The following is a 56971-nucleotide window of genomic DNA, read 5'->3' on the forward strand; positions in this document are numbered from 1 at the left end:
GCGCGGCGGCCGGCGGTCCTCGCGGCGCTGGTGGCGGCACCGCTCGCCGTCGCCGGCGCCCTGCTGCTCACCGCCCCGGCCGCGACCGGGACGCTGCGCCAGGTGCTCGCCCTGCTGGCCCTGGCGGCCGTGGTGGCCGCCGTCCTGCCGCCGGTGCGGCTGCCCGGCGGCGCGCGGGCACGGTGGCCCGCGCTGCGGCTCCGGCGACCGGCCGGCCCGGAGCGGGAGGCGTGAGGCGGTCCCCGGCCGCGTCGGTGCTCCTGGTCGCCCTCCTGGCCGCCGGGTGCGTGCCCGGGGAGGCGCCGGGCGCCGTCGTGCCCCCGGCGGTCAGCGCCTGGCTCGAGCCCGCCTGCCCGCTGCCGGACGGCGAGCAGCCCATGACCGCCGACCTGCTCAACCGGGTCGTGGCGCAGGCCGACCTCCCGGGCTGGCAGGCGGCCGACGTCGGCACCAGTGCGCGGCTGGGGGACGGCCGGCTGGTGTGGGTCTTCGGCGACACCTTCCGCAGCCCGGGGACCGAGCCGCTCATGGTGTCGAACTCGATGCTGGTCAGCTCCGGCTCCTGCGTCTCGCAGCTGGTCACCGGCGAGCGCGGGCCGCTGCTGCCCGACTCCGCCGACGGCACGGTGTACTGGCCGATGTCGGTCGTGGCGCTCCCCGGTGCGGCGGCGGGCCCCGACCACCGGGACGTGCAGGACGTCCTGCTGGTCCTGCTCGCGCGGACGCAGCGCGACGCCGGAGGAGGGGAGCTGCTGGACTTCCGCTTCCGGGGCACGTCGGTGGCGGTGTTCACCGTGCTCGAGCGGGAGGCGCCGCAGCTGCAGCAGATCGTCCGCGTCACCCCCGACGACGACGACCCGCAGCAGATCAACTGGGGAGCCGCCGCCGCGGTCGACGGCGGCTGGCTGTACGTGTACGGCACCCGGCTCCCGGGGGACCCGCCGACCTTCGGCCGGGAGCTGTACGTGGCCCGCGTCCCGGTGGACTCCCCGGAGAACCGGCTGGCGTGGGAGTACTGGGACGGGTCGGCGTGGACCGGTCGGGCCGACACGGCCCGCCGGGTGCTCGGCGCGGTGGGCGGCGTCTCGCAGACCCTCTCGGTGGACCCGGTCGACGGTCGGTGGCTGGCGGTGTCCAAGCGCGACGGCGACCTCGGCGACTTCGTCTACACGTGGACCGCGCCGTCCCCCACCGGCCCGTGGACCCCGCGGCGGGCGCTGCCGGCGCCCGCGGGCTTCGACACCGGCGACCTGGCCTACGCCCCGCTCGCGCACCCCGACGTCCCGCTGGCCTCCGGGGGGCTGCTGCTGTCGATCTCGCGCAACGCCACGAACGGGGACCGGGTGTGGGCCGACCCGCGCATCGCGCGCCCGGTGTTCGTGGAGATCCCCCGGCCCTAGCCGTACCGGCCGGGGGGTCGCTCAGGGGGCGACGGTCTCGGCGTCGCGCAGGGTCGGTGCCGGGAGCCGCTCGGGCACGACGTCGCGCCACCGCCGCATCAGCGGCCGCTCGAGCAGCCGGTAGGCCGCCGTCGCGGCCAGCACCCCCGCGCACCAGGTGGCCAGGAAGACCCAGAGGAAGGTCCCGGTGAACGGTGCCCGGTCGAGGACGGCGTAGAGGGCCACCAGCAGCGGCATGTGGAAGAGGAACAGCCCGTAGGACACGTCGCCGAGGAACCGCGCGGGAGCGGCGGCGAGCAGTCGCCGGGTCGTGCCGGCCGTCTGGGGACCGAAGACCAGCGGCCACAGCACGAGGGTCGCGACGCCGGTGTAGAGCACCGACTTGGTGACCGCCTCGACCGCGTCCGGGGGAGTGAGGTCCAGCGGGCCGCCCAGCGGGCTGCAGGCGATCCAGAACAGCGCCGCGGCGGCGGCCCAGCAGGTCCACAGCCCGGTGCCGAGCTCGTGGGCCCAGCGCACCGGCCGCCAGCCGGGCGCCGACACCGAGACCACCGCCATGGCCGTGCCGGCGCCGAACCAGGCCGCGAAGGAGGGCAGCCAGACGTCGATCGGGGCGATCACCGACGGGTCGGTCCAGCCCCAGGCAAGCCAGCCCAGTCCGAGCCCCGCCAGGACGGCCAGCCCGGCCAGCACGCGGGCCGGACGCCACTCCCCGCGCCCCGAGACCCGCAGCAGGCCGGCGACCACGGCGGGGAGCAGCAGGTAGAACGCCGCCTCGGTGCACAGGCTCCAGGTGTGGGTGAGCCCCTCGGCGAGCGCGTCGCGGACGTAGATCTGCCCGAGCACGAGGTGCCGCAGCCACCCCGCGAGGCCGGTGCCCTGGTTGCCGGGGAGGAACAGCAGCGCGGCCACGACGGCCACCCAGTAGACCGGCAGGATCCGCAGCGCGCGGCGCCACAGGTAGGCCGCGGCCCGGGGCGCGGGCGTCCCGCGGGCGGCCGCGGCGAGGAACGGCCGGGACAGCAGGAACCCCGACAGCGCGAAGAACAGGGCGACGCCGACGTCGAGCCGGGCGAGGACGCGGCCGGTCGCGTCGGGCGTGTAGTTCGCCGTCCAGTAGGCCGCGTGCGTCGCCACGACGGCGGTCGAGGCGATCGCCCGCAGGCCGCCCAGGCACGGGTAGTGGCCCGCCGGCACCGGTGCGGGCGCGGTCACGGCAGGCGTGGTCACGGCGGTCACCGCCCGGCCGGCAGCGGGCGCACGCTGCCGACGCGCACCGCGCCCACGCACACGGTGGTCCCCGGGTCCGCGGCCTCCACCCGAACCCGGTCGACCTCCCCGCTCACCAGGACGTAGAGGTCGCGCAGGCCGGCGGTCGCCAGCGTGCCCGCCCGGGTGTCCCCGGCGGTGATCCACAGCCGGCTGTCCGCCCCGGCGAGCAGGGTCAGGTGCAGGTACCACCGCCCGTCGGTGGTGGCGCCGTCGAGCGGGACGTCCGCGGGCTCGGGTCCGGCCGGCCAGCCGCAGCCCTCGACCGGCCCGGCGCCGGTCTGCGCGACCGGTTCGACGTAGCCGAGCTGCACGCGGCCCTCGTCGTCGAGCACGGCCAGCCCGGGCACGACGGTCGCCTCGCCCAGGAACCGTGCCGGGACCGGCAGGCCGGCGAGGACGGCGGACGCGGTGTTCGCCGGCGCGAGGGCGTCCGGGACCACCCCGGCCGGGACACGGCTGTCGGCGAGGACGACGTCGGGCCGCTCGGCCAGCTCCGCCTGCGCCGTCTGCACGTAGTCGCGGGCCGGGTTGTCCGACCAGGAGCCGCGGAAGGCGGCGGTCGACGCCAGCGAGGCCGCGGCCAGGGCGGCGACCACGAGGGCGCCGACGGCCGGGCGCACGGCCTGCGGCACCGGCCGGGCGCCGGCGTCGCGGCCGGCCCGGGTCCGCCGGCGAAGGACGACGGGCGCGTCCCGGACGGGCAGGAACGCCAGGCCGGTCACCAGCGCCGCCACGAGGGCCAGCGCGGCCGGGGGCACGACGGCGGCCGGGGGGTCGCCGATCTCGGCGCGGACCCCTGACGCCGCGGTGGCGGCCAGGGCGACGACCGTCGCGACCGCGCCCACGAGCCAGGCGCGCACCGCGCCCCGGGACAGCAGCACGGAGGTGAGGGCCGTGAGCGCGACGACGGCCGCGGCGGTCGCGACGGCGGCGGCCGGCGGGGCCGGGACGGCGAGCGACCCGTCGGCCGGCGACCAGGCCCACGGCCCGCCCACCAGGCCCGGCAGCACGGTCCGGCCCACCAGCCCGGGCAGGTCCGCGACCGCGTCGCCCAGGGACCCGGGACCGGGCAGCGGCCCGGGGTGCAGGAGGACGCGCAGCGCGGCTCCGACACCGACGGCGAGCGCCTGCAGGACCCACGCCGTGCGCCGGCGCGCCAGTGCCCGGGCGCGCTCGCGCAGCGGGCCCCCGGTCCACCACAGGAGCGTGAGCGCGAGGAGCAGCAGCGGGACGAGCAGCACCCCGGTGGAGAACAGCGACCCCAGGAGCACCGCCCCGGCGGCGGCCACGGCCGGCCCGGGCCGGCCGGTCCGCAGGTGCCGGACGTGACCGGTCAGCGCGACCACCAGTGCCAGCTGGACGGGCAGCTGCACCGTCGCCGCCGCCCACCACACGCCGCCGACGAGGGGCAGCGTGCTGGCGAGGTACACGGCGAGCGGGAGCAGCACGGCCGGGCGGCGACCGAAGAGCTCCACCAGCAGCCGGTACAGCAGGACGTCGACGGCGAGCTGGGCCAGCAGTTCCAGGCCGACGGCGGCGGGCCACGACAGCGGCGCCAGGGCGGCCAGCGCCCGCGTCAGCGCCTCCGCGCCCGGCGGGCCCGCGACCTCGCCGGTCCCGGCGACGCCCGCGGCCACACCGGCAAGGTCGAGCGGGGTGAACCACCCGCCGGCCGCCGTCCACAGCCGCAGGCACAGGTGCAGCGCGACGAGGACGCCCGCGACCACCGGGACGGCGGCCTCCCGGCCGAGGACGGGCCCGCGGCCCGCGGGGTGCGGCCGGGCGGGCGCCGTCTCGCCGGTGACGTCGACGCCGACGTCCGCGGGCGTAGCCATGGGACTCCGTTCCACCTGGAGCAGGACGCGGCCAGCGTAGACACGGGAGTTACCGGCGGGTAGTCCGGAGCGGTGCCCCGGGGCCGCTGTCCCCGTCCCGGGTGGTCAGGGGCGGCGGGCGACCAGCTGGACGAGCACCTCGGTGGCGACGTCGGTGTCCTCGGCGAGGGACCTGGCCTCGCCCCGCTCGACCCGGGCGAGGATCAGCTCGTGCAGCCCGCCGACGGCGGCCAGCACGAGCGGCCGCTCCACCGGGCGCACCTCGTCGGGGTGCCGCTGCGCGAGGTCGGTGGCCACGCCGCAGATCAGCTCGACGTAGCGGGTGATGACCTGCCGGCGCAGCGCCAGGGCCGGCCGGCCGGCCGCCTGGACCTCCACCAGCGCGGCCCACGCCACCTCGGGGTTGGCGGCGAGCACCTCCAGGTAGGCGCGGACGGCGGCGCCCAGCCGGTCCCGCCAGGGGAGGCCTGCCTCGGCGGCCTGCGCCTGCGCGGCCTGCACCGTCGCCAGCATCTTGTCCGAGGAGCGGGTGTAGAGCTCGAGGAGGCAGTGCTCCTTGTCGCGGAAGTGCGCGTAGACGACGGTCTTCGACACCCGGCCCACGCGGGCGATGTCGGAGATCGTCGTGGCGCGGTAGCCCTTGACCGCCATGCAGGAGGCCAGCGCGAGGAGGATGCGCACCCGCCGCTGGGCGTCGTCCTCGGTGAGGTCCTCGGGGGAGACCAGGGCTTCCACACCGTCATGCTAGGTCCGCCGGCCCCCGGGACAGGGGAGCGACGCCGCCACTCCGGAACCGGTCCTCACCGCCGGTGGCGCCGGGGCTGCGCGGGCCCCCGCCGCGCCGCAGTGGGGCGGCTCACCGGCGCGCCGGGAACACCCCGCGCGCGGGAGCTGTCGTTCCCGGGGTGACCTCCCCGACGCCCGCCCGCGCGCCGCTGCGCGCCTACGCCGTCTGGCTCACCGCGCTGGCCGCCTACGTGGTGGCCGTGTTCCACCGCGCGTCGCTGGGGGTGGCCGGGGTCGAGGCGCAGGAGCGGTTCTCCGCGGGCGCCTCGGCGGTCTCGCTGTTCCTGGTGCTGCAGCTGGCCGTCTACGCCGGGCTGCAGGTGCCGGTCGGGGTGGCGCTGGACCGGTTCGGCTCCCGGCGGCTGATCGTCGCCGGCGGCGCGACCATGGCCGTCGGCCAGCTGGTGCTGGCGCTGGCCGGTGACGTGCCCACCGCCGTCGCCGCGCGGGTGCTGGTGGGCGCGGGCGACGCGATGACGTTCATCAGCGTGCTGCGCGTGGTGGGCTTCTGGTTCCCCGGCCCCACCGTCCCGCTGGTCACCCAGCTGACCGGCATCCTCGGCCAGGTCGGGCAGATCGCGGCCGCCTACCCGCTGGTCGCGCTGCTGCACGCCGCCGGCTGGCGCAGCACCTTCCTGGGCGCCGCGGCGGTCGGCGTGCTCGTCGTCGTGCTGGTGCTGACCGCGCTGCGCGACGCGCCGCCCGGCACGGCGGCGCGCGTCCCCGCCGGGCTGGCCGACGTGCGCCGCGGCCTGACGCTCACCTGGCGCGAGCCCGGCACCCGGATCGGCCTCTACACCCACCTGGTCACCCAGTTCTCCGGCACCGTGTTCGCGCTGCTGTGGGGCTTTCCGTTCCTCGTCGTCGGCCAGGGGCTGTCCCCGGCGACGGCGGCCGGGCTGCTCAGCCTGCTGGTGGTCGTCGGCATGGGCGTCGGCCCGCTGCTGGGCCGGCTGTGCGGGCGCTGGCCGCTGCGCCGCTCGGTCCTCGTCCTCTCCATCCTCGGCCTGACCGCGGTCACCTGGACCGTCGTGCTGCTGTGGCCCGGCCGCGCGCCGCTGTGGCTGCTCGTGGTGCTCGTCGTCGTCCTCGGCACCAACGGCCCCGGCTCGATGATCGGCTTCGACTTCGCCCGCACCTGGAACCCCGCCGAGCGGCAGGGCAGCGCCAGCGGCGTGGTGAACGTGGGCGGGTTCGTGGCCTCGCTGCTGACCATCCTGGCGATCGGGGCGGTCCTCGACGCGCTCACCCCGGGCGGCTCCACCGCCTACGACCTCGACGCCTTCCGCGCCGCGTTCGCCGTCCAGTACGTCTTCTGGGCGGTCGGCCTGGTCGGCCTGCTGCGCCACCGCCGGGTGCTGCGCGCCCGCCTGGCCCGCGACGGCGTGGTCCTCGCGCCGCTGCACGTCGCCGTCTCCGCCCGGCTGCGCGGGGGCAGCGCCTACCGCTAGGGACGGGGCCGTCGCCCACCGCTGAGGGGTCGCGCCCGGACTCCGGGATCGGCACGATCACCGCATGGACGTCGTGGTCGGGCTGGACAGCGGGACGACGGCCACCAAGGCGGTCACCGCCGGCGTCGACGGGCGGGTCCGCGACCTGGTCAGCGTCGGCTACCCGCTGTCGGTGCCGGCGCCCGGCCACGCCGAGCTCGACCCCGCCCGCCTGGCCGACGCCGCCGTCGAGGCGCTGGCCGCCGTCTGCACCGCCGCCCGCGAGCGCGACGACCGGGTGGTGGGGATCTCGCTGTCGGCCGCGATGCACGGCCTGGTCCCCATGGACGACGACGGCCGTCCCCTGGGCCCGCTGCTCACCTGGGCCGACGCCCGCGCCGCCGGGTTCGCCGACGCGCTGCGCGCCGACGGCCGGGCGCCCGGACTGCACGAGCGCACCGGCACGCCGGTGCACGCGATGGCCCCGCTGCTCAAGCTCGCCGCACTCCGGGCCGACGACCCGGACCGGCTGGCTTCGGTGCCGCGCTGGGGCGGGGTGAAGGAGCTCGTCGTCGCGGCGCTGCACGGCGGCCCGCAGGTGCTCGACCGCGCCTGCGCCTCGGCCACCGGCCTCTACGGGATCCGCACCGGCACGTGGGACGCCGAGGCGCTGCAGGTCGCCGGCGTCCGCGCCGACCAGCTGGGGGAGGTCCTGCCGACGACGGCGGTGCTGCCAGGCCTGCGGCCGGAGGTGGCCGCGGCGACCGGGCTCCCCGCGGACACGCCGCTGGTCATCGGCGCCTCCGACGGGGTGCTGGCCAACCTCGGCATCGGCGCCGTCCGGCCGGAGGTCGCCGCGGTGTCGCTGGGCACCAGCGGCGCGATGCGGGTCGTCGTCCCCGGGCCCACCGTGGACCCCGCGCACCGGCTGTTCTGCTACGCGCTCACCGACGACCACTGGGTGGTCGGCGGCGCGGTGAACAACGGCGGCTCGGTGGTGCGCTGGGCGGCGCAGGCGCTGGCCGAGGGGGACGGGGTCACCGGGGAGGCCGCCGACGTCCTCGACGCCCGGCTGCTGGAGGAGGCCGCGGGCGTGCCGGCCGGGAGCGCCGGACTGCTGTGCCTGCCCTACCTGCTCGGCGAGCGGGCGCCGTGGTGGCGCTCGGGTCTGCGCGGCGCCTACGTGGGGCTGCGCCGCGAGCACCGCCGTCCGCACCTGGTGCGCGCCGCCGTCGAGGGCGTGTGCCAGCAGCTCGCGCTGGTGCGCGACGCCTTCTCCGCCACCGGTCTCCCGGTGGCCGAGGTCCGGGCGACCGGCGGCGCGGTGGCCTCCTCGCTGTGGGTGCAGACGCTGGCCGCCGCGCTCGACCTCCCGGTGCGGGTGGCCGACTCGCCCGAGGGCACCGGCCTGGGCGCGGCCCTGCTCGGCCTGCACGCCCTCGGCGCGCTGCCCGATCTCGACGAGGCGACCGCGCTGATCGGCGTCTCCGACCCCGTCGAGCCCGACCCCGCGGCCGCCGAGCTCTACCGCCGCACGCGCCCGCTGGTGGAGCGGTCCGCGAGCGCGCTCGCCGACGTCCTCACCACGCTCGACTCGCTCGACGACACCCCGTCGGCGACACCGCTCTGAGCCCAGGAGGAACCGCCGTGCCCGAGGTCGAACCGGCGCTGGGCGCCGGTCCACTGCTGCTCATCGCCGCCGCCGCGGTGGGCGTCCTGCTGTTCCTCATCATGAAGCTCAAGCTGCACGCGTTCCTCGCCCTGATCCTGGTCAGCCTGCTGACGGCGCTGGCCACGCGGATCCCGCTCGAGGACGTCGTCACCACCCTGACCGAGGGCTTCGGCGGCACCCTGGCCAACGTCGCCCTGCTGGTCGGGCTCGGGGCGATGCTCGGCCGGCTGCTGGAGCACAGCGGCGGCGCCCAGGTGCTCGCCGACAGCCTCATCGGCCGGTTCGGGGAGAAGCGGGCGCCGCTGGCCCTGGGCGTGGCCGCGCTGCTGTTCGGCTTCCCGATCTTCTTCGACGCCGGCCTCGTCGTCTTCCTGCCGATCGTGTTCACCGTGGCCCGGCGGCTGGGCGGGTCGCTGCTCACCTACGGCCTGCCCACCGCCGGCGCCTTCGCCGTGATGCACGCCTTCGTGCCGCCGCACCCGGGGCCGGTCGCGGCCGCCGAGCTCGTCGGCGCCGACATCGGGCTGACGCTGGTCTTCGGCCTGCTCATCGGCCTGCCCACCTGGTACCTCGGCGGCTACCTGTTCGGCCTGTGGGCCGGCCGCCGCTACGACGTCACCGTCCCGCCGGCGGAGGACGACGACGTGCCCACCCCGGACGCCCCGGAGGGGACCGTGGCAGGCACGGCGCCGGGGACGGCCGGTGAGTCCGGCGGGCGGCGCACGCAGACGGCGACCCGCCCGGCCCCGCCCGGCTTCGGCACCGTGGTGGCCCTCCTGCTGCTGCCGCTGATGCTGATCTTCCTCAACACCGGGCTGACCACGCTGGCCACCGCCGGCGCGGTGGAGGAGTCCTCGTTCGTCGTCCGGGCCGGTCAGCTCCTCGGCGCCACCCCCGTCGCGCTGCTCATCACCGTGCTCGTCGCGATCGTGGTCCTGGGCCGGCGCCGGGGCGAGAGCGGCGCGCAGGTCGAGTCGATCGTCAACAGCGCCCTGGGCCCGGTCTGCGCGATCATCCTCATCACCGGCGCCGGGGGCATGTTCGGCGGCGTGCTGCGGGCCAGCGGCATCGGCACCGCACTGGCCGACGTCCTCGGCGACATCGGGCTGCCCGTCATCGTGGCCGCCTTCGTCGTCTCGGTGCTGCTGCGGGTGGCCCAGGGCTCGGCGACGGTCGCCCTCACCACCACCGCCGGCCTCATCGCGCCGGTGGTCGAGGCCTCCAGCGGGCTGTCGGCCATCGACCTCGCGCTCATCGTCATCGCCATCGCCGCCGGCGCCACGGTGCTCTCCCACGTCAACGACTCCGGCTTCTGGCTGGTCAGCCGGTTCTTCCAGATGGACGAGAAGACGACGCTGAAGACCTGGACGGTCATGGAGACGCTGCTCGGCACGATCGGCTTCGTGCTGGCGCTGGTGCTCAGCCTGTTCCTGTAGCCGCCCGGGGCGCGGACGGCGCCGTTCCGGGCCACCATGACGACCCTGACCGCAGTGCAGCGGAGAGGGGTCGTCATGAGGGGTGCAGCGCGGGCCGCGGTGGCCGGACTGGGCGCGGTGGCGGCGGTGGCCGCGCGGGACCTGCTGCAGCGGGAGCACACCCTGCTGCGCAACTTCCCGGTGCTCGGCCACGCCCGTTACCTGCTGGAGTCGATCGGCCCGGAGCTACGGCAGTACCTGGTCGCCGGTGACAACGAGGAGCGGCCGTTCACGCGCGACCAGCGCCGGTGGGTCTACGCCTCGTCGAAGGGCGAGAACAACTACTTCGGCTTCGGCACGGACAACGACCTCGAGTACACCGCCGGCTACGCGGTCATCAACCACCGCACATTCGGCCGCGCCGTCCCGCCGTCGCACCCGGCGTCGGCCGCCGACGTCTCGCTGCCGTCGGCGAAGGTGCTCGGCGGGCCGCGCGGACGCCGGCACGCCTTCCGGCCGGCGTCGGCGGTCAACGTGTCGGCGATGAGCTTCGGCTCGCTGTCGGGCGCGGCGGTGGAGGCGCTCAACCGCGGCGCGGCGCTGGCGGGCTGCCTGCACAACACCGGTGAGGGCGGGCTGTCGGTGCACCACCGGCACGGCGGCGAGCTCGTCTTCCAGCTCGGCACCGCCTACTTCGGCTGCCGCGACGACCGGGGCCGGTTCGACCTGGACCGGCTCACGGACCTCGTCGCCGGCGCGCCGGTACGGGCGCTGGAGATCAAGCTCAGCCAGGGCGCCAAGCCCGGCCTCGGCGGGGTGCTGCCGGCGGCCAAGGTGTCGGCCGAGATCGCCGCGGCCCGCGGGGTGCCCGAGGGCGTGGACTGCGTGAGCCCGTCCCGGCACGCGGAGTTCAGCGACGTCGACAGCCTGCTCGACTGGGTGGAGCTGCTGGCCGCCGAGACCGGGCTGCCGGTGGGCATCAAGTCCGCCGTCGGGGACATGGCGTTCTGGGACGAGCTCACCGAGCTGATGGCCACCACCGGCCGCGGCGTGGACTTCGTGACCGTCGACGGCGGCGAGGGCGGCACCGGCGCGGCGCCGCTGATCTTCACCGACTCGGTGTCGCTGCCGTTCCAGCTCGGCTTCGCGCGGGTGTACTCGACCTTCGCCCGGCGCGGCCTCGCCGAGCAGGTGACCTTCATCGGGGGAGGGAAGCTCGGCCTGCCCGACAACGCGGTCGTCGCCTTCGCCCTCGGCTGCGACATGGTCAACATCGCCCGCGAGGCCATGCTGGCGATCGGCTGCATCCAGGCGCAGAAGTGCCACACCGACACCTGCCCGACCGGCGTCGCCACGCAGAACGCCTGGCTCGCGCACGGCCTGGACCCCGCGCTGAAGTCGGTGCGGCTGGCCAACTACGTCGCCACCCTGCGCCGCGACCTGCTCAAGGTGGCCGAGGCCTGCGGCGTCGAGCACCCGGGGCTGATCGACACCGGATCGGTGGAGGTGCTCACCGGCCGGACGGCGTCGACCCCGCTCGGGGAGGTCTACGGCTACGAGCCCGGCTGGGGACTGCCCTCGGCCGCCGACCGCGCGGAGATCGTCGCAATCATGACGGCCGACGCGCCCCAGGGCGGCACGGCGCCCCCGTCGGGGACCGCCGTCGGCTGAGGCATCGGAAGCTCTCCCCACGTCCCGGGGCCCGGGACGTGGGGATCGCTTCCTATGCCTGACCGCGCAGCAGGTCCTCGAAGGAGGGGACGTCGGCGAAGGGGTCGGCCGGGCGGGCGGTCGCCGGCCGGCCGGTGACGACGTCGGCCAGCTCGCCGGCCGCGCGGGTGATCCGCCGGCTCAGCTCCGCGCTGGTCCCGTCACCGCCGGCCCAATCCTCGCTCGCCGCGAACACCGCCGTCGGCACCGTCACCGCGCGCAGGTAGGCGAACAGCGGCCGCATCGCGTGCTCGAGCACCAGCGAGTGCCGGGCGGTGCCGGCGGTGGCGCCCAGGAGCACCGGCTTGCCGGTCAACGCCTCCTTCTCCAGCACGTCGACGAAGGACTTGAACAGCCCGCTGTAGGAGGCGGTGAACACCGGCGTGACGGCGATCAGCGCGTCGGCGCCGGTCACCGTCTCGACGGCGGCCCGCAGCGCCGCGTTCGGGAAGCCGGTGACGAGGGCGTCGGCGACGTCGCGGGCGTGCTCGCGCAGCTCCACGACCTCGACGGTGGCGTCCCCACCCCGCGCGCGCAGGGCGTCGACGGTCGCCGTCGTCAGCCGGTCGGCCAGCAGCCGGGTCGACGACGGGACGCCCAGGCCCGCGCTGACGACGGCGAGGGTGCGGGTGGTCATGCGGAGACCTCCTCCGGGGTGGTCTGCCGGGCGGCGACGCGCGAGGCGTGGGTGGGGGCGTCGGGGACGTGCGCCGGCTTGAGCGCGGCGAACTCGCGGCGGAGCACCGGCACGACCTCCTCGCCGAGCAGGTCGAGCTGCTCGAGCACGGTCTTCAGCGGCAGGCCGGCGTGGTCGACCAGGAACAGCTGGCGCTGGTAGTCGCCGACGTACTCGCGGAAGCCCAGGGTGCGCTCGATGACCTGCTGCGGGGAGCCGACGGTCAGCGGCGTCTCGCGGGTGAACTCCTCCAGCGAGGGCCCGTGGCCGTACACCGGCGCGTTGTCGAAGTAGGGCCGGAACTCGCGGACGGCGTCCTGGCTGTTCCTCCGCACGAACACCTGCCCGCCCAGGCCGACGATCGCCTGGTCGGCGCTGCCGTGACCGTGGTGCTCGAAGCGGCGGCGGTAGAACTCCACCATCCGCTGCGTGTGCTCCTCGGGCCAGAAGATGTGGTTGGAGAAGAACCCGTCGCCGTAGTAGGCGGCCTGCTCGGCGATCTGCGGGGACCGGATCGAGCCGTGCCAGACGAACGGCGGGACGCCGTCCAGCGGGCGCGGGGTCGAGGTGAAGCCCTGCAGCGGGGTGCGGAACCGGCCGGACCAGTCGACGACGTCCTCGGTCCACAGCCGGCGCAGCAGCGCGTAGTTCTCGACCGCCAGCGGGATCCCCTCGCGGATGTCCTGGCCGAACCAGGGGTAGACCGGGCCGGTGTTGCCGCGGCCGAGCATCAGGTCGGCGCGGCCGCCGGCGAGGTGCTGCAGCATCGCGTAGTCCTCGGCGATCTTCACCGGGTCGTTGGTGGTGATGAGCGTCGTCGACGTCGACAGCTGCAGCCGGGACGTCTGCGCCGCGACGTAGGCGAGCGTCGTGGTGGGGGAGGAGGAGAAGAACGGCGGGTTGTGGTGCTCGCCGAGGGCGAAGACGTCGAGCCCGACCTCCTCGGCCTTGCGGGCGATGGCGAGGACGGCCTGGATGCGCTCGGCCTCCGTCGGCGTGCGCCCGGTCGTCGGGTCGGTCGTGATGTCGCTGACCGTGAAGATGCCGAACTGCATCAGAACTCCACTCGTTGAGTGTTCAACCACGTGCGCTCGGCTCAACCGTGCGGCGGGCCGGTGCATTCCCGCGGGCTTCGTGACCGTGCCGAGACACCACGACTGCGTTGGGTGACCGATCCGGCACGTCCGGGTGCCCCACTCCGCAGCCCCCCGGCACCCCCCGCGTCGCCGCGTCCGGCGGCTCGTGCGGATGGGACCGTGTGATCACTCTCCCGGGTGAACCGGGGGAGGACCGGATCGGACGGGGACCGAGGGGGAACCGGGATGTCGCAGCGCGCAGGTGGCGGAGCCCAGGACGGGGTCTCCCCGGACGGGACGGCCGGGGGCGGTGGCCGGGCGCCGGGAGGCGGACTGGACGGCCTGCTCGGGACGGCGCCGGTGTTCACCGGCGCGGTGCGGGGCTACGACCGGGCCCAGGTCGACGACTACGTCACCTGGGCCGAGACCGAGGTGCTCGTCCTGCGCCGCGAGAACGACCACCTCCTCAGCCGGTTCGCCGCCAGCTCGGCGGAGCTCGACGACGCCCGCCGCCGGCTGGCGCAGGTGGCGCGCGAGCGCGTGCCCGTGCCCGGCCCAGGCGACCCGCGCACGGTCCTGCAGCGCGCCGAGCGCGAGGCCGCCGCGGTGACCGCGGCCGCCGAGGAGGAGGCCCGGCGGGTGCTGGAGGAGGCCCGCACCGAGGCCGCCGCCCGCCTGGCCGGCGTGGCCGAGATGCGCGAGGCCATCACCTCGCTGCGCGACCAGACCCGCAGCGAGGCCGCGGCCGTCATGGAGGCCGCCCGCCGCGAGGCCGCGGCGATCCGCCGGGAGGCGGCCGAGGAGCGCGAGCGGCTCGACCGGGAGGCCGCCGACGCGCGGGCCCGCGCCGACGCCGAGGCGCTCGATCGCCGTCGCGCCGTCGAGGCCGAGCTGGTGCCGCTGCGCGACGAGCGCGACGAGGCCCGGGAGTGGCTGCGCCGGCTGACCGGGCAGATCGACGACGCCCTCCGGGTGGTCGCGGGCGTGCTCCCCGACGACGTGCCGGTGCTCGCCGAGCGCCGGGAGGCGGCGGCCGGGGCGGCCGACGCCCCGCGGGAGCAGCCCGCCGCGTCCGATGCGTCGCAGGTCACGGTGCTGCACGGCCCCGGCCGCCCCGAGGTCGCCGCGGCCTCCTGACCGGCGCGGACACCGGCCGGCGCCCGCATCGCGGCGCCGGCCGGCCGCAGCCGTCGCACCGGGACCTCCCGTCCCGTGTTGTCACGGACCGGTAACGGCCTCTACCGTGACCGCGTCCGGTCGGTCGTCTCGTCCCCGTCGGGGAGCCTGACCGGACGCCGCCGAGTCGTGTCCGCACCAGCGGGCGCGAGCCGGGGACCCACCGCAGCACTGGGGTGAATCGCACCCGTCGAGCCCAGCTCGCCGGTGTGTAGGGCTCCTTCCCGCCCGAACCCGTCAGCTAACTCGGTAGGCGGCCGACGGAAGAAACGGAGAGTCTCCGCATGCCCCGCCTCCGGGCCCCCGCGGCCCGCAGGTGCAGCCGCTCGCGCGCCCGTCGCGCCCCCGCGTCCCGCTGACGCCGGCTCGCCCCTGCCCTGCCGCTCCCGGCGCGCACCGTGCCGCCGGGGGACCCGTGGACCGGACCACCCGCAGACCGCGCCGCACCGTGCGCGCGCACTCTCCCTCGGAGCACCCCACCCCCATGCCCTCCCGTTCCCGCACCGCCGCCGCCGACGCGACCCCGACCGTCGAGGTCCCCGAGACGCCCGCCCCCGGCCGGGTCCGCGCCCGGCGCGGCAGCGCGCTGCTCGGCTCGCGCCGGCCGGCCCTGCTGCTCGGCGCCGCCGCCGCCGGTGCCCTCGTCGTCGGCGTGCTGAACACCGGCAGCCCCGCGGCCTCCGCCGGCACCGACACCGTCACCGCGTCCATGAGCGTCGCCGAGCAGCTGGGCATCCCGCAGCAGCCCGCGGACGCCGTCCCCGTCGTCGAGGACGCCGACCTCGCGCCGCTGCAGGACCTCGCCGCCTCCCGCAGCCAGCGCGACGCGCAGGAGGCCACCGCCGCCCAGGCGCAGGCCGCCGCCGACCAGGCCGAGCGGGACCGCCTCGCCGCCGAGGAGGCCGCCCGCCGCGCCGCCGAGGAGGAGGCCGCGCGCGCCGCCGCCGAGGCCCAGGCCGCGGCCGAGGCCCGGGCCGCCGCGGAGGCGCAGGCCGCCGCCGAGGCCGCTGCGGCCGCGGAGGTCCCCGAGGAGGCGCCGGCGCCGGCGCCCGCGTCCGGCGGCTCGGCCTCCGGCTCCTCCTCCGCCGCGGCCCCGGCGAGCCGGGGCTCGTTCAAGGACTACGCGATGGCGAAGGTCGGCAGTGCCGAGCAGTTCTCCTGCCTGGAGAAGCTGTGGGGCAAGGAGAGCGGCTGGAACCCCGACGCGCAGAACCCGACGAGCACCGCCTACGGCATCCCGCAGTTCCTCGACTCCACCTGGGCCAGCACCGGCATCGCCAAGACCTCCGACGGTTACCGCCAGATCGACGCCGGCCTGATCTACATCGAGGAGCGCTACGGCTCGCCGTGCGAGGCGTGGGCGCACTCGCAGGCCACCGGCTGGTACTAGGAGGACCCCGGTGCCCCCCACGCCTCGCTCCACTCGGCGCGGGCCCCTGCACCGGGGCCGTACCAGCAGGTGACGGCACGGATCGTCCCGTCCGGTTTCGTCCGCGCGCACACGCAGGTGCGCCGGCCGTCGCTGGTCCCGGAGGTGCGGCTGCACGTCGCCGACGACGTCGTCGCCCTGTGGGAGGCGATGGAGGACGCCGCCGGCGGCGCCGGTGAGGACCCGCCGTTCTGGGCCGCCGCCTGGCCCGGCGGTCAGGCGCTGGCGCGCGCCGTCCTCGACGGGGCGGTGCCGGTGTCCGGGCGCCGCGTGCTCGACCTCGGGTCGGGCAGCGGGCTGGTCGCCGTCGCGGCCGTCCTCGCCGGTGCCCGGCACGTGCTCGCCAGCGACGTCGACCCGTTCTCCCGCACCGCGGTCGGTGTCAACGCGGGCCTCAACGGTGTCCGCGGCATCAGCGTCGTCGGCGACGTCCTGCACCGCGAGCCGCCGGCCGTCGACGTCGTCCTGGCCGGCGACGTCTGCTACGACCGCGAGATGACCGGCCGGGTGCTGCCCTTCCTCGACCGGGCGCGCGCCCGCGGGTGCGAGGTGCTCGTCGGCGACCCCGGCCGGCCGTACCTCCCGCACGAGCGGCTCGAGCCGGTGACCGTGCTCGACGTCCCCGAGACCGAGGGCCCCGGCGTGCGCCGGACCACGGTGTGGCGGCTGCCCTGAGCGCACGCCGGGCCGGCCGCCTGCCTGGGTAGGGTCGCCGCCGTGGCCGCCCCGCTCCCCGACGCGCCCGGCGCCGGCCGCGGGCGCCGCCCCCGCCGGACCTCCGGCGACGACCGGGAGCGCGCCATCCTCGCCACCGCCGAGGAGCTGCTCGGGCAGCGTCCGCTGAGCGACATCTCCGTCGACGACCTGGCGCGCGGCGCGGGCATCTCCCGGCCCACCTTCTACTTCTACTTCCCGTCCAAGGACGCCGTCGTCCTCACCCTGCTCGACCGCGTCGTCGAGGAGGCCCGCGCGTCCCGCGCGGCGGCGCTGCGCCGGGCCGGCGACGACGTCCGGGCGAGCTGGCGGGGGGCGCTGGAGGCCGTCCGCGACACCTTCGCCGCGCACCGCGCGCTCACCTCGGCCGCCGCCTCGCTGTTCGCCTCGAGCGCCGAGGTCCGCGCGCTGTGGTCGGAGGTCATGGAGCAGTTCGTCGCCGAGACGGCCTCGGCCATCGACGCCGAGCGGGCCCGCGGCGCCGCCCCGCCGGGGCCGCCGGCCCGTGACCTCGCGGTGGCGCTCAACTGGATGAACGAGCGCGTCATCCACGTGACCGCCTCCGGGCAGCAGCCGGCGCTGGCCGAGGACGACCTGCTCGACGTGCTGCTCACCGTGTGGCTGCGCACGGTGTACGGCGGCGACGGGCCGCGCTGACCGACGCGCTGTCGGCCGACTCGACACCGTGTCGAGTACCGTGGTGCGGGTCACCCCGGCCGGGACGAGGAGAGCCATGACGGAGACCACCACCCGCCACGTCGACGTGCTGGTCGTCGGTGCCGGCCTGTCGGGCATCGGCGCGGCCTGCCACCTGCAGCGGGAGTGCCCGGGCAAGAGCTACGCCGTCCTGGAGGCCCGCGAGGCCATCGGCGGCACGTGGGACCTGTTCCGCTACCCCGGGGTGCGCTCGGACTCCGACATGTTCACCCTCGGCTACTCCTTTCGGCCGTGGACCGACCCGAAGGCCATCGCCGACGGCGCCTCCATCCGCGAGTACGTCCGCGACACCGCCCGCGAGCACGGCGTCGACCGGCACATCCGGTTCCGCACGCGGGTGGTGGCCGCCGAGTGGTCCACCGAGGACTCGCTGTGGACGGTCACCGCCGAGCGCACCGACACGGGGGAGACGGAGACGTGGACCTGCGGGTGGCTCTCGGTCTGCTCGGGCTACTACCGCTACGACCAGGGCTTCCGGCCGGAGTTCCCCGGTGAGGAGCGCTTCGGCGGGCAGGTCGTGCACCCGCAGCACTGGCCCGAGGACCTCGACTGGGCCGGCAAGCGGGTCGTCGTCATCGGCAGCGGCGCCACCGCCGTCACCCTGGTGCCCAGCCTGGCCGCCGAGGCCGCGCACGTGACGATGCTGCAGCGGACGCCGAGCTACGTGCTGTCCCTGCCGGGCCGCGACCCGCTCGCCGAGCGGCTGCGCCGGCTGCCCACCCGCATCGCCCACCCGCTGGTCTTCTGGAAGAACGTGCTGGTCTCCACCGCGTCCTACCAGTTCAGCCGGCGCCGGCCGGAGGCGATGAAGCGGTTCCTCGCCTCGATGACGCGCAAGCAGCTGCCCGAGGGCGTCGACGTGGCCCCGCACTTCACCCCGCCCTACGACCCGTGGGACCAGCGGCTGTGCCTCGTCCCCGACGGCGACCTGTTCGCCGCGCTGCGCTCCGGGAAGGCGTCGGTGGTCACCGACCGGATCGCGGAGTTCGACGAGACCGGCATCCGGCTGGAGTCGGGCGGGCACCTCGACGCCGACGTCGTCGTCACCGCCACCGGCCTGGTCCTGCTGCCGATCGGCGGCATGCGGCTCACCGTGGACGGCCAGGACGTCGACCTGTCGCAGACGGTGTCCTACAAGGGCTTCATGGTCTCCGGCGTGCCGAACTTCGCGATGACGATCGGCTACACCAACGCCTCCTGGACGCTCAAGGCCGACCTCATCGCCCGCTACGTGTGCCGGCTGCTGACCCACCTCGACCGCAACGGCTACGCCGCGGCCACCCCGCTCGCCCCGGCCGAGGGCGGCAGCGAGCCCTTCCTCGGCCTGTCGGCCGGCTACGTGCAGCGCAGCCTCACCGCGCTGCCCAAGCAAGGCTCGCGGGCGCCGTGGAAGCTCAACCAGAGCTACCTGCGCGACCTGCTGCTCATGCGGCGCGCCCCGCTGCAGGACGAGGGCATCCGCTTCACCCGCCCGGTCCGCGAACGGACGTCGGCGCTGTCCGGCGGGCGGGCCGCCTGATGCGCCCCTACGGCTTCACCGGCACCGCCGTCGTCACCGGCGCGGCCAGCGGCATCGGCGCCGCACTCGCACCGGCGCTGGCCGCCCGCGGCAACGACCTGGTGCTCCTCGACCGCGACGCCGATCGGCTCACCGCCGTCGCGGCGTCGGTCCGGGCGGCCTTCCCGGGCCGGGCGGTCGACACCCTCGTCGCCGACCTCGCCGACGCCGGGCAGCTCCGTGACGCCGCCGACGCGCTGGTCACCGGGCACGCCGGCACGACGCTGCTGGTGAACAACGCCGGCGTGGCGCTGGGCGGGCGCTTCGACCAGGTGACCCTCGAGGAGTTCGACTGGGTCATGGACGTCAACTTCCGCGCCGCCGTCCGGCTCACCCACGCGCTGCTGCCGGTGCTGAAGGCGCAGCCCGGCTCGCACCTGGTCAACGTGTCGAGCATCTTCGGGATCATGGCGCCGGCCGGGCAGGCGGCGTACGCGTCGAGCAAGTTCGCGATCCGCGGGTTCACCGAGGCGGTGCGACACGAGCTGGCCGACGACGGTGTCGGGGTCACCAGCGTGCACCCCGGCGGGATCGCCACCCGCATCGCCGAGAGCGCCCGGGTGGGCAGCGGCGTGGACCCGGCCGAGGCCGAGGAGGGCAAGCGGGAGTTCGCGCGGTTCCTGCGCTACCCGGCCGACCGGGCTGCGGCGCGCATCGTCACCGCCGTCGAGCGCAGGCGTCCGCGGCTGCTCGTCGGCGCCAGCGCCGTCGTCCCCGACCTGCTGGTCCGGCTGGCGCCCGGCTCCTACGGGAAGCTCCTCGCCGGGGCCACCCGCCTGGCCGGTCAGCGCCGGTCCTGAGCGCGCCGGGGTGTCGGTGACCGTCCACGTCGGCACCTCGGGATGGAGCTACGACCACTGGGACGGCGTCCTCTACCCACCGGGGACGCCGCCCCGGGACCGGCTGGCCCACTACGTGCGCCGCTTCGACACCGTCGAGCTCAACGCCAGCTTCTACCGCTGGCCGCGCACCGCGACCTTCGCCTCGTGGCGGCGACGGCTGCCCGAGGGGTTCCGGCTGTCGGTCAAGGCCCCGCGCGGGCTCACCCACGCCAAGCGCCTGTACGGCCCGGAGGCCTGGGTCGAGCGGATGGCCGCGGCCTGGCACGAGCTCGGGCCCGCGCGAGCCGTGCTGCTCGTCCAGCTGCACCCGGCCGCGGCCCGCGACGACGCCCGCCTCGACCACTTCCTCGGCCTGCTGCCGGACTGGATGCGCGTGGCCGTGGAGTTCCGCCACGCCAGCTGGCACGACGAGGGGGTGTTCGCCCTGCTCGAGCGGCACGGTGCGGCCTACTGCGTCATGAGCGGCGCCGGGCTGCCCTGCGTGCTGCGGGCGACGGCGCCGTTGGTCTACGTGCGGCTGCACGGTCCCGACCCCGCGCACCTGTACGCCGGCTCCTACCCGGACGGCGACCTGCGCTGGTGGGCCGACCGGATCGGGGAGTGGGCGGCGCAGGGGCGCGACGTGTACGCGTACTTCAACAACGACGGCCACGGCCACGCCGTCCGGAACGCCGAGACGCTGCGCGCCCTGCTCGGCTGAGCAGGGGCGGCCCGGCGACGGGAGACTGGGCGCGGGTCCCGCCGGGTGCGGCGGGCACGGCCGGGGGAGGGCGCGTGAGCGAGTCCGAGGACAGGTCCCGCGACGGCGGGCTGGTGGCGCGGTCGGTCGAGGAGTTCGTCGCGCAGCTGCGCGGCTTCACCGACCGGGCCACCCGGCTGGCCGCCGGCGCCGTCCCGTCGGGGCTGTCGCTTCCCCGGCTGCCCTCGCCGCCCGGGGCCATGTCGGCGGCGCAGGTCCGGTCGATCGCGGCCTCGGTGGCGGCGCAGCGGCAGCTCATCCAGGGGCTCGACGCCCAGCTGCAGGCCTTCGACGAGCAGCTCGCCGTCTTCGAGCGGATCCTCGAGCCGCTGGTGGAGTGGAGCTCCACCTGGGCGCGGCTGGAGGAGTCCTTCGCCGACGTCGTCCGCCGCACGCCCCTCGACCGGCCGACGGATCCGGGGCCTCAGGCGTCCTCGTAGCAGGAGGTCAGCGCGGCGGTCACGAGCGGCACGTCGAGCGCCGAGGCCAGTTCCCGGCACGAGTGCATGGCCAGCATCGGCGCGCCGACGTCGACGGTCGCCACGCCCAGCCGGGTCGCCGTCAGCGGGCCGATCGTCGAGCCGCAGGGCAGGTCGGCCCGGCTGACGAACCACTGGAACGGCACGCCGGCCTCGGCGCACCGCTCGGCGAACCAGCCGGCGCCGGCCGCGTCGGTGGCGTAGGCCTGGTTGGCGTTCACCTTCACCACCGGGCCGCCGCCGAGCTGTGGGGCGTGCGCGGGCTCGTGCCGGTCGTAGCGGGTCGGGTGGACGGCGTGCGCCATGTCCGCCGACACCAGCCGGGACCGCGCCAGGGCGCGGGGCAGGGCCTGCGGGTCGCCCGGCTCGGTGACCGCGACCAGCCGGCCGACGACGTCCTCGAGGAAGCTGCCGCGTGCCCCCGACATCGAGCCGCTGCCCACCTCCTCGTGGTCGTTGGCGACGAACACCTGCGTGCGCTCGCCGGGGGCCGCGGCGACCAGCGCGGTGACACCGGCGTGACAGCTGGCCAGGTCGTCCAGCCGCGGCGCGGCGATCCACGTGCCGTCCGCGCCGGTCGTGCCGGCCGGCTGCGTGTCGGCGAGCACCAGGTCCGAGCCGACGACGTCCGCGGGCACCACCCCGGCGGCGTCGGCGAGCGCCTCGGTCAGCCCCGGCTCGGTGCCGAGGTCCTGCGACCAGACCGGGACCAGGTGCCGCTGCGGGTCGAGGGTGAGTCCCTCGCGGACGCCGCGGTCGAGGTGGATGGCCAGCGACGGCAGCCGCAGCGGCGCGCCGTCGAGCCGCACCGGCACGCTCCGGCCGCCGCGCAGCACGACCCGCCCGGCCACGGTCAGCTCGCGGTCGAGCCAGGTGTGCCACAGCCCGCCGCCGTAGGGCTCGACGCCCACCAGCCGGTAGCCGGCCTGCCGGACGTCGGAGCGCGGCCGCACGCGGAAGGTGGGGGAGTCGGTGTGCGCGCCGACCAGCCGCATGCCCACCTCCGACGCCGGGGCGCTGCCCACCCGGAAGGCGACCAAGCTGCCGGAGCGCACCACGAAGTGGGCGCCGCCGGGGGCGAGGGACCAGGCGTCGCCCTCGGCGAGCTGGGTGAAACCGGCGGCGGTCAGCCGGCGGCCGAGCTCGGCGACGGCGTGGAACGGGGAGGGCGAGGCGTCGACGAGGGCGCGCAGGTCGGCGCCGGGCGAGAGGCCGGGGGAGAGGTCGGGCACCGGCCGATTCTGCTCTCCGGCCCCCGACGGTCGTCGACCCCTCTCGTGAATGGTCATGCGAAGCCGTGCATAATCTTCCTCGTGTCCAAGGTGCTCAGGTCCCTGCCCGTCGGCGAGCGCGTCGGCATCGCCTTCTCCGGCGGTCTCGACACCTCCGTGGCCGTCGCGTGGATGCGCGACCGTGGCGCCGTCCCCTGCACCTACACCGCCGACATCGGCCAGTACGACGAGCCCGACATCGCCTCGGTGCCCGGCCGGGCCACCGCCTACGGCGCCGAGCTCGCCCGGCTGGTCGACTGCCGGGAGGCGCTGGTCGAGGAGGGCCTGGCGGCGCTGACCTGCGGCGCCTTCCACATCCGCTCCGGCGGGCGCAGCTACTTCAACACGACGCCGCTGGGCCGAGCTGTCACCGGCACGCTGCTGGTGCGCGCCATGCTCGAGGACGACGTCCAGATCTGGGGCGACGGCTCGACGTTCAAGGGCAACGACATCGAGCGCTTCTACCGCTACGGGCTGCTGGCCAACCCGGCGCTGCGCATCTACAAGCCCTGGCTGGACGCCGCCTTCGTCGAGGAGCTCGGCGGGCGGAAGGAGATGTCGGAGTGGCTGACCGCCCACGGTCTGCCCTACCGCGACAGCGCCGAGAAGGCCTACTCCACCGACGCCAACATCTGGGGCGCCACCCACGAGGCCAAGCGGCTGGAGCACCTCGACGCCAGCATCGAGATCGTCGAGCCGATCATGGGCGTCCGGTTCTGGGACCCCGCCGTCGAGATCCCCACCGAGGACGTCACGATCGGCTTCGCGCAGGGGCGGCCGGTGAGCGTCGACGGCAAGGAGTTCGACTCCGCCGTCGACCTGGTGCTCGAGGTCAACGCGATCGGTGGCCGCCACGGGCTGGGCATGTCCGACCAGATCGAGAACCGCGTCATCGAGGCCAAGAGCCGCGGCATCTACGAGGCGCCGGGCATGGCGCTGCTGCACGCGGCCTACGAGCGGCTGGTCAACGCCGTCCACAACGAGGACACCCTCGCCGCCTACCACGTCGAGGGCCGCAAGCTCGGCCGGCTGATGTACGAGGGCCGGTGGCTCGACCCCCAGGCGCTCATGCTGCGGGAGTCGCTGCAGCGGTGGGTCGGGATGGCCGTCACCGGCGAGGTGACGCTGCGGCTGCGGCGCGGGGAGGACTGGTCGGTGCTCGACACCTCCGGCCCGGCCTTCAGCTACCACCCCGACCGGCTGTCGATGGAGCGCACCGCCGACCCGGCGTTCGGTCCCGTCGACCGCATCGGCCAGCTGACCATGCGCAACCTCGACATCGCCGACTCGCGCGCCAAGCTCGAGCAGTACGCCGCGCTGGGCATGGTGGGCAGCAGCGGCGAGCGGGCCGCGATCGGCGCCGCGCAGGCCGCCGCCACCGGGCTCATCGGCGCGCTCGACCGCGGCGGTGCCGAGGCGATCGCCTCGCGGGGTGCGCCGGCCGGCGACGACGAGTGGCTCGACCGCGCCGCCATGGAGGCCGGCAACGACTGAGCCGGCGTCCCCGTGGGTGCCCGCACCGGTCGTGCTCCCGGACCAGGGGCCGTCCTCCGCCGCCTACGGGTCGGTGCGCTCGCAGGTCAGCCGCAGGTCGTCCTCCCACGGGCCGCCGTCGCGCGACATGGTCCCCCGGACGTCGAGCCGGCTCCCGTCGGCGGCGACGGTGACGACCGTGCGCTGGGCGAACCCCGCCTGGTCGCGGTGCCACGACACCTGGCCGTCGTCGACCTCGACGGTGTACCGGCGGGAGGTCGCCCGCTCGTCGAAGTAGACCATCGTGAAGGTGCCGGCGGCGTCGTCGGAGCCGATCACCGCCACCCCACTGGGGATCTCCGGCTCGTCGATCTCGGAGCGCATCAGCACGAAGGCGCCGCCCTCGTGCCACGCGAACGACGTGCGGCCGTGGAAGGTGGTCCCGGGCACCAGCGGGTGCGTGCCGGTCGTGCGCCACACGCCCACCAGCGGCGCCAGCGGTGCGAGAGCCGGGTTGGGTCGCTGCGCTTCGGAGCCGATCGCTGCCGTCATCCGCGGGATGGTCCCAGGCCGCCTCCGGGGACACCGGGGGACGGCCGGGTGACCTGCCGCGGACGGGCCCGGTCAGGTGCCGCCGCGGAGGGCGTCGACCGGCTCGATCCTGGCCGCACGGCGCGCCGGGAGGAAGCCCGCCACCAGGCCGACGACGGCGCCGAGCAGCGCGCCGCCGAGGGCGATCCGGGGATCGACCACCGGTGTCCAGTCCCGCACCACGGAGACGCCGAGGACCGCGAACACGCCGAGCGCCGCACCGATGAGGCCGCCCAGGAGACCGACGACGACCGACTCCGCGACGAACTGCCCGGCGATCTGACGCCCGGTCGCGCCGACCGCACGGCGCAGACCGATCTCGCCGACCCGTTCCACGACCGACAGCGTGGTCACGTTCGCGATGCCGACCCCGCCGGCGAGCAGCACGATCACCGACAGGACGACGAACACCTCGTTCACGTCGGCCTGCACGTCCCGCCCGAGCTCGGACCGGCCGTCCGGGGCGGCGACCTCCAGGCTGTCCGGGTCGTCGGGGGCCAGCGCCAGGGCGGCCTGGGTGCGCAGCTGGGGACCGGCCCCGACGGCGATGCGTGCCTGGGCGTCGCCGGGGGCGGGCAGGCCGAAGTCGGCACGCGCCGTCCCGGTGGGGAGGACGACCGCGCCGAGCAGCTCCGCGCGGGCGTCGACCGAGGCGAGGACGCCGACCACGGCGTAGTCGACGCCGTCGATGAACACCGAGGGCTGGGTGTCGACCCGGACGACCCCCAGCCGATCGGCGACCCGGGCGCCCAGGACCGCCACCCGGTCGGCCCGGCGGTCGTGTCCGGCGTCGAAGAAGCGGCCGGTGGACAGCTGCCCGCCCAGGGTGTCGAGCAGCTCGCCGGAGGCCGCGTAGACGGGGGGAGGGGCGCTCGGCGGTTGCGACGGGTCGTTCACCGGCACCGTCGTGACCACCGCGTCCGGCAGCGGCACCTCCGCCAGCAGCGCCGCCGACTCGATCCCGGCGAGCCGCTCCAGCCGGGGGACGGCGTCCCAGGGCAGCGCCGTCGCCGCGACGGTCGTCCCGCCGCCGGTGCTCGCCGTCCGCGGGGTGACGACGAGCTGGGTGACGGCGTCGGCGTCGAACTGGCGGGCGATCTGGGCGGCGGCGGTCTGGGCCAGGCCGATGGTGGCGACCAGCGCGGTGACGCCCAGCACGGTGCCGAGGATCGTCATCACCAGGCGCCCGGGCCGGGAGCCGATGTCCGCGGTGGCCTCACCGAGCAGGTCGGTGAGGCGGAACCGGTCGGCCGGCGCGACCGGCGGGCTGCCGGGAGTCGGGACCGGCCGGGGGGAGCGACGCAGCCGGGCCGGCCGGCGGAGGCGGGAGGGGCGCCGCGGACGGGACGGCGGGGCGGCCAGGCCCGTCACGCCGCCTCGCCCACGCGGCCGTCGGTCAGCCGGATGCGCCGCGAGGCCCGCCGCGCGACGTCGGCGTCGTGGGTGATGACCACCAGCGTCAGCCCGCCGGTGTGCAGCTCCTCGAACAGGGCCATGATCCCCGCCGACGTGGCCTGGTCGAGGTTGCCGGTCGGCTCGTCGGCCAGGAGCACTCGCGGGCGCGAGGCCACGGCGCGGGCCACGGCGACCCGCTGGCGTTCCCCTCCGGAGAGGGTGCCGGGCAGGAAGTCGATGCGGTGGCCGAGGCCCACCCGCTCCAGGGCCTCCCGTGCCCGGGGCTCCCGCTCGGCGCGCGGCGTGCCGTTGTAGAGCATGGGCAGCAGCACGTTCTCCAGCACGCTGCGCCGGGACATCAGGTGGAAGGCCTGGAACACGAAGCCGAGGTGCCGGGCGCGTAGGGCGGCCCGCTCGTCCTCGTCGAGCGCCCCGGTCAGCACGCCGCCTAGCCGGTACTCGCCGACCGTGGGCCGGTCGAGCAACCCGAGGACGTTGAGCATCGTGGACTTCCCCGACCCGCTGGGTCCGGTGACGGAGACGTACTCGCCGTCGGCCACGGACAGGCTGACGCCCTTGAGCGCCTGCACCTCCGGCGGCCCCGGGAACGAGCGGGTGACGTCCCGGAGCTCGATGGCCGGGACGGCGACCGCCGTCGGCTCGGTCACCGGGTCGGCGACCGGCGCCGGAGGGCCCGCCGTCACCGGCCGACCACCACGAGGTCGCCCTCGGCGAGGTCGCCGTCCGCCGGCCGGACCTCGACGGCGCCGTCGGCGGCCAGCCCGGTCTCGACGTCGACGATGCGGGTCTCGGCGCGGGCGCCGTCCCGTGGGTCGCCCTCGACCACCTCGACCCGGGACTCACCGCCGGGACCCGCGCTCAGCGCGGCGAGGGGCACGGACAGCACCTCGCCGTCCGTCGCACCCACCGGGATCCCGACGCGCACGTTGGCGCCCTGCAGCTCGGTCACCTGCTCGGGGGCGAGCGGGGCCGGCTCGAGCTGCACGGTCCACCGTGCCTCCTCGCCCTCGCCCGGGGTGACCTCGGTGATCGTGGCGGCGTGCTCGGTGCCGTCGGGCAGGTCGAAGGCAGCTGTCATGCCCGGGGTGAGCAGCCGGGCGTCCGCGACGGCCACGGTGCCCGACAGGGTGAGCGTGGCTCCCGAGACGGTCATCGCCGCGCCCTGGAGCACCGCGCCGCGGCGCGCCTCCACCGCGTCCACCCGGCGCGGGAGCTGGGTGAGGTAGAGGACCTCTCCGGCGGGCAGTGCCGGCAGGGCGGCCTCCCGCGCCCGGGTCAGTTCCTCGCGTGCCCGGGTGAGCTGGTCCTGGGCGGCGGACAGCTGGGCCCGCTGCGCCGTGGTGTCGGCCGGGGCGTCGAGCTCCTGGCGCCGCAGCTCGGCGAGGGCCAGGACGTCCCGCAGGTCACCGATCGTCACCGGGTCGTCAGGGGTGGCTGCGAGGGCGGCGTCCAGGGCCCGCCGCGCACTGGCGACGGCGTTGTCCGCCTCCCGGACCTCGACGGCCGACGGGCCGCTGCGGGCGCCGGTCAGCTCGGCCTGCGCGGCCGCGACGGCCTGTTCGGCGCCCCGCACGGCGTCCTGCGCTGCCAGCACGCCGCCCTCGGAACCCTCCTCGGGAGGCGGGGGCGGGTAGCCGGCCTGGGCGTACAGCGCGGTGACCGCGGCGGCCGCGGTCTGGTCGAACACGTCGTCCGCGGGGTCGCCGGCGTCGAGGCCGACGGCGCGCACGGCCTCCTTGAACTGGACGACGTCGGGTCCGGAGACCCCGACGCGCAGCGCGCGGTAGGCCGGTAGCTCGCCGGGCAGCACGACGACCGGACGTCCGGCGATCTCCAGGGCCACCTCCAGCGCGTCGAGCTCGGAGCCGACCTCGGGTACCTGGCCGGTGACGACGGCGGGGCCGGCGACGGCGGAGGTGTCGACGGTGACCTCGACGGAGTCGGCGTACCCGATCTCGCCCCGGATGGTGACGTCGTTGCTCAGCGCTCCGAAGGCCACGGGCACGCTCACCAGACCCGGGGCCGGTGCCTCGGCCCCGGCGGTGTCCGGCGCGACCAGGAACCGGCCGGCGAGCAGTCCCGCGACCAGGGCGACGACCGCCACCGCGGCGGTGACCCACAGCGGGCGGTTGCGGTGCAGCAGCGCGAGCCAGGCCGACCGCCGGGAGGGCTCCGCCCCGGTCGGGACCGGGGGGGCGAGGTCCTCCTCGTGCGGTGCGCTCACCGTCAGTCCCGCTCCGCCGCGGCGACCAGCGCGTCCAGCTCCGCCCGGTGGTCGTCGATGAACTGCTCCTCGACCTCGCGGGTGATCTCGGTCGACCGGTCGCGGTAGTCGACCTCCTCGCGGCAGTCGAGGTCGGCCAGGGCGAGCTCCACCTCGCGCTCGGCCAGTGCGTCGAGGGCGGCCTGGTCGGGCTCGCCGGTCGGCGTGCCGTCCTCCGACGTGGCGACGTCCTCGTAGATCCCGTTCAGCTCCTCGTAGACGGAGTTCTGCGCGTCGGCCTGCGTGGCGTGACCCCCGTGACCGGCGGCCTCCATGCAGGTGACCCACTCGCCGTCGAGCTCGGTCATGCCCGGCCACGACGTCATGCCGGTGTAGAGCTCGTCGATGGCCTCGAACAGGGGCTTGAACTCCTCCGACTGCGAGAGGTCCTCACCGGAGACCTCGTGCTGGGCGGCGCCCTGGCACCCCGCGGTGGTCCAGTCGTACTCGTAGGAGCCGCCCTCGGCGAGCTCGTCCTCGTCGGGCACCGGGCCCGACAGCGCCTCGTAGAAGGCCTGCTGCTCCGACTCCGATAGGCTCGCCACGTAGTCGGCGTTGGGGTCGACGTACTCCTCCTCCGGCACCGGCTCCTCGTTGAACGGGGAGTTGACCGCCCCGTAGCCGTACTGGGCCACCCAGTCCCGGTCGTCGGGCTCGTACTCGACGTCGCTGCTGGAGACGAACGTGTCGGAGGCCGTCTGGGGCGTGTACTCGAAGCCCTGGTCCTGCATGCACCGGGCGACGAGCTCCTCGACCCGTGCCTGCTCCTCGGCGAACCGGCGTTCCTGCTCCTCGGGGGAGAGGTCGCCGCCGTACACCGCGTCGAGGTACTCCGACAGCGGCGAGGTCTGCTCGGCGGCGTCGGTGGTGCCACCGACGTCCCCGTCCGAGCCGGAGCAGCCGGACAGCAGCAGGGTCAGGGCGGCCACGGCCGCCAGCGGGGCGAGGGCGGGGCGGACGTGCACGGAGGCCTCCCGGCGGACGGTTCTGAGCGCACCGTAGGGGGCCGGAACCGCTGCGTACACCATCCCCGGAACGGACGTGGTCGGTGTCGTCCCGGGAGCTAGGCCGGCGGGCGCACGTCCGCCCGCAGGGGATGGTCAGCGGGGACCTCGACGAGCACGATCGCGACGCCGTCGGGGTCGGTGACGGTGGCCTCGCGCAACCCCCACGGCTGCAGTGCGGGCGGGGCGACGACGGGCACGCCGGCCGCCGCGAGCCGGTCCACCTCGGCGGCCAGGTCGCGCACCTGCACCCACAGCGCCGTCCCGCGCGGGCGCTCGTCGGCGTGCCCGGACACCTCGAGCAGGCCGTTGCCGAGGAAGAACACCAGCCCGCGGTGCTCCGGCGGGCCGAACTCGCGGTGGACGGCCAGCCCGAGGACGTCGCGGTAGAACGCCTGGGACCGGGCGGCGTCGGTCGGTCGCAGCAGCAGCCGGCTGCTCAGCACGTCCATGCCGCCCATCCTCGCCCGCCGCCTCCGTCGAGATCCCGCGATCTCGCTCGCTCCGCCGCCGCAGGCGGTCGAGATCACGCGATCTCGGCGGAAGCAGGCCGACGGCGCCTCCTACCCTGGGACCGTGCCACCTCCCGCCCCGCCGGCGGCGGCTCCCGCCGACCGGCGACGGGACCTGCGCGCCGACTGCTCCGCCTGCGCCGGGCTGTGCTGCGTCCTCCCGGCGTTCACCGCCTCCGCCGACTTCGCGATCGACAAGCCCGCCGGCCGGGCCTGCGTCCACCTGACCGGGGACGCCCGCTGCGGCATCCACGCCGACCTGCGGCAGCGCGGTTTCCCCGGCTGCACGGTCTTCGACTGCTTCGGCGCCGGCCAGCGGCTGGTGCAGGTCGCCGGGGTCGACCGGCCGGCCGAGGACCCGGGCGTGGCCGCGGCGTTCCCCGTCCTGCGGCAGCTGCACGAGCTGCTCTGGTACCTCGCCGAGGCGGCGGCCCTCCCGATCCCGGCGGACCTGCGCGCCGAGGTCGCGACGGCGCAGGCCCGCGCGGAGCGGCTGGCCGGCGGCGACACGGCCGGGCTCGCCGCCGTCGACACGGCCGCGGTCCGGGCCGGCGCAGGGGAGCTGCTCGGCCGGGTCAGCGCGGCGGTCCGCCGCGGCGGGCGGGACCGGCGGGGTGCCGACCTCGTGGGCGCCGACCTGCGCCGCACCGACCTGCGCCGCACCAGCCTGCGCGGCGCCTACCTCATCGGCGCCGACCTGCGCGGTGCCGACCTCACCGCCACCGACCTGCTCGGGGCCGACCTGCGGGCGGCCGACCTGCGCGGGGCGGACCTCTCCGGCGCGCTGTTCCTCACCCGCCCGCAGGTGGCCGCCGCCCGCGGCGACGCCGCCACCCGGCTGCCGGCCGTGCTGGAGCGCCCGGCGCCCTGGGCGGCCGCACCGGTCAGACCGGGTCGTCCCCGGGGCCGCCGCGGCGGCGCAGCAGGCCGGTGACGCCGGCGACCCGCGACTGCGCCTGACGGATCGTCGCGATCAGCGGCATCAGGTCCTCGTTGATCGTGCGCAGCGTGTCGGGGATCGTCTCGACCGCCGGGTCGTCGAGCACCCGGCCCACCCGCTCCAGACCCGGCTTGAGCGCCCGCACCGGCTCCTCCAGCTCGCCGACGAGGTCCTCCAGTCGTTCGGCGGTGCGCTGGGCCGAGGCGATGGCCGACGTGGCCGTCGAGGTGGCGGTGATCAGCTCGCGGACCGCGCTGTTGAGCTCGGTCAGCGTCCGCGGCAGCTGGGCCAGCGCCTCGGTCTGCGCCTGCAGCACGGAGAGCAGCTCCGAGAGGCCGGGGATCCTCGGCATGCCGAGACGGAAGGGGTCCACACCGGCAACCGTGACGCCCCCGCCGTCCGCCCCGCAAGTCAGCCCGGGAGGACCTCGCGCCACTGCCTGCCGGCGGCGCGGCCGCTGCGGACGTCGGCGAGCCCGCGCATCGCGTAGATGTCGTGCAGAGTCCCGGGCGGCAGGGTGCCGGTCAGCAGCCCGAAGACCCCGACCCCGGTCTCGAGCATCGACGGGTGCGGCGGCGGCATCCCGTTGGGCCGGACGAAGGTGATCTTCCAGCGCTGCCCGGCCGCGGTCAGCTTCAGCCCGCCGCCGAACCACCACCACGGCCAGGACACGTCGCTGACCTGCGACAGCGCCACGTCGAACACCGGGGTGTCGCTGACGAAGGTCAGCCCGCCCTGCGCCGTGGCCAGGTAGCCGGGGACGTTGCGCAGGCCCCCGATCAGCCACGCCGGCGACACCAGCGCCCCGCCCGGGAGGCTCACAGCGCCCTCAGGATGTCCTCGACGCGCTCGCGGGCGTCGCCGAAGAGCATCCGGGTGTTGGACCGGAAGAACAGCGGGTTCTGCACGCCGGCGTAGCCGGTGCTCATCGACCGCTTGAACACCACGACCGACTCCGCCTCCCACACGTGCAGCACCGGCATGCCGGCGATCGGGCTGGCCGGGTCCTCGGCGGCGGCGGGGTTGACCGTGTCGTTGGCGCCGATGACCAGCACGACGTCGGTCTTGGCGAGGTCGTCGTTGATCTCGTCCATCTCCAGGACGACGTCGTAGGGCACCTTCGCCTCGGCCAGGAGGACGTTCATGTGCCCGGGCAGCCGGCCGGCGACCGGGTGGATGCCGAAGCGGACCTGCACGCCCTTGTCGGTGAGCGTGCGGGTGAGGTCGGCGACGGCGGCCTGCGCGTGTGCCACCGCCATGCCGTAGCCGGGGGTGATGACGACCGAGTCGGCGTCGCGCAGCAGCTGGGCGACCTCCTCGGCGGTGGTCTCGGTGTGCTCGCCCTCGACGTCGCCGGAGGCGGCGGTGCTGCCCTCGTTGCCGAAGCCGCCGGCGATCACCGACAGGAAGGAGCGGTTCATCGCCTGGCACATGATGTAGCTCAGGTAGGCGCCCGAGGAGCCGACCAGCGCGCCGGTGATGATGAGCAGGTCGTTGTCGAGCAGGAAGCCCGACGCCGCGGCCGCCCAGCCCGAGTAGCTGTTGAGCATCGAGACGACGACCGGCATGTCGCCGCCGCCGATCGAGGCGACCAGGTGCCAGCCCAGCGCGAGCGCCAGCAGGGTGAGGCCGGACAGCACGGCCAGGCCCGGCGAGACCACGAACACGACGGTCAGCACGGCGAACGCCACCAGCGCGCCGACGTTGAGCGCGTTCTTGCCCGGCAGCACCAGCGGGTTGCTCCTGATCCGCCCGGACAGCTTGAGGAAGGCGACGATCGAGCCGGTGAAGGTGACCGCGCCGATGAAGACGCCGATCGCCACCTCGGCGGAGTGGATGCCCACGGGCAGGTCGAGCACCTCGGCCTCGGCGGCCGGCGCGCCCTCGACCGACAGGTAGCCGTTCCACCCGACGAGCACCGCGGCCAGGCCGACGAAGCTGTGCAGCAGCGCGATGAGCTCGGGCATGCCGGTCATCTCGACGATCCGCGCCCGCCAAATGCCGATCGCGGCACCCAGCACCATCGCGACGACGATCAGGCCGACCGTCAGCGCGTCGCCGTCGCGGGCGGCCAGGCCGATGGTGGCCACCAGGGCGACGGCCATGCCGGCCATGCCGTAGGCGTTGCCGGCCTTGGCGGTCTCGTGCCGGCTCAGGCCGGCCAGGCTGAGGACGAACAGCAGCGCGGCGACGATGTAGGCCGAGGACGCGGCGGTGGTGGCGGTCATGGGTCAGGCCCTCCGGAACATGCCGAGCATGCGGCGGGTCACGGCGAAGCCGCCGAAGACGTTGATGCTGGCCAGCAGCACGGCGACGAACGCCAGCACGGTCACCACCGAGCTGACGTGCCCGAGCTGCAGCAGCGCGCCGACGACGATGATCCCGGAGATCGCGTTGGTGACGCTCATCAGTGGGGTGTGCAGCGCGTGGTGCACGTGCCCGATCACGTAGAAGCCGACGACCACGGCGAGGGCGAACACCGTCAGGTTGCCGATGAGCTGGTCGGGGGAGAGGGCGGCCAGCACGAACAGCAGCGCGGCGCCCAGGCCGACCAGCGCGACCCGGCGCCCGGGCGGGGCCTCCTTCCGCACCGCGGGTTGCCGCGGCGCCGGGGCGGGCGTCGCGACCGGGGCGGCCGACACCTGGACCGGCGGCGGGGGCCACAGCCGCTCGCCGCCCCTCGCCACCGTCATGCCGCGGACGACGACGTCGTCGAGGTCGAGGACCAGCCGCCCGTCCTTGCCGGGGGTGAGCAGCTTGAGCAGGTTGACCAGGTTGGTGGCGAACAGCTGCGAGGCCTGCGCCGGCAGCCGGGCCGGCAGGTCCGTGTAGCCGATGATCGTGACGCCGTTCGGGGTCACCACCACCTCGTCGGCCACCGAGCCGGCCACGTTGCCGCCCTGCGCGGCGGCCATGTCGACGACCACCGAGCCCGGCTTCATGGACGCGACCATGTCCTCGGTGAGCAGCCGGGGGGCCGGCCGGCCGGGGATCAGCGCGGTGGTGACGACGACGTCGACGTCGCGGGCCTGCTCGGCGTACATGACGGCGGCCCGGGCGTTGAAGGTGTCGGACGTGACCGACGCGTACCCGGTGCCGGACCCGGCGGCCTGCTCCGCCTCGTCGGCCGGCACGCCCACGTACTCCCCGCCCAGGGAGCGCACCTGCTCGGCGACCTCCGGCCGCACGTCGGTGGCCCGGACGATCGCGCCCAGGCTGCTGGCCGCACCGATCGCGGCCAGCCCCGCCACACCGGCACCGGCGACGAACACCTTGGCCGGGGGCACCTTGCCCGCGGCGGTCACCTGACCGGTGAAGAAGCGGCCGAAGGCGTGCGCGGCCTCGACGACGGCGCGGTAGCCGGCGATGTTGGCCATCGAGGACAGCACGTCGAGCGACTGCGCGCGGGAGATGCGGGGGACGGCGTCCATGGCCAGCGCGGTGACGCCCCGCGCGACGAGCGCGTCGAGCAGGTCGGGGGACAGGGCCGGGGCGAGCAGGCTGACCAGCACCGCGTCCGGACGCAACAGCGCGACCTCGTCGGGGGTGGGGGCGTTGACGTGCAGGACGACGTCGGCACCCCAGGCCTCGGCGGCCGAGCCGATCCGCGCCCCGGCGGCGACGTAGGCCCCGTCGGTGCACGAGGCCGCCTCCCCGGCGCCGGCCTGCACCAGCACCTCGTGCCCGAGCGCGCGCAGCTGCTCGACGCTCACCGGCGTCGCGGCCACCCGCGTCTCGTTCCGTCGGGTCTCAGCCGGCACACCGATGAGCACGCGCACTCCAACGACAGTTCGGGCCGGCGGCACTGCCGGCGGGACTGGGTGGTGCAGCGGGGAGGCGGACGGGCCGACCCCGGTGGTGCATCGTGACAGGCACCGGCGCGGTCACGGACCACCGCGGGGGGATTCGTGACACGGATCGCACCCGGCTCCGGGTGCTCAGCCGGACGCGGCCACCCGGTCGGCGACGTCGCGGAGCAGCGCCGGCCAGTCACCGGACCCCTCCAGGCCCTCCTCGCGGCCGAGCCGCACCACGACGAGGTCGGTGGCCGGGTCGACGTAGACGAACTGGCCCTTGTTGCCGCGCGCGTAGAAGCGCTCCTCGCGCTCGGTGTCGACCCACCACCAGTACTGGTAGTGCTCGGCCGGGTCGGCGGAGGTGTCCCGCGCGGTGGCCTCGGTCACCCAGGCCGCGGGCACGACCTGCCGGTCGCCGGCACGGCCCTCGCGGGCGAACAGCAGGCCGAAGCGGGCGTAGTCCAGCGCCCGGGCGTTGACGCCGCTCTCCATCTTCGGGAAGCGGGTGGCCTCGCTGTCGGCACTCCAGCTCGCGTCGCCCTCGGCGCCCATCGGCCCCCACAGCACCTCGGCGGCGTACTCCTCGACCGGCCGGCCCACCGCCCGCTCGAGCGCCAGCCCCACGAGCAGCGGGTTGTAGTTGTTGTACAGCCACGTCCGCCCGGGCGGCTCCGCGACCTGCACGCCGAGGGCGAGGGTGCGCAGGTCGGTGTCGTAGTAGGTCAGCGCGTCGTCGCTCCAGGGCAGGCCCGCCTCCTCGTAGGACAGCCCCGAGGACATGGTGACCAGGTGCCGCAGGGTGATGCGGCCGAAGCCGGGGTCGCGCTCGAGCAGTTCGGGGACGTACTCGGTGACCGGGTCGTCGAGGCCGCCGATCTCACCCCGCTCGATCGCGATGCCCACGAGCGTGGACAGCACCGACTTCGCCACCGAGAACGACGTCTGCGGCGTCTCGCGCGTGGTGCCCTCGCCGTAGCGCTCGACCAGCACCTCGTCCCCGCGCAGCACGACGAAGGACGTCGTGCCCGTGCGGTCGAGGAGTTCGCCGAGGTCCTGCTCGCCCTGACCAGGCACCCTCACCCGGTCGAGGACGCCGTCGGGCAGGGATCCCTCCCGCAGGGGCAGGACGTCGCCACCGGCTGGGATGGGCAGGGAGGGGAAGCGCAGCCGGTCGTCGACGTCGGCGTCGCGCCATGCCAGCGCCCGGGCGATACCAGAGGTGTCCACCGACGCCAGGGCCCATGCCTGCGCACCCCCGACGGTGACGGCGACCAAGGTGAGGACGCCGACGAGCCCGGCCGCCACCCACCCGCGGCGACGGCGCACCCGCCGTGCCAGCACTCCGGCGAGGGCCATCCCGAGTGCGGGCGGGACCAGGAGCCAGGCGACGTGCACGGCGCGGCAGCCTAGGCCGTCCGGCGGCCGGGCGGGCCGGGACGCACCGCGGCCGGCGCCCCGAGGGGACGCCGGCCGCCGGCCTGGTTCGTGTGCCATGGCCTCGCTGCAGGGGCCCACCGCGAGCGTGCGAGCGGTGGGGGCAGGGAGGTCCTCACCGGGTGTAGGGCGCGCCCAGCGGGTCGACCGTCGGGTAGCTGTCGACCGAGGCGGCCAGGCGGTCGGCCGCCCAGTCGCCGTCGCCGAGCAGGTGGTCGATCGCGGTGAGCCGGCTGGTGTAGTGGCCGACGCTGTACTCCGCGGTGACCCCGATGCCGCCGTGCAGCTGGATGGCCTCCTTGCCGATGTGGCGGCCGGCGCGGCTGGTCTGCAGCCGCGCCCGGTCGCCCGCGACGACGACGTCGCCACCGGCGTCGGCCACCATGCTCGCCCACAGCGCGGTGCTGCGGGCCAGCTCCAGCGACACGTACATGTCGGCCGCCCGGAAGGTCAGCGCCTGGAACCGGTTGAGCGTGACGCCGAACTGCTTGCGCGTCTTGAGGTACTCCGACGTCGTGCGCAGCGCGGTGTCCATCGCCCCGACCGCCTCGTTCGAGTAGGCGATCCGGGCCAGGGCCTGGGCGCGCTCGACGTCGGCGGCGCGGTCCGCGGTGCCCTCGCCGAGCAGCTCGGCCGGGGTGCCGTCGAAGGTCACGTTCGCGGCGCGGCCGCCGTCGTGGGTGCGGTAGCCGGTGCGGGTCAGCCCCGCGGCGTCGCCCTGCACGAGGAACAGCGCGGTGCCACCCCCGACCGCCGCGGACACGACCAGGACGTCGGCGCGGGCGCCGTTGGCGACCGGCTCCTTGACACCGGTGAGCGTCCAGCCGTCGCCGGCCTGCGTCGCAGTGACCGCCGACGCCGAGGCGCTCCAGCGCGCGGCGGGCTCGGCGTGCGCGAAGGCGAGCACGCTCGTGCCCTCGGACAGCGGCCCGAGGACCGCGGTCCGCTGCGCGTCGGTGCCGACGGCGGCGACCAGGCCGCCGGCCAGCACCACGGCCTCGACGAAGGGCTCCGGCGCCAGGACCCGGCCCATCTCCTCGGCGACGACGCCGACCTCGATCGGGCCGGCGCCCATGCCGCCGTGCTCCTCGGCGAAGGGCAGGCCCAGCACGCCCATCTCGGCCAGCTGCGTCCAGGTCTTCTCGTCGAAGCCCGGGTCGGTTCCGGCCACCTGACGGCGCCGCTCGCTGTCGGAGTAGGCGCGCTGCAGCAGGCCGCGCACGGCCTCCCGCAGGTCGTTCTGCTCGCTGTCGTAGGTGAAGTCCACTGCTAGCTCACAGCCCCAGGATCGTGCCGGCGATGATGGTCCGCTGGACCTCGTTGCTGCCCCCGTAGATGGAGACCTTGCGGTAGTTCAGGTACTCCGGCGTGGCCACCCGGGCCCAGTCGGGGACCTGCGAGCCGCCGTCGGCGAAGGAGGCCAGCGAGAGCGGGCCGGCCAGGTCGACGATCAGCTCGGTGGCCGCCTGCTGCAGCTCCGAGCCGCGGAGCTTGAGCACCGAGGACGCCGGGTGCGGCTTGCCGTCGGCGGAGTTGGCGACGACGCGCAGCGCGGTGAGCTCGAGCGCCATCAGCTCGTTCTCCAGCTCGGCGATGCGCGCGGTGGTGCGCGGGTCCTCCGACAGCGGGCGGCCGCCGGAGGAGATCTCCCGGGCGAACTCCTTGGCCTGCGCGATCAGCTTCTTGGTGGCGCCCACGCGGGCGATGCCCACGCGCTCGTTGCCGAGCAGGAACTTGGCGTAGTCCCAGCCGCGGTTCTCCTCGCCGATGAGGTTCTCGGCCGGCACGCGGACGTCCTCGAAGAAGACCTCGTTGACCTCGTGGCCGCCGTCGATGAGCTGGATCGGGCGCAGGGTCACGCCGGGGGTGTCCATCGGGAAGACCAGCATCGAGATGCCGCGCTGCTTCTTCTCCGCCGTCGGGTCGGTGCGGACCAGGCAGAAGATCCAGTCGGCGTACTGGCCGAGCGTGGTCCACGTCTTCTGCCCGTTGACCACCCACTCGTCGCCGTCGCGGACGGCGGTGGTGCGCAGCGACGCGAGGTCGGAGCCGGCGTCGGGCTCCGAGAAGCCCTGGCACCACCAGATGTCGAGGGCGGCCGTCCTGGCCAGGAACCGCTCCTTCTGCTCCTGGTCGCCGAAGGCGGCGATGACCGGGCCGATCATGCTGGTGTTGAACGCGAGCGGCTCCGGCACGCTGGCCAGCTGCATCTCCTCGCGCCAGATGTGGCGCTGCAGCGGCGTCCAGTCCTTGCCGCCCCACTCGACCGGCCAGTGCGGCACGGCCAGCCCGGCGGCGTTGAGCACCTGCTGGGCGTGGACGTACTGCTCGCGGGTCAGGTGCCGGCGTGCCGCGATCGTGTCGCGGATCTCCTGCGGCACCTGGGTGGTGAAGAAGGTGCGCATCTCATCCCGGAAGGCCTCCATCTCCGGGGAAAGCTGCAACCGCATGGGACCTCTCTCCTGACAGCGCGCTGAGACGCCGTCTCGACGTGTTCCCCGACGATCCCACACCGGTTACCGGGCAGTAAGTGCGGCTCTCGGGCGCGTCGCCCGCGGAGACCGGGCGGTGCGGACACGCGCCCCGGGCCCCGGGCGGCCGCCCGGGGCCCGGGCGCCGCTGCCCACGCCGGTCAGGGCAGCCGCACCACGTCGGCCAGCACGCCGCCGTCGTCGGTGAGCCGATCCGGCGCGGGGCTGTCGTAGACGACCAGGAGCCGGCCGTCCCCGGCCTCGCCGAGCAGACCGATGCCCTCGGCGTGGTCGTCGCCGTCCCCGAACGGCAGCGCCAGGTCGCGGGTCAGCAGGTCACCGCGGACGACGGCCGGCTCCTCGCACACGGCGGCGCCGTGCCAGCGGTAGACGTACACCGGGCCGTCGAGGTCCATGGTCGGGCCGGCGAGCACGAGGAGGTCGTCGCCCTGCGGGCACAGGTCGCGCACGCCCAGGCCGGCCAGCCGCAGCACGTGCTTGCGGTAGCGGCGGCCGTCGGGGAACTTCCGCAGGCGCAGCCGGGCGGGGTCGCGCTCGTCGACCTCGGGCCGCAGCTCGAGCACGATCGCCCAGCCGCGCAGCACCGGACCGCGCAGGCCGAGGTAGACCCGCTCGCCGGTGACGGCGATGCCCTCGATGTCGAGGCCGTTGTCCTTGCTCGGGATGGGGAGGAAGGGGCCGAGGTGCTCGTCGTCGGCGAGCAGGTCGCGCAGGTCCTTGCCGCGGGTGCCGAACACGGCGGCGCTGTGGGTGCCGTCGTCCTTGACGAGGGTGGGCAGCCCGTCGACGTCGACCACCGGGATGCGGGCGATGACCTGCCGGCGCGGCTGGCCGGTGACCTTGGCCAGCCGGCGCAGGGCCTGGTCGCCGTCGTGCTCGTCGCGGATCCGGCGGCGGCGCAGGCTGTGCGAGCCGACCGCCCACACCGCGCCGTCGTGGCGGGCGATGCCCTCGATGTCGGCCTCCTCCTCGACGTCCGGGCCGGTGCCGCCGGGCAGGGGCACGAGGTCGGCGAGGGAGAAGGTGGTCTGGTCGCCGTAGCAGGTGGGGTCGGCGGGGTCGTCGGCGACGAGCCGCTCGATGGTGGCGGTCTCGTCGCCGGCGACCCACAGCACCGGCCCGTCGCTGCGGACGGCCGAGAGGTTGGTGTGGGTCAGGGCCTCCCGCGAGGCCGAGCCGAAGCGGAGGGTCACGGTGCGCTCGGTGGTCACGGCCGGGCACTGTGGCACGGTCCGGCGCTGTCCGGGGCGGTCCTGTGCGTCGTACCGTGCGGCATGGATCTCGTCTGTCCCAAGTGCCAGGGCGTCATGCGCACCTACGAGCGCAACGGCGTGCACGTCGACCAGTGCACCGAGTGCCGGGGCATCTTCCTCGACCGCGGCGAGCTCGAGCGGCTGGTCGACGCCGAGAACTCCTGGCACGGCGCGGCCGCCGGCGCCCCGCAGGGCCGGCCCGCCCAGCAGCCGCCGCAGCACGGGGCGCCGCAGCAGTACGGGACGCCGCAGCACGGGGGGCCACCGCACGGGGGGCCACAGCACGGGGCGCAGTACCCGGCCGCCGCCGGAGGTGCGGGGCTCGGCGCCGTGGTCAACGAGGTGCTCGGGGCGGTGAGCCGCGGGTCCTCCCACGGGTCCTCGCACGGCTCCTACGGCCACAAGAGGCGCAAGGAGTCCTTCCTGTCCGACCTCTTCGGCTGATGAGGGACCCTGCTGCCCCCCACCGCTCGCAGGCTCGCGGCGGGCCCCTGCAGCAGGGCCGTTCCAGCACGTCACCGAGCCGGCGGCGGTAGCGTCCCGGCCGTGGCGGGGCGGGAGCTGGTCGTGCTCGGCACCGCGAGCCAGGCGCCCACCCGCACCCGCAACCACAACGGCTACCTGCTGCGCTGGGACGGCCGCGGCTTCCTCTTCGACCCCGGCGAGGGCACCCAGCGGCAGATGCTGCTCGCGGGGGTCCCGAGCAGCGCGGTGCACCGGGTCCTGCTCAGCCACTTCCACGGCGACCACTGCCTGGGCCTGCCCGGCGTCGTCCAGCGGATGTCGCTCGACGGGGTGGCCCACCCGGTGGTCGCCCACTACCCGGCCTCGGGGCAGGTCTTCTTCGACCGGCTGCGGCACGCGTCGGTCTTCGCCGACCGGGCCGACATCAGGGAGGAGCCGGTGCACGCCGACGGCGTCCTGGCGCAGGACCCGGCCGGGACGATCGAGGCGCGCCGGCTCGAGCACCCGGTGCCGTCCTTCGGTTACCGCCTCGTCGAGCCCGACGGCCGCCGGATGCTGCCCGACCGGCTGGCCGCCGCCGGGGTGAGCGGTCCCGACGTCGGCCGGCTGCAGCGCGAGGGCGCGCTGCGGGTGGGGGAGGCGACGGTGCGCCTGGAGGACGTCAGCGAGCCGCGCCGCGGGCAGCGGTTCGCCTTCGTCATGGACACCCGGATGTGCCTCAACGTCGCGGCGCTGGCCGAGGGCGCCGACCTGCTGGTGATCGAGTCGACGTTCCTCGCCGAGGACGAGGCCCTCGCGCGGCGGTACGGCCACCTGACCGCCCGGCAGGCGGCGCGGGTGGCGGCCGGCGCGGGGGTGCGGCGGCTGGTGCTCACCCACTTCTCCCAGCGCTACCCCGAGCCGCGCCGGTTCGAGGACGAGGCGGGCGCCGAGTTCGGCGGCGACCTCGTCGTCGCCGCCGACCTGCAGCGGGTGGCCGTCCCCGCCCGCGGAGAGGTCCCGGCGGGTGACGGCCGCCCGTCGGGGTAGCCCGCCCAGGACGCCCCATCCGAGGAGGACCGCCGATGCCCCGGCTCGACGCGACGACGCTGCCCGGCCTGAGCCCGTCGGTGTGGACCCCGCGCTACGACCGGTCGGCGGTGACGGCCGGCATCGTGCACCTCGGCGTCGGCGGCTTCCACCGGTCCCACCAGGCGATGTACGTCGACCGGCTGCTGGAGTCGGGGCAGGCCCAGGACTGGGGGATCTGCGGGGTCGGCGTGCTGCCGTCGGACCGCCGCATGGCCGAGGTCATGGCGGCGCAGGACTGCCTGTACACGCTGCTGGTGCGCCACCCCGACGGCTACCTGGACGCGCGGGTGGTCGGCTCGATCGTGGAGTACCTCCTCGCGCCCGACGACCCCGAGGCGGTGGTCGAGCGGATGGCGGCACCCGGCATCCGGATGGTGTCGCTGACGGTGACCGAGGGCGGGTACAACACCTCGCCGGTCACCGGCGCCTTCGACACCGAGGCGCCCGCCGTGCTCGCCGACCTGCAGCCGGGCGCCGCGCTGCGGACGACGTTCGGCCTGGTCACCGAGGCGCTGGTGCGGCGGCGGGAGCGCGGGCTGGCGCCCTTCGCCGTCGTCTCCTGCGACAACATCCCCGGCAACGGGCACCTCGCGCGCGAGGCCTTCGCCGCCTTCGCCGCGCTGCGCGACCCCGCCCTGGGGGAGTGGGTGGCGGCCGAGGTGCCGTTCCCGAACTCCATGGTCGACCGGATCACGCCGGCGACCACCGACGCCGACCGGGTCCAGCTCCGGCAGCTCACCGGCATCGAGGACGACTGGCCGGTGGTCTGCGAGCCGTGGACGCAGTGGGTGCTCGAGGACGCCTTCCCCGGCGGGCGCCCGCCGCTGGAGGACGTCGGGGTGCAGCTCGTGGCCGACGTCGCCCCCTACGAGCTGATGAAGCTGCGGCTGCTCAACGCCGGCCACCAAGTGCTCGGCCACCTGGGCCGCCTCGCCGGCCACGAGTACGTGCACCAGGCCTGCCAGGACCCGCTGTTCCGCGAGTTCCTGCTCGGCTACCTCGACGAGGAGGCCACCCCCACCCTCGCGCCGGTGCCCGGCATCGACCTGCGCCGGTACAAGTCCGACCTGGTGGGCCGGTTCGCCAACCCCGCCATCCGCGACACCCTCGCCCGCATCTGCGAGAACGCCTCCGACCGCATCCCGCAGTTCCTCCTCCCGGTGCTGCGCGCCGACCTCGCCGCGGGGCGGCCGGTCCACCGGTCGGTCGCCGTCCTCGCCGGCTGGGCCCGCACGGCCGAGGGCTCCGACGACGAGGGGCGGCCGCTGGAGGTCTCCGACCCGCGCCGCGACGCGCTGGTCGCCCGCGCCCGCGACGCCGACCCGCTGGCGTTCCTCCGCGAGCGCGACGTGTTCGGGGACCTCGCCGACGACCCCCGGGTGGCCGCAGCGTTCACCGCGACGCTGGCCTCGCTGCGGGAGCGGGGGGCCCGGGCGACGGTGGAGGACGTCGTCCGCGGCCGCCCGGCGCGCGCGGCCGGGTAGCCCGGTGGTCGGCGGGGGAGGCTACGAGCCCGACTGGTTCGGCCTGCTGGGCCGCGAGGTGCTGCGCGAGCGGCGGGCGGCGCTGATCGCCGAGGCCTGCGCCTGGAGCGTGGGCCTCTCCGACCGGCCGCACCACCTGCGGCTGCGCGGCCGGCTGGTGGCGACCGGCTCCACCATCGGCCACCGCGCCGCGCTCGGCCAGCCGCTGTCGGGCGAGGAGGACGGCCGCATCGAGCTCGGCGACGCCCGGCCCGGCAGCTTCCAGGACGCGCTCAACGCCGTCGACGCCGACGGCACGGTGTGGGCCGACCGGTTCGACCGCGAGGTGATCGAGCCGTTCGTGCACGAGACCTGCGTTCTCGCCGCCGAGCGCGCCCGCCCCACGCGGCCGGGGCGCTGGGCCGAGCTGCTCGACGAGCTCGGCGAGGACCCCGACGACGCCGACCCGGGGGACGTCGTCCGCGCGGGGGAGTGGGAGGAGCCGCTGCGCACCGAGGCCGAGCACCTGGTGCTGGCCGCCCTGGGCCGGGCGCCGCTGCTGGAGGTCGAGTCCGAGGGGCTGCCGCTGTCGCTGGTCCGCGCCGCCGAGGCCACCGCCCGGGCCGCGGCCGCGCCACCACCGGCGCCGGAACGGGACGAGGACCTCTCCGCCGCGCTGTTCCTCGCGCTGGCCGCCGTCCGGGAGGCCGGCCTGCCCACCCCGGTGCCGCCGGACGACGCCGGCCGGCTGCTCGCCGCGCTGCTGGAGCAGGGGCTCGAGCCGGAGGAGGTCACCGGCGTCCTGTCACACCTGCGGCTCGCACCCGGCACGGCCGACCGCGTCGCCGCGCTGCTCCACGCCGACTGAGCAGTTCCGGTCGCCTACACGCGCGGACGCGCCGGTGCGGACGGCAGCAACTGCGCAGTCGGCTGCGCTGCTTCAGTAAGGCAGACCGGTGTAGTTCTCCGCCAGCTCGCGGGCGGCGGTCTCGCTCTGGCACACCCGGCGCAGCTGGGACAGCTGCAGCTCGGCGTCGAAGGGGTCGCCGGTGGTGTGCAGCATCGAGGTCATCCACCAGGAGAAGTGGGTGGCCCGCCAGACCCGCCGCAGCGCGGTGTCGGAGTAGGCGTCGACGAGGTCGGTCTCCTTCTCCTGGAGCAGCCGCACCAGCGCGCGGGACAGCAGGACGACGTCGGCGACGGCGAGGTTGAGGCCCTTGGCGCCGGTGGGCGGCACGATGTGCGCGGCGTCGCCGGCGAGGAAGAGCCGGCCGCGGCGCATGGGTGCGCTGACGAAGGAGCGCATCGGCAGGATCGACTTCTCGGTGACCGTCCCCGTGCTGATCTCCCAGCCCTCGTGCGCGAACCGGGTGGCCAGGCCCGCCCAGATGCGGTCGTCGGACCAGTCCTCGATCCGCTCCGCCGGGTCGACCTGCAGGTACAGCCGCGACACCGACGGCGAGCGCATGGAGTACAGCGCGAACCCGTCGGGGTGCCAGGCGTAGACGAGCTCGTCGGTGGCCGGGGCGGCGTCGGCCAGGATGCCCAGCCAGGCGTAGGGGTAGGTGCGCTCCCACAGCCGCTGCGTCGTGCCCTCGGCGACCACGGCCCGCGACGGGCCGTGGAACCCGTCGGTGCCGGCGACGACGTCGCACTCGAGGACCTGCGGGGTGCCGTCGGCGTCGGTGAAGCGGACCCGCGGGCTGTCGGTGTCGACGTCCTCGATTGCGACGTCGGAGACGTCGAAGTGCAGCGGCGGGCCGCCGTCGAGCTGGGCGGCGACGAGGTCCTTGACCACCTCGGTCTGCCCGTAGACCCACACCCGCCGGCCGCACAGCGACGGGAAGTCGAGCTGGTGCCGCACGCCCGGGTACTGCAGGTACACGCCGCGGTGCTCCAGGCCCTCGCGGTGCAGCCGGTCGCCCAGGCCCGCCTCGCCGAGCACGTCGACGGTGTTCTGCTCGAGGATCCCGGCGCGGACGCGGGCCTCCACGTACTCCCGCGAGCGGTTCTCCACCACCACCGAGTCGATGCCCTGCAGCGTCAGCAGCCGCGACAGCAGCAGGCCGGCCGGGCCGGCGCCGATGATCCCCACCTGGGTGCGCATGGCGCCGAGTGTGACCCCGGCTACCCGCGGCTGGACACCGGTGCGTCCCGCTCAGCGGAAGTGCGCGCCCCGGTTCAGCGCCCGCCCGATGCCCCGGGCGGCCACCTCCAGCACCGGCACCAGCCGGGGCAGGTCACGCCGGTGACTGGGCACCACGATGCCCAGCGCGGCCGCGACGACGGTGCCGCCGGCGCGCTCCACCCGCACCGGGACCGCGACCGACAGCGTGCCCAGCGACATCTCCTCCGCGGTGCGCGCCCAGCCGCGGCGGCGGACCTCGGCCAGCTCCCGGCGCAGCCGGCCGGGGTCGACGACGGTGTGCCGGGTGGGCCGCGCGGGCGCGGTCAGCGCCTCGGCGACGACCTCGTCGGGTGCCGCGGCGAGCAGCACCTTGCCCACGCCGGTCGCGTGCAGGGGCAGCCGGCTGCCGACCTGGCTGACCACGGGCACCGACTCGCGGCCGGAGATCCGCTCGACGTAGAGCGCCGACAACCCGTCGCGCACGGCGAGGTGGACGGTGTCGCGGGTCGCGGTGTGCACGTCGAGCAGGAAGGGCGCGGCCACCTGGCGCAGCTCCAGCTGGACGGGGGCGAGCAGGCCGAGGTCCCACAGCTTGCGGCCGATCTCGTAGCGCCCGTCGGGCCGCCGCGACAGCGCGCCCCAGCCGGTGAGCTCGGCGAGCAGCCGGTGCGCCGTCGTCAGCGGGGTGCCCGACCGCTCGGCGATCTCGCTGAGGGACAGCCGGGGGGCCGACGCGTCGAACGCGTCGAGGACGGCGAGCGCCCGCGAGGTCACCGATCGCCCGCGCCGTGCCGCCCCGCCCGCCATGCGGCGCAGTCTCCCACCCAGCGGAAGAGCCGGGACCCCGGGTCTTCCCGCCGCGGCCCGGGGTGCGGTGGGCTGGCCCCGTCGGCGGGAGGTCGCGATGACCGAGCAGGGACCGGTGCGGCTGCCGCTGCGCTACCACGACACGGCGGTGGCCAGCTCCTACCACCTGGCATCCGCGGCCGCGGTCGCCGCCGCACTGCCGCGGCGCGGGGGCCAGCCGCTGCTGCGCCCGCTGCCCGGCCCGGGCGGCCGCACGGTGGTCGCCGTGCACGCCTTCCGGTACCGGACGGTCACCTGGACCGGGCCCGACGGCGCCACGCACAGCCTGGCGCCCTACGGCGAGGTCGGCGTCACCGCCGGCGTCCTCGCCGGACCGGCGGCGCGCGGCGGGGGCCGGCCGGCGACGGGCGGGTTCGTGCTCCAGCTGCCGGTCACCTCGCGGGAGGCCCGCGACCTCGGCCGGGTGGAGTGGGGCCTGCCGAAATGGCTCGCCGACATGGACTTCCTCGACGCCCCAGACCGCCAGGAGGTCCGGCTCGGCGAGGACGGGGCCGAGGTCCTCACCCACACCGTGCGGGCCGGCGGCCCGGCCCTGCGGGGCAGCGGCTCGCGGACGCTGTGGTCGGTGCGCGACGGGCGGCTGCTGGAGACGACCGTCACCGTCCTGGCGCGGTGGCAGGCCCGGCCCGGCCGGGGCGCCGCCGCGGTCGTCCTGGGCGCGCACCCGGTGGCCGACGCGCTGCGCCGGCTCGACCTGTCCCCGGCGGCGCTGGCCGCCTTCCGCGCCGTGGAGTACCGCAGCACGCTGCCCGCGGGCCGGCCGCTCGGGCTCGTCGACGGCCCGCCTTCCCCGGTCCACCCCGGGCGGGAGGACGCCGTCGGCCGGTTCACCGTCGCCCACCCGGGCACCGCGCCCCTGCCGCAGTACGCGGCCGGCTGATCAGCCGGGCGCCGGCTCCCCGTCCCGCTCCTCCTCGAGTGCCGCGTCCAGCGCCGCCCAGGGGCCGAGCGCCGCGCCCGCCGCCCGCTCCCGGGCCTCCGCGTCGTCGCCGAGCGCGGCGCGCAGGGCCGCGCGGAGGCGGTCGGCCAGCGCCTGGTGCGGCGACCAGCGGGCCACCCCGAGGCCGGCGCGCGCGGCCTCCGCCGCCCCGGCCAGCCGGGCGGCCGCCTCCTGCCGGCCGAGCGCGAGGGTGAGGGCGGCCAGCACCTCCAGGCAGGCGGCCGCCCCCTCCAGATCGCGGGTCCGCCGGTGCAGGGCCACGGCCTCGTCCAGCCGGGCCCGGGCCCGCGGCAGGTCGCCGGCCATGAGCGCGGCCTGGGCCAGGGTGTCGCTCAGCAGCGCGGCCAGCTGGTCGTCGGCGGCCGCGGCGGCGAGCCCGCGCGCCTCCCCGGCGACCCGCTCGGCCGCGGCCAGGTCGCCACCGGCCAGCGCCACGCCGGCGCGCAGCATCCCGGAGAACGCGACCGACCAGCCGTCGCCGCTGCGCCGCAGCTCCTCCAGCGCCTCGTCCAGCATCGGCCCCACGCGGGCGTCGGCCGGCGGCAGCGTCATCGCCAGCGCGCTGAGGCCGTGCCCGGCCAGCCACGCGTCGCCGCGGCTCCGGGCGCCGTCGACGAGGCCGTCGACCAGCCCGGCCGCGGTCCCCGGCGAGCCGAGCGCGATCCGCAGCGCCGCCCGGGCCCAGGCCAGCCGGCCGGCCAGGTCCGGCGGGAGCGTGGCGGCCGACGGCAACGCCGCGGTGGCCTCGGCGAGCTCGGCCATGGCCGGCAGCAGCCCGCGCGCCCACCACCAGCGCACCAGCGGCGCGGTCAGCCGGACGGCCAGCTCGGCGCGGTCGGTGGCGACCGCCCAGCGCAGCGCGGCGCGCAGGTCGGCGGTCTCGGCGTCGAGCCGGGTGCGCCACAGCCGCGCCGCCGGGCCGGAGAGCCCGGCGCCGGCCTCGGCGCCCAGTCCCGCGAGGTGGCGCGCCCACCGGGTGCGGGTCGCCTCCTCCTCGCCGCGCTCGCGCAGCCGCTCGGCGGCGTAGGTCCGGACCAGCTCGAGCATGCGGAAGCGCGGCTCGCCGTCGCCGGTGTCGGTGGGGGTGACCAGGCTGTGGCCGACCAGGTCCGACAGCGTCTCCAGGACGTCGAGGTCCCCGGCTCCGTCCTCGTCCCGGCTGGCGCCCACGGCCTCGGCGGTGTCGAGCGTGCACCCGTCGGCGCACACCGACAGCCGGGCCAGCAGTGCCCGGCCCCGCTCGTCGAGCAGGTCGTGGCTCCACGCGATGGTGGCCCGCAGGGTGCGCTGCCGGTCGGGGACGTCGACGTCGGGGTCGCCCAGGTCGAGTGCCAGGTCCAGCGCGCGGTCCAGCGCCCGGTCCAGGCGCGCCAGCAGCGACCGCGGCGGCAGCGTGCGCACCCGGGCCGCGGCCAGCTCGACGGCCAGCGGCAGGCCGTCGAGGCGGCGGACGAGCTCGGCCACCGGCCCGGCGGTGGCGTCGGTCAGGCGGAACGCGGGGTCGGCCTGCTGGGCCCGGGCCACGAACAGCTCGACGGCGGGGACGGCGGTCACCGCCGCGAGCCCGGCGTCCCGGGGGCCCGGCGTCCCGAGGGGCTCGATCGGCACGTCGTGCTCGCCGCGCAGCCGCAGCACGGTGCGGCTGGTCGCCAGCAGCTGGGTGCGCGGGCAGTGCGCGAGCAGCGTGGCCAGGCCGGGAGCGGCGGAGGCGACCTGCTCGAGGTTGTCGACGACGAGCAGCGCGCGCCGGCCGGCCAGCCGGTCGGCGACCAGGTCGAGCAGGGGGCGGCTGCCCTCCGCCGACACCCCGACCGCCTCGGCGACGGCGCCGGGGACGTCGGCCGGGTCGCGGACGCCGGCGAGGTCGACGAACCAGGTGCCGTCCCGCAGCGGCTCGACGGCCGCCGCCGCGGCCAGCGCCAGCCGGGTCTTGCCGATCCCGCCCGGGCCGGTGAGCACCACCAGCCGCACGGCCGGGTCACCCAGCAGCGCGGTCACCGTGGCGAGCTCGGCGGTGCGGTCGACCATCGGGGTGGGCGGCGTCGGCAGCCACCCGGCGGCCAGGCCCGGCGGGGCCGGTGCCGCCCGGGAGAAGCGCTCGCTGAGCAGCACGGCGAGGTCGTCGGCGACCTGCTCGCCCAGCCGCTCCGGGTCGCGGTAGGGGGTCGTCGAGACGCCGCCCTCGGCCTGCACCCGCTGCAGCAGCCGCGCCAGCCGCGGGTCGCGGGCGGGCGCCGGGGTGCGGACGTAGAGCAGCCGCGGCATCCCCGCGGACAGCTCCAGCTCGTCCTCGATGCCCGAGACGGTCATCCCCGGGCCGACCCACCCGTAGCGGTCGCCGTAGACGCCGACGAACACCTCGCTCTGGGCGAGGTAGGCACGGTAGAGGTCGCGCGGCGGGTGCGGCCGCGCGCCGAGCTCGAACATCACCGGGCTCAGCCGCAGCCGGACGACGGCGTCGCGGACGGCGCGCCGCTCGGCGGCCAGCTCCTCCAGCGTCGAGGAGACGAACACGCGCAGCCGCCGGTCGGGCGTCGCGATGGCCGGGGGCGGGCCGCCGGACACGTCCGCCGCAGCGGTCACGGACACCTCCCGCCCGCCGCCGGGCACGCCGCCCGGCCGGGTCCCGGACGGGAGCGAGTCTAGGGACGGTCCCGCCGTCCGGTAACCCGGTGACAGCGCACCGGCGGCGGTGGTTGCATGGCGCCGCACGGGGGACGTGTGCACCCGGAGGGACCCGTGCCCCCTGCCCGGAACCACCACGGCCCCACGTGCTCCGCACCCGGCGGTGCGGCGTGAGCGGCACCGAACCCGGCTCCGGCCCCGGCACCGCGCTGGTCGTCGTCGCCCGCGACGAGGGCCTGCGCACGGCCACCGTGTGCGAGCTGGAGCGCCGGTACGGCACCGATTACCGGGTCGTGTCCGGCACCGACCCGGGTGAGGTGGAGGCCCTGCTGCACGACGCGGGCGACCCCCCGGTGGCCGCGCTGCTGGGCGCGCTGGGCGAGGCCGACCCGGACGGGCTCGACGTGCTGCGCACCTGTCACGCCGGCCACCCCGGCGCGATGGCCGTGGCGCTGATCCGGTGGGGCGACTTCGACACCGCCCGGCCGATCTTCGAGGCGATCACCGTCGGCCAGCTCGACCGCTGGGTCTACGCCCCGCAGCACCGCGCCGACGAGGAGTTCCACCGCTCGGTCACCGAGGTCCTCGACGAGTGGTCGAGCCGGCAGGGCGGCGGCTTCGAGGCGGTGCGGATCGTCGGCGACCGGTGGGACCCGCACGCCGGGCACCTGCGCGACCAGCTCACCCGCAACCGGATCCCGACCGGCTTCTACGAGGCCGGCTCGCCCGAGGGCCGTGCGGTGCTCGAGGACCTCGGCCTGACGCAGCCCCGGCTCCCGGTGGTCGTGGTGCGCTTCCGGCCCGAGCGGACGGTGCTTCAGGCGCCGACCGACCTCGAGATCGCCGAGGCCTTCGGCCTGTTCGACCCGCTCGACCCCGACGCCGTCCACGACGTCGCCATCGTCGGCGCCGGCCCGGCGGGACTCGGTGCCAGCGTCTACGCCGCGTCGGAGGGGCTGGACACCTTCCACCTGGAGTGCGAGGCGGTGGGCGGGCAGGCGGGCACCAGCTCGCTCATCCGCAACTACCTCGGCTTCCCCACCGGCGTCAGCGGCAGCCGGCTGGCCTTCTCGGCCTACCAGCAGGCGTGGGCGTTCGGCACCCGCTTCTCCTTCATGCGCACCGCCGCGTCACTGACCACCGAGGACGGCCTGCACCGGCTCATCCTCAACGACGGCTGCACCGTCCGCGCCCGGACGGTGGTGGTCGCTACCGGCGCGGCCTGGCGGCGGATCGGCGTGCCCGAGCTGGAGTCGTTCACCGGCCGCGGCGTCTTCTACGGCGCGGCGGTCAGCGAGGCGCCGGCGATGGGCGGCCGGCACGTCTTCGTGGTCGGCGGGGGCAACTCCGCCGGGCAGGCGGCGGTGTACCTGTCGCGCCACGCCGAGCGGGTGACGCTGCTGGTCCGCCGCGCGTCGCTGACCGAGACGATGTCGGAGTACCTGATCCGCGAGCTCGTGGCGCTGCCGCGCGTCGACATCCGCTACCGCAAGCAGGTGGTCGGCGGGAGCGGCAGCGACGTCCTGGAGCGGGTCGTGCTGCGTGACCTCGACACCGGCGCGGAGACCGAGGAGCCGGGGATGGTCTTCGTGATGATCGGCAGCGAGCCGCGCACCGACTGGCTGGCCGGGACGCTGGCCCGCGACCGCTGGGGCTTCCTGCTCACCGGCTCCGCGCTCACGGCCGACGACGCCGCACCGGCCTGGCCGCTGGACCGCCCGCCGGCGCTGCTGGAGACGAGCACGCCGGGCGTCTTCGCCGCCGGCGACGTGCGGCAGGGCTCGGTCAAGCGGGTGGCCTCGGCGGTGGGGGAGGGCGCGCTGGCGGTGACCCTGGTGCACGCGCACCTGGCCTCGCTCGCCGCGATCCGCTGAACCCGCCCCTTCCGCCCAGCGGGACGGGGCGCTCGCGGCGGCCGGTGCGCCGGCCGTAGCGTCACGGTATGACCGGCACCACTCCGCGGGAGCTCCTCCTGCCCCGCTACGTGCGCGAGGACCCCGCCGCCCGCACTCCCGTCGGCTTCCCCGACTACCGCAGCACCGCGCTGCGGGCGCCCCTGCGGACGCCGGTCGACCTGCCGCACCGGCTCACCGAGGTCACCGGACCGGTGCTCGGCGAGGACCGGGTGCAGCCGCACGACGCCGACCTGACCTGGCGCAACGGGGGGGAGGCGGTCGGGCAGCGGATCCTCGTGCACGGGCGGGTGCTCGACAGCGACGGCCGCCCGGTGCCCGGTGCGCTGGTCGAGGTGTGGCAGGCCAACGCCTCCGGCCGCTACCGGCACGTCGTCGACACCTGGCCCGCCCCGCTGGACCCGCACTTCGACGGGCTGGGCCGGGTGGTCACCGACTCCCTCGGCCGCTACGAGTTCCTGACGGTCAAGCCCGGCGCCTACCCGTGGGGCAACCACCACAACGCCTGGCGCCCGGCGCACATCCACTTCAGCCTGTTCGGCCGCGCCTTCACCCAGCGCCTGGTCACGCAGATGTACTTCCCGGACGACCCGTTGTTCGGCCAGGACCCGATCTACAACGCCATCCCCGCCGCGGCCCGCCACCGCGCGGTCGGCCGGTTCTCCCTCGAGCGGACGCAGGACAACTGGGCGCTGGCCTTCGAGTGGGACGTCGTGCTGCGCGGCACCGAGCAGACCCCGTTCGAGACCGAGGACGACGGGGACGTCGCGTGAACCCCCTGGACGTCCCCCCGGACCCGGCCGTCCCGTTCCAGCCCCGCTCGGGACAGCGCGGCAGCGGCTTCCTCACCGGGCCGTTCCGGCTGGGCACCACCCCGAGCGCCACCGTCGGCCCGTACCTGGCCATCGGGCTCACCTGGCCCGACGGCGACTGGGCCGCTGCGGAGGGCACGCCGGGCGGGTTCTGGCTGCGCGGCCGCGTGCTCGACGGCGCCGGCGACGTCGTCCCCGACGCGATGGTCGAGACCTGGCAGGCCGACCCCGATGGGCGCTTCGCCTCGCCCGAGGACCCGCGCGGGGCGTCGTCCTCCCCGGGTTTCCGCGGGTTCGCCCGCGCGCAGACGCTGTCCGGCGAGTTCGCCGTCTTCACGGTCAAGCCCGGCCGGGTGCCCGACGGCGAGGGCGGCCTGCAGGCGCCGCACGTCGACGTATCGGTGTTCGCCCGCGGTCTGCTCGACCGCGTCGTCACCCGCGTCTACTTCGCCGACGAGGCCGAGGCCAACGCGTCGGACCCGGTGCTGTCGGCCCTCCCGGAGGACCGCCGGGCCACCCTGCTCGCCACGCCGGCCGACGACGGCTACCGCTTCGACGTGCACCTGCAGGGAGACCGGGAGACGGTCTTCTTCGCCGTATGAGCCTCTTCGCCGGCACCTTCGCCCGCGGCGCCGCGGCCGCGGCCGTCTCCGACGACGCCTGGTTCCGGGCGATGCTCGAGGTCGAGGCGGCGCTCGCCCGGGCCGCGGCGGCGTCGGGCCTGGTGCCGGCGACGGCGGCCGACGCGGTGGCCGCGGCCTGCGCCGACCCCTCCCGGCTCGACCTCGCCGGGGTGGTCGGGCGCGCCGCCGACGCCGGCAACCCGGTGCCGCCGCTGGTCCGCGCGCTGCAGGCCGCCGTGGGGGAGCGCGACGCGGTCGCCGTCCACGTGGGCGCCACCAGCCAGGACGTGCTGGACACCGCGTTGGTGCTGCTCGCCCGCTCGGCGGTCCGCGCGGTCGACGCCGACCTCGCGGCCGCGGCGGAGGTGTGCGCGCGGTTGGCCCGCACCCACCGCGACGACGTCGTCATGGGCCGCACCCTGATGCAGCAGGCGCTGCCCACGACCTTCGGGCTGAAGGCCGCGACCTGGCTCGCCGGCCTCGACGGCGCGCGGCTGCGGCTGGCCGAGGTGGTGGCCGGCCTGCCGGTGCAGTACGGCGGCGCGGTCGGCACCCTGGCGGCGTCGTCGGGCGCCGGGGTGGCGGTGCGGTCGGCGCTGGCGGCCGAGCTGGGACTGGTCACGACCGCCGTCCCCTGGGCCACGGTACGGCTGCCCGTGGCCGACCTCGCCGGGGCGCTGGGCGCGGCCGCGGGCGTGGTGGCCACGGTCGCCGTCGACGTGGTGCTGCTGGCGCAGTCGGAGGTGGCGGAGGTCGCGGAGGACGGCGGTGCGCGAGGCGGGTCGTCGGCGATGCCGCACAAGCGCAACCCCGTGGCGGCGATCTCGGCGCGGGCGTGCGCGCGGCGGGCCCCGGGGCTGGTGGCCACGCTGCTCGGCGCCATGGAGCAGGAGCACGAGCGCGCCGCGGGCGCCTGGCACAGCGAGTGGCCGACCCTCACCGACCTGCTGGTGACGGTGGGGTCGGCGGCGTCGTGGCTGGCGGAGGGCCTGCGCGGGCTGCGCCCCGACCCCGCCCGCATGGCCGCGACCGTCGCCGCCGCGGGCGAGGGGTCGCTGGCCGGCGCGCTGGCCGAGGCGCTCGCGCCGTCGCTGGGCCGCGGTGCGGCCCACGACGCGGCGGCCGCGGCGACGCGGGAGGCGCGGGAGTCGGGCCGGCCGCTGGCCGAGGTGCTCGCCGCCCGGGACGACGTCGACGCCGCCGCGGTGCTCGCCGCGGCGGCGCCGGACGTGGGGGAGGCCGGCGCGCAGGTGGACGCGGCGCTGGCCGAGCACGAGGAGCTCGTGGAGGGGGCGCCGTGAGCGCGGTCGAGGTCAGCTACACCGAGGACGGGGCGGCCGACGCGCCGGTCGTCGTCCTGTCCAACTCGCTGGGTGCCACCCGCGGCATGTGGGACCCGCAGGTGCCGGCGCTGGCCGAGCGCTACCGGGTGGTCACCTACGACACCCGCGGGCACGGGGAGTCGCCCGCCCCGGCCGGGCCGTACACCGTCGACGACCTGGTGGACGACCTGCTCGCGCTGCTGGACCGGTTGGGCGCGCGGCGCGCGCACGTGGTCGGCCTGTCGCTGGGCGGGATGACGGCGATGCGGCTGGCCGCGCGGGAGCCCTCCCGCGTCGGCCGGCTGGCGCTGCTGGCGACGTCGGCGGCACCGGACCCCCAGGGGTTCCTCGACCGGGCGGTGCAGGCCCGCGCCGGCGGCACCGCGCCGCTGGCCCCCGCGATCGTGGGCCGGTGGCTGACCCCTGGGTACGCCGCGCAGCACCCGCAGCTGGTCGCCCGGCTCGAGGCGATGATCGCCGCGGCCGACGACGAGGGCTACGCCTCGTGCTGCGAGGCGGTCGGCCACTTCGACGCCCGCGACGACCTCGCGCGGATCACCGCGCCGACCCTCGTGGTGTCCGGCGCCGACGACCCCGCGCTGCCGCCGCCGCACCAGCAGGCGATCGCCGGGGGGATCGCGGGGGCGCGGCTGGTGACCATCAGCCCGGGCGCGCACCTGCCCAACCTCGAGCAGCCGCTGGAGGTCACCGGCGAGCTGCTCGCCCACCTCGACGCCGCCGGGAGCTCCGCGTGAGCGGCCCCGACGAGCCCTCGACCGACGACGCCCGCCGTGAGGCGGGGATGCGCACCCGCCGCGAGGTCCTCGGCGACGCCTGGGTCGACCGCGCGGTGGCGGGCACGACGCCGTTCACCGCGGGCTTCCAGGACTTCATCACCCGGGTGGCGTGGGGCGACGTCTGGCAGCGGCCCGGCCTGGAGCGCCGGGAGCGCAGCATCGCCACGCTGTCGATCTGCATCGCGCTGCGGCACTGGGACGAGTTCGCGCTGCACGTGCGCGCCGCGGTGCACAACGGGCTGAGCGAGGCCGAGATCGGCGAGGTCGTCCAGCACGCCGCCGTCTACGCCGGCGTGCCGGCCGCCAACCACGCGTTCAAGGTCGCCGGCCCGATCCTCGAGGAGCTCCGCGGGCAGGAGTGAGCCGGCGGCTCACGCCGGGCGGCCGCGACCCTCCCGCAGCAGCCGGACCAGCGCGTTCGTGGAGGAGTCGGCGTCGTACTCGGGCGCGGTCCCGCTCTGCAGCTTGGGCGCGAGCTGGTTGGCCATGACCTTGCCCAGCTCCACCCCCCACTGGTCGAAGGAGTTGATCCCCCACACCACGCCCTGGGTGAACACCCGGTGCTCGTAGGCGGCCACCAGCTGCCCGAGCACCGACGGCGTCAGCTCCGGCGCGACGATCGCGTTGGACGGCCGGTTGCCCGGCATCACCCGGTGCGGGACGACGTCGGGCGCCGTCCCCTCCGCGGCGACCTCCTCGGCCGTGCGGCCGAAGGCGAGCGCCCGCGGCTGGGCGAGGAAGTTGGCCAGGAACAGGTCGTGCATGTCGCCGAGGTCGCGGTCCCGGGCCAGGTCGCCCGGCTGGGCGAAGCCGAGGAAGTCCGCCGGCACGAGCACCGTGCCCTGGTGCAGGAGCTGGTAGAAGGCGTGCTGGCCGTTGGTGCCGGGCTCGCCCCACACGATCTCGCCGGTGGCGACGTCGACGGAGGAGCCGTCGAGGGCCACCGACTTGCCGTTGGACTCCATGCACAGCTGCTGCAGGTAGGCGGGGAAGCGGGCCAGGTACTGGGAGTAGGGGAGCACCGCCTGGCTCTGCGCGCCGAAGAAGTCGACGTACCACAGCGAGACCAGCCCGAGCAGCGCCGGCAGGTTCTCCTCCCACGGCGCGGTGCGGAAGTGCTCGTCCATGGTGTGGAAGCCGTCGAGCATCTCGCGGTAGCGCTCGGGCCCGATGGCGACCATGAGCGAGAGCCCCACCGCCGAGGTGAAGGAGTAGCGGCCACCGACCCAGTCCCAGAAGCCGAACATGTTGTCGGTGTCGATGCCGAAGTCGGCGACCTTCTCGGCGTTGGTGGAGACGGCGACGAAGTGCTTCGCCACGGCGCCCTCGTCGCCGCCCAGCCCCTCGACCAGCCAGCGCCGGGCCTCGCGGGCGTTGGTCAGCGTCTCCTGGGTGGTGAACGTCTTGGACGCGACGACGAACAGCGTCGTCGCCGGGTCGAGGTCGCGGGTGGCCTCGGCGAGGTCGGTCGGGTCGATGTTGGAGACGAACCGGAAGGTGAGCGACCGGTCGGAGTAGTCGCGCAGCGCCTGGTACGCCATCGCCGGGCCGAGGTCGGACCCGCCGATGCCGATGTTGACCACCGTGCGGATCCGCTCGCCGGTGTGCCCGGTCCACGCACCGCCGCGCACCCGGTCGGCGAAGTCGGCCATCCGGCCGAGCACCTCGTGCACCTCGGCGTTGACGTCGTGCCCGTCGACCTGCAGGCCGCTGGTGCGGGGATCGCGCAGCGCCACGTGCAGCACCGCGCGGTCCTCGGTGGCGTTGACGTGCTCGCCGCGGTACATCGCCTCGGTGCGCTCGCGCAGGCCCACGCGGTCGGCCAGGGCGGCGAGCAGCCGCACCGTCTCGTGCGTCAGCCGGTTCTTCGAGTAGTCGAGGTAGAGGTCGCCGGCGCGCACGGTGAGGTCCGTGCCACGGCCAGGGTCCTCGGCGAAGAGGTCCCGCAGGTGCCGGTCGCCCAGCTCCCGGTGGTGGGCGGCCAGTGCCTGCCACTCCGCGCTGTCCCTGACGCTCATGCACCCTCCAGCTCCCCGGCCGACGGATCGGCACCGACCCACCTAGCCTGCCGGGAAGCGGGCTCCGCGGCGAACCCGGTGGGACGGACGGACGAGAGGGAGTGGCATGGCACTGCTGGACGACGGCGCGTGGCAGGGGAGGGTCTGGACCGGGGCCTGGACCGACGGGTCCGGCGGCACCTACGACGCGGTGGAGCCGGCCACCGGCGACGTCATCGCCCCCGTCGGGAGGGCGACCCCGGAGGACGTGCACGCCGCGGCCGAGCGGGCTGCGGTGGCCCAGCGCGCGTGGGCGGCGGCGCCGTTCGAGGAGCGAGCCCGGGTGCTGCGCCGGGCCGGGCAGGTGCTCGAGGACCACGCCGACGAGATCAGGGGATGGCTGGCCCGCGAGTCGGGCGCGATCCAGCCGTTCGGCGACTTCCAGGTGCACACCAGCGCCCAGGAGTGCTACGAGGCCTCCGCGCTGCCCAGCCACCCCTACGGCGAGCTGCTGCGCACCGGCGCCCCGCGGCTGTCCTTCGCCCGCCGCGTGCCGGCCGGGGTCGTCGGCGTCAT

The 56971-nt window shown here is 76.1% G+C and carries 52 protein-coding genes and 1 riboswitch (2 of these 53 running past the window's edge); of the genes, 28 read left to right on the forward strand and 24 right to left on the reverse strand.

From position 1 onward, the window contains the following. Positions 1-234, forward strand: the end of a protein-coding gene (locus tag BM165_RS00280; protein ID WP_083426900.1) for an alpha-(1->3)-arabinofuranosyltransferase domain-containing protein. 4095 nt of this gene lie to the left of the window's left edge; 234 of the gene's 4329 nt are visible here — the last part of the coding sequence; its start codon lies off the left edge, out of view; it ends in the stop codon at positions 232-234. Further along, the gene (locus BM165_RS00285; protein ID WP_143107958.1) at positions 231-1400 is read left to right on the forward strand and encodes a DUF4185 domain-containing protein; all 1170 of its coding nucleotides are present in this window, start codon (positions 231-233) and stop codon (positions 1398-1400) included. The genes BM165_RS00280 and BM165_RS00285 overlap by 4 nt, the downstream gene beginning before the upstream one ends. Positions 1401-1421: 21 nt before the next feature. On the opposite strand, the gene BM165_RS23690 is transcribed toward BM165_RS00285, so the two are convergent. The 3 genes from BM165_RS23690 to BM165_RS00300 form a co-directional block, all read right to left on the reverse strand. Continuing rightward, complete coding sequence (locus BM165_RS23690; protein ID WP_177225051.1) at positions 1422-2630, reverse strand: acyltransferase family protein; 1209 nt, start codon at positions 2628-2630, stop codon at positions 1422-1424. A 5-nt stretch (positions 2631-2635) separates the two neighbouring features. Then, positions 2636-4507, reverse strand: coding sequence for a hypothetical protein (locus tag BM165_RS24540; RefSeq protein WP_075011544.1), 1872 nt, complete (start codon positions 4505-4507; stop codon positions 2636-2638). 105 nt (positions 4508-4612) lie between these two features. Beyond that, positions 4613-5242: a TetR/AcrR family transcriptional regulator gene (locus BM165_RS00300; RefSeq protein ID WP_075011545.1), complete on the reverse strand. Its 630-nt coding sequence runs from the start codon at positions 5240-5242 to the stop codon at positions 4613-4615. Positions 5243-5412: 170 nt separating this feature from the next. Here BM165_RS00300 and BM165_RS00305 point away from each other — a divergent pair, with 170 nt between their 5' ends. The 4 genes from BM165_RS00305 (at position 5413) to BM165_RS00320 (ending at position 11481) form a co-directional block, all read left to right on the forward strand. Then, the gene (locus BM165_RS00305) at positions 5413-6744 is read left to right on the forward strand and encodes an MFS transporter (protein ID WP_075011546.1); all 1332 of its coding nucleotides are present in this window, start codon (positions 5413-5415) and stop codon (positions 6742-6744) included. Positions 6745-6808: 64 nt separating this feature from the next. Next, a complete protein-coding gene (locus BM165_RS00310) occupies positions 6809-8353 on the forward strand; it encodes a gluconokinase (protein ID WP_075011547.1) in 1545 nt (514 codons plus the stop codon). A 17-nt stretch (positions 8354-8370) separates the two neighbouring features. Beyond that, entirely contained in the window at positions 8371-9831 is a 1461-nt protein-coding gene (locus tag BM165_RS00315) for a GntP family permease (RefSeq protein WP_075011548.1), read from the forward strand. Between the two features lie 75 nt (positions 9832-9906). Next, positions 9907-11481: an FMN-binding glutamate synthase family protein gene (locus tag BM165_RS00320; protein WP_075011549.1), complete on the forward strand. Its 1575-nt coding sequence runs from the start codon at positions 9907-9909 to the stop codon at positions 11479-11481. Positions 11482-11533: 52 nt separating this feature from the next. On the opposite strand, the gene BM165_RS00325 is transcribed toward BM165_RS00320, so the two are convergent. Next, entirely contained in the window at positions 11534-12157 is a 624-nt protein-coding gene (locus BM165_RS00325; protein WP_075011550.1) for an FMN reductase, read from the reverse strand. Continuing rightward, on the reverse strand, positions 12154-13251 hold the full coding sequence (locus tag BM165_RS00330) for an LLM class flavin-dependent oxidoreductase (RefSeq protein WP_075011551.1): 1098 nt from the start codon (positions 13249-13251) through the stop codon (positions 12154-12156). The genes BM165_RS00325 and BM165_RS00330 overlap by 4 nt, the downstream gene beginning before the upstream one ends. A gap of 267 nt (positions 13252-13518) precedes the next feature. Here BM165_RS00330 and BM165_RS00335 point away from each other — a divergent pair, with 267 nt between their 5' ends. From BM165_RS00335 to BM165_RS00370, 8 genes are all read left to right on the forward strand, one after another. Beyond that, complete coding sequence (locus BM165_RS00335) at positions 13519-14409, forward strand: DivIVA domain-containing protein (protein ID WP_075011552.1); 891 nt, start codon at positions 13519-13521, stop codon at positions 14407-14409. 149 nt (positions 14410-14558) lie between these two features. Further along, a riboswitch (cyclic di-AMP (ydaO/yuaA leader) is annotated at positions 14559-14719 on the forward strand. 213 nt (positions 14720-14932) lie between these two features. Beyond that, entirely contained in the window at positions 14933-15838 is a 906-nt protein-coding gene (locus BM165_RS00340) for an aggregation-promoting factor C-terminal-like domain-containing protein (RefSeq protein WP_075012042.1), read from the forward strand. A gap of 69 nt (positions 15839-15907) precedes the next feature. Further along, positions 15908-16552 (forward strand): class I SAM-dependent methyltransferase, encoded by a 645-nt coding sequence (locus tag BM165_RS00345; protein ID WP_075011553.1) that lies wholly within the window; start codon positions 15908-15910, stop codon positions 16550-16552. 42 nt (positions 16553-16594) lie between these two features. Beyond that, the gene (locus BM165_RS00350; protein WP_075011554.1) at positions 16595-17248 is read left to right on the forward strand and encodes a TetR/AcrR family transcriptional regulator; all 654 of its coding nucleotides are present in this window, start codon (positions 16595-16597) and stop codon (positions 17246-17248) included. A 76-nt stretch (positions 17249-17324) separates the two neighbouring features. Further along, the gene (locus BM165_RS00355; protein ID WP_075011555.1) at positions 17325-18827 is read left to right on the forward strand and encodes a flavin-containing monooxygenase; all 1503 of its coding nucleotides are present in this window, start codon (positions 17325-17327) and stop codon (positions 18825-18827) included. After that, complete coding sequence (locus BM165_RS00360; protein ID WP_083426901.1) at positions 18827-19666, forward strand: SDR family NAD(P)-dependent oxidoreductase; 840 nt, start codon at positions 18827-18829, stop codon at positions 19664-19666. Before BM165_RS00355 ends, BM165_RS00360 begins: the two co-directional genes overlap by 1 nt. Before the next feature lie 16 nt (positions 19667-19682). After that, positions 19683-20408, forward strand: a complete 726-nt coding sequence (locus BM165_RS00365) for a DUF72 domain-containing protein (RefSeq protein WP_075012044.1) — start codon at positions 19683-19685, stop codon at positions 20406-20408. Between the two features lie 74 nt (positions 20409-20482). Beyond that, the gene (locus BM165_RS00370) at positions 20483-20887 is read left to right on the forward strand and encodes a hypothetical protein (RefSeq protein WP_075011556.1); all 405 of its coding nucleotides are present in this window, start codon (positions 20483-20485) and stop codon (positions 20885-20887) included. Here BM165_RS00370 and BM165_RS00375 read toward each other — a convergent pair. Further along, positions 20872-22158 carry a M18 family aminopeptidase gene (locus tag BM165_RS00375; RefSeq protein WP_075011557.1) on the reverse strand — a complete coding sequence of 429 codons (1287 nt, stop codon included), beginning with the start codon at positions 22156-22158 and terminating at the stop codon, positions 20872-20874. The genes BM165_RS00370 and BM165_RS00375 overlap by 16 nt on opposite strands. An 81-nt stretch (positions 22159-22239) precedes the next feature. On the opposite strand from BM165_RS00375, the gene argG reads away from it, so the two are divergent. Beyond that, positions 22240-23691 (forward strand): argininosuccinate synthase, encoded by a 1452-nt coding sequence (argG, locus tag BM165_RS00380; RefSeq protein WP_075011558.1) that lies wholly within the window; start codon positions 22240-22242, stop codon positions 23689-23691. A gap of 63 nt (positions 23692-23754) precedes the next feature. Here argG and BM165_RS00385 read toward each other — a convergent pair whose 3' ends face one another. The 6 genes from BM165_RS00385 to BM165_RS00410 all read right to left on the reverse strand — a co-directional run bounded on the left by BM165_RS00385 (position 23755) and on the right by BM165_RS00410 (position 29396). Then, the gene (locus BM165_RS00385; RefSeq protein ID WP_075011559.1) at positions 23755-24222 is read right to left on the reverse strand and encodes a hypothetical protein; all 468 of its coding nucleotides are present in this window, start codon (positions 24220-24222) and stop codon (positions 23755-23757) included. A gap of 72 nt (positions 24223-24294) precedes the next feature. Further along, positions 24295-25632 (reverse strand): ABC transporter permease, encoded by a 1338-nt coding sequence (locus BM165_RS00390; RefSeq protein WP_208976589.1) that lies wholly within the window; start codon positions 25630-25632, stop codon positions 24295-24297. After that, on the reverse strand, positions 25629-26360 hold the full coding sequence (locus tag BM165_RS00395; protein WP_083426903.1) for an ABC transporter ATP-binding protein: 732 nt from the start codon (positions 26358-26360) through the stop codon (positions 25629-25631). The genes BM165_RS00390 and BM165_RS00395 overlap by 4 nt, the downstream gene beginning before the upstream one ends. Next, positions 26357-27901 carry a hypothetical protein gene (locus BM165_RS00400; RefSeq protein ID WP_075011560.1) on the reverse strand — a complete coding sequence of 515 codons (1545 nt, stop codon included), beginning with the start codon at positions 27899-27901 and terminating at the stop codon, positions 26357-26359. The genes BM165_RS00395 and BM165_RS00400 overlap by 4 nt, the downstream gene beginning before the upstream one ends. A gap of 2 nt (positions 27902-27903) precedes the next feature. Then, positions 27904-28905: a hypothetical protein gene (locus tag BM165_RS24545; RefSeq protein WP_075011561.1), complete on the reverse strand. Its 1002-nt coding sequence runs from the start codon at positions 28903-28905 to the stop codon at positions 27904-27906. Between the two features lie 98 nt (positions 28906-29003). Continuing rightward, positions 29004-29396 carry a VOC family protein gene (locus BM165_RS00410; RefSeq protein ID WP_075011562.1) on the reverse strand — a complete coding sequence of 131 codons (393 nt, stop codon included), beginning with the start codon at positions 29394-29396 and terminating at the stop codon, positions 29004-29006. Between the two features lie 124 nt (positions 29397-29520). Between BM165_RS00410 and BM165_RS00415 the strand changes: the two genes are divergently transcribed. Continuing rightward, positions 29521-30390 (forward strand): pentapeptide repeat-containing protein, encoded by an 870-nt coding sequence (locus tag BM165_RS00415; protein ID WP_075011563.1) that lies wholly within the window; start codon positions 29521-29523, stop codon positions 30388-30390. Here BM165_RS00415 and BM165_RS00420 read toward each other — a convergent pair. The 8 genes from BM165_RS00420 to BM165_RS00455 form a co-directional block, all read right to left on the reverse strand. Next, the gene (locus BM165_RS00420) at positions 30341-30769 is read right to left on the reverse strand and encodes a hypothetical protein (RefSeq protein WP_075011564.1); all 429 of its coding nucleotides are present in this window, start codon (positions 30767-30769) and stop codon (positions 30341-30343) included. The two genes, BM165_RS00415 and BM165_RS00420, sit on opposite strands and share 50 nt — an antisense overlap. Positions 30770-30807: 38 nt before the next feature. Continuing rightward, positions 30808-31218, reverse strand: a complete 411-nt coding sequence (locus tag BM165_RS00425; protein WP_075011565.1) for a hypothetical protein — start codon at positions 31216-31218, stop codon at positions 30808-30810. Next, positions 31215-32624, reverse strand: a complete 1410-nt coding sequence (pntB, locus tag BM165_RS00430; RefSeq protein WP_075011566.1) for a Re/Si-specific NAD(P)(+) transhydrogenase subunit beta — start codon at positions 32622-32624, stop codon at positions 31215-31217. The genes BM165_RS00425 and pntB overlap by 4 nt, the downstream gene beginning before the upstream one ends. Before the next feature lie 3 nt (positions 32625-32627). After that, the gene (locus BM165_RS00435; protein ID WP_348271779.1) at positions 32628-34202 is read right to left on the reverse strand and encodes a Re/Si-specific NAD(P)(+) transhydrogenase subunit alpha; all 1575 of its coding nucleotides are present in this window, start codon (positions 34200-34202) and stop codon (positions 32628-32630) included. Between the two features lie 132 nt (positions 34203-34334). Further along, positions 34335-35588: a serine hydrolase domain-containing protein gene (locus BM165_RS00440; protein WP_075011568.1), complete on the reverse strand. Its 1254-nt coding sequence runs from the start codon at positions 35586-35588 to the stop codon at positions 34335-34337. 154 nt (positions 35589-35742) lie between these two features. Next, positions 35743-36894: an acyl-CoA dehydrogenase family protein gene (locus tag BM165_RS00445; protein WP_075011569.1), complete on the reverse strand. Its 1152-nt coding sequence runs from the start codon at positions 36892-36894 to the stop codon at positions 35743-35745. A gap of 7 nt (positions 36895-36901) precedes the next feature. Continuing rightward, entirely contained in the window at positions 36902-38077 is a 1176-nt protein-coding gene (locus tag BM165_RS00450; RefSeq protein ID WP_075011570.1) for an acyl-CoA dehydrogenase family protein, read from the reverse strand. A 182-nt stretch (positions 38078-38259) separates the two neighbouring features. After that, positions 38260-39330, reverse strand: coding sequence for a DUF3616 domain-containing protein (locus BM165_RS00455; RefSeq protein ID WP_075011571.1), 1071 nt, complete (start codon positions 39328-39330; stop codon positions 38260-38262). A 63-nt stretch (positions 39331-39393) separates the two neighbouring features. Between BM165_RS00455 and BM165_RS00460 the strand changes: the two genes are divergently transcribed. The 4 genes from BM165_RS00460 (at position 39394) to BM165_RS00475 (ending at position 43239) form a co-directional block, all read left to right on the forward strand. Further along, on the forward strand, positions 39394-39816 hold the full coding sequence (locus BM165_RS00460) for a TFIIB-type zinc ribbon-containing protein (RefSeq protein ID WP_075011572.1): 423 nt from the start codon (positions 39394-39396) through the stop codon (positions 39814-39816). A 102-nt stretch (positions 39817-39918) separates the two neighbouring features. Continuing rightward, positions 39919-40866: a ribonuclease Z gene (locus BM165_RS00465; protein ID WP_075011573.1), complete on the forward strand. Its 948-nt coding sequence runs from the start codon at positions 39919-39921 to the stop codon at positions 40864-40866. Between the two features lie 35 nt (positions 40867-40901). Next, complete coding sequence (locus BM165_RS00470; protein WP_075011574.1) at positions 40902-42392, forward strand: mannitol dehydrogenase family protein; 1491 nt, start codon at positions 40902-40904, stop codon at positions 42390-42392. 4 nt (positions 42393-42396) lie between these two features. After that, entirely contained in the window at positions 42397-43239 is an 843-nt protein-coding gene (locus BM165_RS00475) for a hypothetical protein (protein WP_075011575.1), read from the forward strand. 72 nt (positions 43240-43311) lie between these two features. Here the strand turns inward: BM165_RS00475 and BM165_RS00480 are convergent, their stop codons facing one another. Continuing rightward, positions 43312-44478, reverse strand: a complete 1167-nt coding sequence (locus BM165_RS00480) for a 4-hydroxybenzoate 3-monooxygenase (protein ID WP_075011576.1) — start codon at positions 44476-44478, stop codon at positions 43312-43314. Positions 44479-44529: 51 nt separating this feature from the next. After that, positions 44530-45306, reverse strand: coding sequence for an IclR family transcriptional regulator (locus BM165_RS00485; RefSeq protein ID WP_075011577.1), 777 nt, complete (start codon positions 45304-45306; stop codon positions 44530-44532). Between the two features lie 97 nt (positions 45307-45403). Here BM165_RS00485 and BM165_RS00490 point away from each other — a divergent pair, with 97 nt between their 5' ends. Beyond that, entirely contained in the window at positions 45404-46246 is an 843-nt protein-coding gene (locus tag BM165_RS00490) for an acetoacetate decarboxylase family protein (protein ID WP_075011578.1), read from the forward strand. Here the strand turns inward: BM165_RS00490 and BM165_RS25920 are convergent, their stop codons facing one another. Continuing rightward, positions 46247-48889: an ATP-binding protein gene (locus tag BM165_RS25920; RefSeq protein WP_177225052.1), complete on the reverse strand. Its 2643-nt coding sequence runs from the start codon at positions 48887-48889 to the stop codon at positions 46247-46249. Positions 48890-49101: 212 nt separating this feature from the next. Here BM165_RS25920 and BM165_RS00500 point away from each other — a divergent pair, with 212 nt between their 5' ends. The 6 genes from BM165_RS00500 (at position 49102) to pcaC (ending at position 54760) form a co-directional block, all read left to right on the forward strand. Then, positions 49102-50805, forward strand: a complete 1704-nt coding sequence (locus tag BM165_RS00500) for an NAD(P)/FAD-dependent oxidoreductase (protein ID WP_075012047.1) — start codon at positions 49102-49104, stop codon at positions 50803-50805. A 68-nt stretch (positions 50806-50873) separates the two neighbouring features. Further along, positions 50874-51617: a protocatechuate 3,4-dioxygenase subunit beta gene (pcaH, locus tag BM165_RS00505; RefSeq protein ID WP_083426909.1), complete on the forward strand. Its 744-nt coding sequence runs from the start codon at positions 50874-50876 to the stop codon at positions 51615-51617. After that, the gene (pcaG, locus tag BM165_RS00510) at positions 51614-52258 is read left to right on the forward strand and encodes a protocatechuate 3,4-dioxygenase subunit alpha (RefSeq protein ID WP_177225053.1); all 645 of its coding nucleotides are present in this window, start codon (positions 51614-51616) and stop codon (positions 52256-52258) included. The genes pcaH and pcaG overlap by 4 nt, the downstream gene beginning before the upstream one ends. Beyond that, positions 52255-53580 (forward strand): 3-carboxy-cis,cis-muconate cycloisomerase, encoded by a 1326-nt coding sequence (pcaB, locus tag BM165_RS00515; RefSeq protein ID WP_075011580.1) that lies wholly within the window; start codon positions 52255-52257, stop codon positions 53578-53580. Before pcaG ends, pcaB begins: the two co-directional genes overlap by 4 nt. Beyond that, positions 53577-54356 carry a 3-oxoadipate enol-lactonase gene (gene pcaD / locus BM165_RS00520; RefSeq protein ID WP_075011581.1) on the forward strand — a complete coding sequence of 260 codons (780 nt, stop codon included), beginning with the start codon at positions 53577-53579 and terminating at the stop codon, positions 54354-54356. The genes pcaB and pcaD overlap by 4 nt, the downstream gene beginning before the upstream one ends. Next, the gene (gene pcaC / locus BM165_RS00525; protein WP_075011582.1) at positions 54353-54760 is read left to right on the forward strand and encodes a 4-carboxymuconolactone decarboxylase; all 408 of its coding nucleotides are present in this window, start codon (positions 54353-54355) and stop codon (positions 54758-54760) included. Before pcaD ends, pcaC begins: the two co-directional genes overlap by 4 nt. A 9-nt stretch (positions 54761-54769) precedes the next feature. Here pcaC and pgi read toward each other — a convergent pair whose 3' ends face one another. Next, the gene (pgi, locus tag BM165_RS00530) at positions 54770-56416 is read right to left on the reverse strand and encodes a glucose-6-phosphate isomerase (RefSeq protein WP_075011583.1); all 1647 of its coding nucleotides are present in this window, start codon (positions 56414-56416) and stop codon (positions 54770-54772) included. A gap of 106 nt (positions 56417-56522) precedes the next feature. Here pgi and BM165_RS00535 point away from each other — a divergent pair, with 106 nt between their 5' ends. Then, positions 56523-56971 carry the 5' end (the start) of a benzaldehyde dehydrogenase gene (locus BM165_RS00535; RefSeq protein ID WP_075011584.1) on the forward strand. Its footprint extends 1012 nt past the window's final position, so 449 of the gene's 1461 nt are visible here — the first part of the coding sequence; the start codon lies at positions 56523-56525; the stop codon falls past the right edge of the window.

It is taken from the genome of Geodermatophilus obscurus (genome assembly GCF_900115395.1).
GTDB classification, from domain to species: domain Bacteria; phylum Actinomycetota; class Actinomycetes; order Mycobacteriales; family Geodermatophilaceae; genus Geodermatophilus; species Geodermatophilus obscurus_B.

What these genes read in the sequence shown, in the direction of transcription:
- BM165_RS24540 (WP_075011544.1), bottom strand. Translation starts at nt 4,507, where the DNA reads ATGGCTACGCCCGCGGACGTCGGCGTCGACGTCACCGGCGAGACGGCG.
- BM165_RS00310 (WP_075011547.1), top strand. Translation starts at nt 6,809, where the DNA reads ATGGACGTCGTGGTCGGGCTGGACAGCGGGACGACGGCCACCAAGGCG.
- BM165_RS00320 (WP_075011549.1), top strand. Translation starts at nt 9,907, where the DNA reads ATGAGGGGTGCAGCGCGGGCCGCGGTGGCCGGACTGGGCGCGGTGGCG.
- BM165_RS00325 (WP_075011550.1), bottom strand. Translation starts at nt 12,157, where the DNA reads ATGACCACCCGCACCCTCGCCGTCGTCAGCGCGGGCCTGGGCGTCCCG.
- BM165_RS00330 (WP_075011551.1), bottom strand. Translation starts at nt 13,251, where the DNA reads ATGCAGTTCGGCATCTTCACGGTCAGCGACATCACGACCGACCCGACG.
- BM165_RS00335 (WP_075011552.1), top strand. Translation starts at nt 13,519, where the DNA reads ATGTCGCAGCGCGCAGGTGGCGGAGCCCAGGACGGGGTCTCCCCGGAC.
- BM165_RS00340 (WP_075012042.1), top strand. Translation starts at nt 14,933, where the DNA reads ATGCCCTCCCGTTCCCGCACCGCCGCCGCCGACGCGACCCCGACCGTC.
- BM165_RS00355 (WP_075011555.1), top strand. Translation starts at nt 17,325, where the DNA reads ATGACGGAGACCACCACCCGCCACGTCGACGTGCTGGTCGTCGGTGCC.
- BM165_RS00360 (WP_083426901.1), top strand. Translation starts at nt 18,827, where the DNA reads ATGCGCCCCTACGGCTTCACCGGCACCGCCGTCGTCACCGGCGCGGCC.
- BM165_RS00385 (WP_075011559.1), bottom strand. Translation starts at nt 24,222, where the DNA reads ATGACGGCAGCGATCGGCTCCGAAGCGCAGCGACCCAACCCGGCTCTC.
- BM165_RS00410 (WP_075011562.1), bottom strand. Translation starts at nt 29,396, where the DNA reads ATGGACGTGCTGAGCAGCCGGCTGCTGCTGCGACCGACCGACGCCGCC.
- pntB (WP_075011566.1), bottom strand. Translation starts at nt 32,624, where the DNA reads ATGACCGCCACCACCGCCGCGTCCTCGGCCTACATCGTCGCCGCGCTG.
- BM165_RS00450 (WP_075011570.1), bottom strand. Translation starts at nt 38,077, where the DNA reads ATGCGGTTGCAGCTTTCCCCGGAGATGGAGGCCTTCCGGGATGAGATG.
- BM165_RS00460 (WP_075011572.1), top strand. Translation starts at nt 39,394, where the DNA reads ATGGATCTCGTCTGTCCCAAGTGCCAGGGCGTCATGCGCACCTACGAG.
- BM165_RS00470 (WP_075011574.1), top strand. Translation starts at nt 40,902, where the DNA reads ATGCCCCGGCTCGACGCGACGACGCTGCCCGGCCTGAGCCCGTCGGTG.
- BM165_RS00480 (WP_075011576.1), bottom strand. Translation starts at nt 44,478, where the DNA reads ATGCGCACCCAGGTGGGGATCATCGGCGCCGGCCCGGCCGGCCTGCTG.
- BM165_RS00485 (WP_075011577.1), bottom strand. Translation starts at nt 45,306, where the DNA reads ATGGCGGGCGGGGCGGCACGGCGCGGGCGATCGGTGACCTCGCGGGCG.
- BM165_RS00490 (WP_075011578.1), top strand. Translation starts at nt 45,404, where the DNA reads ATGACCGAGCAGGGACCGGTGCGGCTGCCGCTGCGCTACCACGACACG.
- pcaH (WP_083426909.1), top strand. Translation starts at nt 50,874, where the DNA reads ATGACCGGCACCACTCCGCGGGAGCTCCTCCTGCCCCGCTACGTGCGC.
- pcaB (WP_075011580.1), top strand. Translation starts at nt 52,255, where the DNA reads ATGAGCCTCTTCGCCGGCACCTTCGCCCGCGGCGCCGCGGCCGCGGCC.
- pgi (WP_075011583.1), bottom strand. Translation starts at nt 56,416, where the DNA reads ATGAGCGTCAGGGACAGCGCGGAGTGGCAGGCACTGGCCGCCCACCAC.